Source organism: Stenotrophomonas sp. FW305-C-20-S1 (assembly GCF_058783335.1).
In genome coordinates this window covers 9106-66067 of sequence record NZ_JBYTEK010000014.1, presented here as the reverse complement: position 1 = coordinate 66067, position 56962 = coordinate 9106, and the positions used below count along the sequence as shown (strand labels likewise).

Annotated in this window: 48 protein-coding genes and 1 tRNA gene (1 of these 49 cut by a window edge); 27 read left to right on the top strand and 22 right to left on the bottom strand. The window is 66.9% G+C overall.

The window, feature by feature from the left end; all coding sequences use genetic code 11:
* The 4 genes in view from AC3WTC_RS09920 to AC3WTC_RS09905 are tightly spaced (at most 45 nt apart) and all read right to left on the bottom strand, a layout consistent with a single transcriptional unit that may run on beyond the window.
* A protein-coding gene (locus AC3WTC_RS09920; RefSeq protein WP_492711352.1) for an alpha/beta hydrolase crosses the window boundary here: on the bottom strand, positions 1–1170 show its 5' portion. It extends 120 nt beyond the left edge of the window; 1170 of the gene's 1290 nt are visible here — the first part of the coding sequence; the start codon lies at positions 1168–1170; its stop codon lies beyond the left edge, outside the window.
* 2 nt (positions 1171–1172) lie between these two features.
* On the bottom strand, positions 1173–1352 hold the full coding sequence (locus AC3WTC_RS09915; RefSeq protein WP_025873867.1) for a DUF4177 domain-containing protein: 180 nt from the start codon (positions 1350–1352) through the stop codon (positions 1173–1175).
* Positions 1349–1528 carry a type II toxin-antitoxin system antitoxin gene (locus AC3WTC_RS09910; protein ID WP_005412615.1) on the bottom strand — a complete coding sequence of 60 codons (180 nt, stop codon included), beginning with the start codon at positions 1526–1528 and terminating at the stop codon, positions 1349–1351. Before AC3WTC_RS09910 ends, AC3WTC_RS09915 begins: the two co-directional genes overlap by 4 nt.
* A gap of 45 nt (positions 1529–1573) precedes the next feature.
* Positions 1574–2455: an SPFH domain-containing protein gene (locus AC3WTC_RS09905; RefSeq protein ID WP_025873866.1), complete on the bottom strand. Its 882-nt coding sequence runs from the start codon at positions 2453–2455 to the stop codon at positions 1574–1576.
* 145 nt (positions 2456–2600) lie between these two features.
* Here AC3WTC_RS09905 and purT point away from each other — a divergent pair, with 145 nt between their 5' ends.
* Positions 2601–3788, top strand: coding sequence for a formate-dependent phosphoribosylglycinamide formyltransferase (gene purT, locus AC3WTC_RS09900; RefSeq protein WP_492711351.1), 1188 nt, complete (start codon positions 2601–2603; stop codon positions 3786–3788).
* A gap of 89 nt (positions 3789–3877) precedes the next feature.
* Here the strand turns inward: purT and AC3WTC_RS09895 are convergent, their stop codons facing one another.
* A complete protein-coding gene (locus AC3WTC_RS09895; RefSeq protein WP_263929754.1) occupies positions 3878–5083 on the bottom strand; it encodes an endonuclease/exonuclease/phosphatase family protein in 1206 nt (401 codons plus the stop codon).
* A 38-nt stretch (positions 5084–5121) separates the two neighbouring features.
* The gene (locus AC3WTC_RS09890; RefSeq protein ID WP_032975961.1) at positions 5122–5877 is read right to left on the bottom strand and encodes an arginyltransferase; all 756 of its coding nucleotides are present in this window, start codon (positions 5875–5877) and stop codon (positions 5122–5124) included.
* A gap of 156 nt (positions 5878–6033) precedes the next feature.
* On the opposite strand from AC3WTC_RS09890, the gene AC3WTC_RS09885 reads away from it, so the two are divergent.
* A complete protein-coding gene (locus tag AC3WTC_RS09885; RefSeq protein ID WP_032975963.1) occupies positions 6034–6597 on the top strand; it encodes an EF-hand domain-containing protein in 564 nt (187 codons plus the stop codon).
* 51 nt (positions 6598–6648) lie between these two features.
* On the opposite strand, the gene AC3WTC_RS09880 is transcribed toward AC3WTC_RS09885, so the two are convergent.
* The 4 genes from AC3WTC_RS09880 to AC3WTC_RS09865 all read right to left on the bottom strand — a co-directional run bounded on the left by AC3WTC_RS09880 (position 6649) and on the right by AC3WTC_RS09865 (position 10356).
* Complete coding sequence (locus tag AC3WTC_RS09880; protein WP_032975964.1) at positions 6649–7866, bottom strand: RNA polymerase sigma factor; 1218 nt, start codon at positions 7864–7866, stop codon at positions 6649–6651.
* A 148-nt stretch (positions 7867–8014) separates the two neighbouring features.
* A complete protein-coding gene (locus AC3WTC_RS09875; RefSeq protein WP_492711350.1) occupies positions 8015–8524 on the bottom strand; it encodes a pathogenicity-like protein in 510 nt (169 codons plus the stop codon).
* A gap of 3 nt (positions 8525–8527) precedes the next feature.
* Positions 8528–9427 carry an acyl-CoA thioesterase II gene (tesB, locus tag AC3WTC_RS09870; protein WP_032951563.1) on the bottom strand — a complete coding sequence of 300 codons (900 nt, stop codon included), beginning with the start codon at positions 9425–9427 and terminating at the stop codon, positions 8528–8530.
* Positions 9428–9579: 152 nt separating this feature from the next.
* Entirely contained in the window at positions 9580–10356 is a 777-nt protein-coding gene (locus AC3WTC_RS09865; protein WP_025873858.1) for an enoyl-CoA hydratase/isomerase family protein, read from the bottom strand.
* 35 nt (positions 10357–10391) lie between these two features.
* Here AC3WTC_RS09865 and AC3WTC_RS09860 point away from each other — a divergent pair, with 35 nt between their 5' ends.
* Entirely contained in the window at positions 10392–10841 is a 450-nt protein-coding gene (locus AC3WTC_RS09860; protein WP_492711349.1) for a copper chaperone PCu(A)C, read from the top strand.
* A 107-nt stretch (positions 10842–10948) separates the two neighbouring features.
* Here the strand turns inward: AC3WTC_RS09860 and AC3WTC_RS09855 are convergent, their stop codons facing one another.
* The 3 genes from AC3WTC_RS09855 to uvrA form a co-directional block, all read right to left on the bottom strand.
* On the bottom strand, positions 10949–11674 hold the full coding sequence (locus AC3WTC_RS09855) for an enolase (RefSeq protein ID WP_492711348.1): 726 nt from the start codon (positions 11672–11674) through the stop codon (positions 10949–10951).
* A 77-nt stretch (positions 11675–11751) separates the two neighbouring features.
* Positions 11752–12159 (bottom strand): acyl-CoA thioesterase, encoded by a 408-nt coding sequence (locus AC3WTC_RS09850; RefSeq protein ID WP_025873855.1) that lies wholly within the window; start codon positions 12157–12159, stop codon positions 11752–11754.
* Complete coding sequence (gene uvrA, locus AC3WTC_RS09845) at positions 12159–15155, bottom strand: excinuclease ABC subunit UvrA (RefSeq protein ID WP_492711347.1); 2997 nt, start codon at positions 15153–15155, stop codon at positions 12159–12161. Before uvrA ends, AC3WTC_RS09850 begins: the two co-directional genes overlap by 1 nt.
* Positions 15156–15472: 317 nt before the next feature.
* On the opposite strand from uvrA, the gene rplU reads away from it, so the two are divergent.
* The 3 genes from rplU to obgE all read left to right on the top strand — a co-directional run bounded on the left by rplU (position 15473) and on the right by obgE (position 17314).
* The gene (gene rplU, locus AC3WTC_RS09840; protein WP_004148331.1) at positions 15473–15790 is read left to right on the top strand and encodes a 50S ribosomal protein L21; all 318 of its coding nucleotides are present in this window, start codon (positions 15473–15475) and stop codon (positions 15788–15790) included.
* An 11-nt stretch (positions 15791–15801) separates the two neighbouring features.
* Entirely contained in the window at positions 15802–16065 is a 264-nt protein-coding gene (gene rpmA / locus AC3WTC_RS09835) for a 50S ribosomal protein L27 (RefSeq protein WP_049467623.1), read from the top strand.
* 193 nt (positions 16066–16258) lie between these two features.
* Positions 16259–17314: a GTPase ObgE gene (obgE, locus tag AC3WTC_RS09830; RefSeq protein WP_025873852.1), complete on the top strand. Its 1056-nt coding sequence runs from the start codon at positions 16259–16261 to the stop codon at positions 17312–17314.
* A gap of 190 nt (positions 17315–17504) precedes the next feature.
* On the opposite strand, the gene rpsT is transcribed toward obgE, so the two are convergent.
* Positions 17505–17774: a 30S ribosomal protein S20 gene (rpsT, locus tag AC3WTC_RS09825; protein ID WP_025873851.1), complete on the bottom strand. Its 270-nt coding sequence runs from the start codon at positions 17772–17774 to the stop codon at positions 17505–17507.
* 116 nt (positions 17775–17890) lie between these two features.
* Here rpsT and murJ point away from each other — a divergent pair, with 116 nt between their 5' ends.
* From murJ to AC3WTC_RS09790, 7 genes are all read left to right on the top strand, one after another.
* The gene (gene murJ / locus AC3WTC_RS09820) at positions 17891–19495 is read left to right on the top strand and encodes a murein biosynthesis integral membrane protein MurJ (RefSeq protein WP_139784945.1); all 1605 of its coding nucleotides are present in this window, start codon (positions 17891–17893) and stop codon (positions 19493–19495) included.
* Positions 19496–19570: 75 nt separating this feature from the next.
* Positions 19571–20518, top strand: coding sequence for a bifunctional riboflavin kinase/FAD synthetase (locus AC3WTC_RS09815; RefSeq protein ID WP_025873849.1), 948 nt, complete (start codon positions 19571–19573; stop codon positions 20516–20518).
* The gene (ileS, locus tag AC3WTC_RS09810) at positions 20515–23346 is read left to right on the top strand and encodes an isoleucine--tRNA ligase (RefSeq protein WP_492711346.1); all 2832 of its coding nucleotides are present in this window, start codon (positions 20515–20517) and stop codon (positions 23344–23346) included. The genes AC3WTC_RS09815 and ileS overlap by 4 nt, the downstream gene beginning before the upstream one ends.
* Positions 23346–23870, top strand: coding sequence for a signal peptidase II (gene lspA / locus AC3WTC_RS09805; protein ID WP_032975973.1), 525 nt, complete (start codon positions 23346–23348; stop codon positions 23868–23870). Before ileS ends, lspA begins: the two co-directional genes overlap by 1 nt.
* 27 nt (positions 23871–23897) lie before the next feature.
* A complete protein-coding gene (gene ispH / locus AC3WTC_RS09800; RefSeq protein ID WP_059063475.1) occupies positions 23898–24848 on the top strand; it encodes a 4-hydroxy-3-methylbut-2-enyl diphosphate reductase in 951 nt (316 codons plus the stop codon).
* A 256-nt stretch (positions 24849–25104) separates the two neighbouring features.
* Complete coding sequence (locus AC3WTC_RS09795) at positions 25105–26988, top strand: M61 family metallopeptidase (protein WP_492711345.1); 1884 nt, start codon at positions 25105–25107, stop codon at positions 26986–26988.
* Entirely contained in the window at positions 26985–27650 is a 666-nt protein-coding gene (locus AC3WTC_RS09790) for a lysoplasmalogenase (RefSeq protein WP_263929746.1), read from the top strand. The genes AC3WTC_RS09795 and AC3WTC_RS09790 overlap by 4 nt, the downstream gene beginning before the upstream one ends.
* Before the next feature lie 8 nt (positions 27651–27658).
* Here AC3WTC_RS09790 and AC3WTC_RS09785 read toward each other — a convergent pair whose 3' ends face one another.
* From AC3WTC_RS09785 to AC3WTC_RS09765, 5 genes are read right to left on the bottom strand one after another with little or no spacing between them, the layout of a single operon-like run.
* A complete protein-coding gene (locus tag AC3WTC_RS09785; protein WP_223482124.1) occupies positions 27659–28363 on the bottom strand; it encodes a hypothetical protein in 705 nt (234 codons plus the stop codon).
* Entirely contained in the window at positions 28360–29328 is a 969-nt protein-coding gene (locus AC3WTC_RS09780) for a hypothetical protein (RefSeq protein WP_492711344.1), read from the bottom strand. The genes AC3WTC_RS09785 and AC3WTC_RS09780 overlap by 4 nt, the downstream gene beginning before the upstream one ends.
* 45 nt (positions 29329–29373) lie before the next feature.
* Positions 29374–32187, bottom strand: a complete 2814-nt coding sequence (locus AC3WTC_RS09775) for a TonB-dependent receptor domain-containing protein (RefSeq protein WP_492711343.1) — start codon at positions 32185–32187, stop codon at positions 29374–29376.
* A gap of 11 nt (positions 32188–32198) precedes the next feature.
* Positions 32199–33167, bottom strand: coding sequence for a FecR family protein (locus AC3WTC_RS09770; protein ID WP_492711342.1), 969 nt, complete (start codon positions 33165–33167; stop codon positions 32199–32201).
* Entirely contained in the window at positions 33164–33664 is a 501-nt protein-coding gene (locus tag AC3WTC_RS09765) for an RNA polymerase sigma factor (RefSeq protein ID WP_080149532.1), read from the bottom strand. Before AC3WTC_RS09765 ends, AC3WTC_RS09770 begins: the two co-directional genes overlap by 4 nt.
* Before the next feature lie 267 nt (positions 33665–33931).
* Here AC3WTC_RS09765 and AC3WTC_RS09760 point away from each other — a divergent pair, with 267 nt between their 5' ends.
* From AC3WTC_RS09760 to AC3WTC_RS09730, 7 genes are all read left to right on the top strand, one after another.
* Positions 33932–36820 (top strand): autotransporter domain-containing protein, encoded by a 2889-nt coding sequence (locus tag AC3WTC_RS09760; RefSeq protein WP_492711341.1) that lies wholly within the window; start codon positions 33932–33934, stop codon positions 36818–36820.
* A gap of 97 nt (positions 36821–36917) precedes the next feature.
* The gene (locus AC3WTC_RS09755) at positions 36918–37922 is read left to right on the top strand and encodes a 2-hydroxyacid dehydrogenase (protein WP_492711340.1); all 1005 of its coding nucleotides are present in this window, start codon (positions 36918–36920) and stop codon (positions 37920–37922) included.
* A gap of 84 nt (positions 37923–38006) precedes the next feature.
* Positions 38007–38082, top strand: a tRNA-Thr gene (locus tag AC3WTC_RS09750).
* A 148-nt stretch (positions 38083–38230) separates the two neighbouring features.
* Positions 38231–38911, top strand: a complete 681-nt coding sequence (locus tag AC3WTC_RS09745) for a vWA domain-containing protein (protein WP_492711339.1) — start codon at positions 38231–38233, stop codon at positions 38909–38911.
* 2 nt (positions 38912–38913) lie between these two features.
* The gene (locus AC3WTC_RS09740) at positions 38914–39669 is read left to right on the top strand and encodes a PP2C family serine/threonine-protein phosphatase (RefSeq protein ID WP_033830639.1); all 756 of its coding nucleotides are present in this window, start codon (positions 38914–38916) and stop codon (positions 39667–39669) included.
* A 4-nt stretch (positions 39670–39673) separates the two neighbouring features.
* On the top strand, positions 39674–41059 hold the full coding sequence (locus tag AC3WTC_RS09735) for a hypothetical protein (RefSeq protein WP_492711338.1): 1386 nt from the start codon (positions 39674–39676) through the stop codon (positions 41057–41059).
* Entirely contained in the window at positions 41056–43074 is a 2019-nt protein-coding gene (locus AC3WTC_RS09730) for an energy transducer TonB family protein (protein WP_492711337.1), read from the top strand. Before AC3WTC_RS09735 ends, AC3WTC_RS09730 begins: the two co-directional genes overlap by 4 nt.
* A gap of 23 nt (positions 43075–43097) precedes the next feature.
* Here the strand turns inward: AC3WTC_RS09730 and AC3WTC_RS09725 are convergent, their stop codons facing one another.
* Complete coding sequence (locus AC3WTC_RS09725; protein WP_080149402.1) at positions 43098–43730, bottom strand: GyrI-like domain-containing protein; 633 nt, start codon at positions 43728–43730, stop codon at positions 43098–43100.
* Complete coding sequence (locus AC3WTC_RS09720) at positions 43727–44155, bottom strand: VOC family protein (protein ID WP_080149401.1); 429 nt, start codon at positions 44153–44155, stop codon at positions 43727–43729. Before AC3WTC_RS09720 ends, AC3WTC_RS09725 begins: the two co-directional genes overlap by 4 nt.
* A 338-nt stretch (positions 44156–44493) precedes the next feature.
* Between AC3WTC_RS09720 and cyoA the strand changes: the two genes are divergently transcribed.
* The 4 genes from cyoA to cyoD are packed head-to-tail and all read left to right on the top strand — an operon-like array spanning position 44494 to position 48513.
* The gene (gene cyoA, locus AC3WTC_RS09715) at positions 44494–45537 is read left to right on the top strand and encodes a ubiquinol oxidase subunit II (RefSeq protein ID WP_025873834.1); all 1044 of its coding nucleotides are present in this window, start codon (positions 44494–44496) and stop codon (positions 45535–45537) included.
* A 2-nt stretch (positions 45538–45539) separates the two neighbouring features.
* Complete coding sequence (gene cyoB / locus AC3WTC_RS09710; RefSeq protein ID WP_025873833.1) at positions 45540–47537, top strand: cytochrome o ubiquinol oxidase subunit I; 1998 nt, start codon at positions 45540–45542, stop codon at positions 47535–47537.
* Positions 47534–48172: a cytochrome o ubiquinol oxidase subunit III gene (gene cyoC, locus AC3WTC_RS09705; RefSeq protein ID WP_025873832.1), complete on the top strand. Its 639-nt coding sequence runs from the start codon at positions 47534–47536 to the stop codon at positions 48170–48172. The genes cyoB and cyoC overlap by 4 nt, the downstream gene beginning before the upstream one ends.
* Positions 48172–48513, top strand: coding sequence for a cytochrome o ubiquinol oxidase subunit IV (gene cyoD / locus AC3WTC_RS09700; protein ID WP_025873831.1), 342 nt, complete (start codon positions 48172–48174; stop codon positions 48511–48513). Before cyoC ends, cyoD begins: the two co-directional genes overlap by 1 nt.
* A 405-nt stretch (positions 48514–48918) precedes the next feature.
* On the opposite strand, the gene AC3WTC_RS09695 is transcribed toward cyoD, so the two are convergent.
* Positions 48919–50976, bottom strand: coding sequence for a putative bifunctional diguanylate cyclase/phosphodiesterase (locus tag AC3WTC_RS09695; protein ID WP_032975990.1), 2058 nt, complete (start codon positions 50974–50976; stop codon positions 48919–48921).
* 148 nt (positions 50977–51124) lie between these two features.
* Here AC3WTC_RS09695 and radA point away from each other — a divergent pair, with 148 nt between their 5' ends.
* From radA to AC3WTC_RS09680, 3 genes are all read left to right on the top strand, one after another.
* Positions 51125–52501 carry a DNA repair protein RadA gene (gene radA, locus AC3WTC_RS09690; RefSeq protein WP_492711336.1) on the top strand — a complete coding sequence of 459 codons (1377 nt, stop codon included), beginning with the start codon at positions 51125–51127 and terminating at the stop codon, positions 52499–52501.
* Between the two features lie 133 nt (positions 52502–52634).
* Positions 52635–54491, top strand: coding sequence for an ATP-binding protein (locus AC3WTC_RS09685; RefSeq protein WP_080149397.1), 1857 nt, complete (start codon positions 52635–52637; stop codon positions 54489–54491).
* A gap of 51 nt (positions 54492–54542) precedes the next feature.
* The gene (locus tag AC3WTC_RS09680) at positions 54543–56849 is read left to right on the top strand and encodes a tetratricopeptide repeat protein (protein WP_279209446.1); all 2307 of its coding nucleotides are present in this window, start codon (positions 54543–54545) and stop codon (positions 56847–56849) included.
* Positions 56850–56962: the final 113 nt, after the last annotated feature.

Genomic DNA, 56962 nt, shown 5'->3' with positions numbered 1-56962 from the left:
GGCAGGGTAGGCCTTCCATTGCACGTCCCGGCGATCGGCCAGGGCTTTTTTCCACAGTGCCCAATCCGTTTCCGGTACCTGGAAGTCGCGGCCCCCGTGCAGCATCAGCAGTGGTTTTTTCAGCGCAACCGCGTCGCCGCGTGCGTTCACCGCTTCGATGCTTTTCCAGAACGTCTGCGGCGTGCCCAGTGGCAGTTCGCTGGCGGGCGCAGGCGCGTTGCTGCGGGCCGCGGCGATCTGCGCGTCGAGCTTGTCCAGGAACGCTTGCTCCGGGGCGCTGATCGAGCCGTCCAGCGACAGCAGGTAGCGGTTCTGCTCCGGCAGCAGTTCAAGCAATGTGCGCGCCGGCGCGGCCCACAGGATCGCGCCGCGCGCCTGTGGCCAGCGGCTGGCGATGCGCGGGGCGAGCATGCCGCCCTGGCTGTGGCCGAGCACGAAGATCCGCTTGCCGTCGATGCGTGGGTCCGCCGCCAAAGCGCTCAACGCTGCGACGGCGTCGTCGGTGGTCTCGTCATCAACGTTGAAGCTGCCGCTCTGGAAGTCCTGGGGACGGGCATGGGTGCGCTTGTCGTAGCGCAGCACGGCGATGCCCTGGGCGGCCAAGCCGCGGGCGATGTCCAGGAACGGACGGTTGCCACCGATGGTTTCGTCGCGATCCTGTGGGCCGGAGCCGTGCACCAGCACTACGGCCGGGAACGGTCCTTTGCCCTTGGGCAGGGACAAGGTGCCGGGCAGCGCACCGCGTGCCTGTGGCACGCTGAAATCGGCCTCGCTGTAGTTCGCGTCGGCCGGCGGTGGCGCTGCCTTGGCGGCCGGGGCCGGGCGCAGCAGCAGGCCAGCCACTTGGTCCTGCCCGTTCACCGCCACCTGCGCGATCACCGCGCCACTGGCGAACTGCAACGGTACTTCCACCAGGTGCAGGCCCTGCTGCTCACTGCTTTGCGCCGGGCCGCGCTGCTTCAGTTCACCCAGCGACTGCCACAGGCCCTGCAGCTTGTCGGCAGGCACGGCCGCGGCCATCTGCGGGGTCAGCATGGCTTCGGCATCGGCGGTGCGCCCTGCCTGCAGGTGATCGAGCAGGCGTGCTGCGACCTGCTGCGGTTCGCCAGCGGATGCACTGGCGGACAACAGGGCAAGAGAAACAGCAAGCAACGAGCGGCGTGCGCTCATGGTTACAGCTCCTTCTTGAAGACCAGCAGGGCCGGGCGCATTGGCGCGGGGACGATGATGTTGACCAGTTCCCAGCCCAGCTGGCCCTGGCGGCTGAGTTCGGCCTGGATGTCATCGGCCTTCTGCAGGCCCATCATGGATGTCTTGACCTCGACGGTCAGGTAGCTCCAGCGCTTGCTCATTCCTTGTCCTCCGGCGATGGCTTGGGTTTCGGCAGGCGGCCTGCCTTGCGCAGTGCGTCGCGCAGCACGTATTCGATCTGTGCGTTGAGGCTGCGCAGTTCATCGTCCGCCCAGCGCTGTGCGGCCGCCAGGACCTCGGCGTTGATGCGCAGCGGATAGGCTTTTTTCTCGCTCATGCAGACTCCTGGCGGGGCGGTGGGGCGCCCCGTTGCGAGGGTGGCTCAGTACAGCGAGCCGGTGTTGACGACCGGCTGCGTGCCGCGGTCCGAGCACAGCACGGTCAACAGGTTGCTGACCATGTGCGCCTTGCGCTCCTCGTCCAGCTGCACCACGCCGTTTTTCTGCAGCTCGGCCAGCGCCATCTCGACCATGCCGACCGCACCGGCGACGATGCGCGTGCGTGCGGCGATGACCGCATTGGCCTGCTGCCGCTGCAGCATCGCCTGGGCGATTTCAGCGGCGTAGGCGAGGTGGCTGATGCGCGCATCGATCACCTGCACGCCGGCATCGGCCAGGCGCTCGGCCAGTTCGTTCTTCAGGTGCTGGGAGATCTCGCTGGCATGGCTGCGCAGCGCCAGCTGGCCGTCCTCGTGCTGGTCATAGGGGTAGCTGGTGGCCATCGCGCGCAGCGCCGATTCGGACTGGATGTGCACGAAGCTCTCGTAGTCGTCCACGTTGTAGACCGCTTCGGAGGCATCGACCACCTGCCAGACGATCACCGCAGCGATCTCGATCGGGCTGCCGTCCAGCTCGTTGACCTTCAGCTTGCCGCTCTCGAAATTGCGCACGCGCTGGCTCACGCGGCGCTTGCTGAAGAAGGGGTTGTTCCAGCGCAGGCCGTTGTCCTTGACGGTGCCGACGTACTTGCCGAACAGGCTGACCACCGCCGCCTGGTTGGGCTGCACGGTATACAGACCGGCCAGCGCGACCAGCGCCAGCGCAGCGATCAGCAGGCCGGCCAGAATCAGCAGCACGTTGGGCGAGCCGGTGCTGGCCTTCGCCGCGACCCCGGCCACGAACAGGGCGCCGCCGGCGAGGGCTACGACCAGGGACCCGGCGAGCGCGCCCAGGCCGTTGAGGGAGGACAGCGACTTCTCTTTCATGGCGGTACGTCCTTGAGGGTTCGAATTGAAGATATCAAAGTGATATCACATTCGGGCTACCGTTCGTCGGCTGGGCGTGCCCAGGCGCTGCGGCTGGACCGGCTAGAATGCCCACCCGCCTTCACATCGCTGCTGGAACCCCGCCATGGCCAAGCTTGGAACCCCGTTGTCCCCCTCCGCCACCCGTGTGCTGCTGCTGGGCTCGGGCGAACTTGGCAAGGAAGTGGCCATCGAACTGCAGCGTCTGGGCGTGGAAGTGATCGCTGCCGACCGTTACGCCGATGCCCCGGCCATGCAGGTGGCACATCGTTCGCACGTGATCGACATGCTGGACGCGATGGCCCTGCGCCAGTTGATCGCCCAGGAGCAGCCGCACCTGGTGGTGCCCGAGATCGAGGCGATCCATACCGAGACCCTGGTGCAGCTGGAGCAGGAGCAGGGCCTGCGGGTGATCCCGACCGCGCGTGCTGCGCGCCTGACCATGGACCGTGAGGGCATCCGCCGCCTGGCCGCCGAGACGCTGGGCCTGCCGACCTCGCCGTACCGCTTTGTCGACACCGAGGCCGAGTACCGCGCCGCCGTGGCGGCGATCGGCCTGCCGTGCGTGGTCAAGCCGGTGATGTCGTCCTCGGGCAAGGGCCAGAGCACGCTGCGCAGCGAGGCGGACATCGCCCCGGCATGGGAATACGCGCAGACCGGTGGCCGTGCCGGCGCTGGCCGCTGCATCGTCGAAGGTTTCATCGACTTCGATTACGAGATCACCCTGCTGACCGTACGCCACGCCGGCGGGACTTCGTTCTGCGCGCCGATCGGCCACCTGCAGAAGGAGGGCGACTATCGCGAAAGCTGGCAGCCGCAACCGATGTCGGACAAGGCGCTGGCGCGTGCCGAGGAGATCTCGCGCGCGATCACCGATGACCTCGGTGGCTGGGGGCTGTTCGGCGTCGAACTGTTCGTGAAGGGCGACGAGGTGTGGTTCAGCGAAGTATCACCGCGTCCGCACGATACCGGCCTGGTGACGCTGGTCTCGCAGGAGCTGAGCGAGTTCGCGCTGCATGCGCGGGCCATCCTCGGCCTGCCGATCCCGGTGATCCGCCAGAGTGGCCCATCGGCCTCGTGCGCGCTGCTGGCGCATGGCGAAGGCGTGCCGTACTTCAACAACGTGGCCGCCGCACTGCAGGTGCCGGACACCGCCGTGCGCCTGTTCGGCAAGCCGAGCGTGCATGGCCACCGCCGCGTGGGCGTGACCCTGGCGCGCGCGGAATCCATCGACGAAGCACGCGCCATCGCGCGTGACGCCGCCGAAGCGATCGGCGTCGAGCTGCGCTCGTAAAACGGTAGCGCCGGGCCATGCCCGGCGGCTTCCCATAGGGCGCGCGACGCAGCCGGAAAAGCCGCCGGGCATGGCCCGGCGCTATCGGTTTATTTCACATCCACCCATACCAGGTGGTGGTCACTGCCATCGGCGATCTTCGCTTCGGCACTCTCATTGGCCGGCCAGAACACGCCGCTGCCGAGGTACTCGAAACCGGTCGAGGGCAGCACGTAGTCCAGGCGCATGGTGCCGGACTTCGGGCCGAAATCGCCGGTGGCATGGAACGGTGCACCCTTGCGGGTGATGCCCTTGGCCGCATAGGCCAGGCTGGTCTGCTCGGCGCCGATGCTGCGTGGGGTGGGGTAGCGCAGCACGCGGGCGTTCTCGATCAGTTCGACGATCGCCTCGTGGCGGCCATCGCCATCGACCGGATCATTGTTGAGGTCGCCAAGGATGACAAAACGCGCATCCTGGGCCAGGCCGCCGCACTGGCCCTTGTCGTCGCACAGCCACGGCTTGTCACCCTGGGACAGGTATTCCTGCCACAGGCGCAGTTCGTCATGGTTGCGCGCGGCGTTGCGCTTTTCCGGGCCATCAAACACCGGCGGCGTCGGGTGCGAGACCAGCGCGTGGACCACGCCGGCCGGGGTCTTCACCGGTACATCCCAGTGCGACTTCGACGACAGCCGCAGCTGCGACCAGACGGTGTCGTTGTAGAAGCTCTTGCCGGTGCGCGGATCGACCGGGCGGATCGCGCCGGGCATCGCACTCCACTTCAGCAGCTGGAAGCTGCGCACCTTGGCTTCGTCGATCGGGTAGCGCGACAGCACCAGCATGCCGTACTGGCCCGGATGCAGGCCGTAGCCCCAGGCGTCGTTGCCGCGACCGCGGCCTTCGCCGCCGACCACGCCGTTGTTGTCCAGGTCCAGGCCACTGGGCACGCCGGTGTTCACCGGCGCCAGGTAGCGGTAGGCGAAGTGCAGGGGCTTGCCGCCACCGGGCTGGGCCACTTCCAGGTAGCGCTTCTGGAACAGGTCGGCGGCACGATGGGCGTCATCGAAGTCGAACTCGTTCAGCAGCACCAGGTCAGGGCGCGCCTGCTGCAGTACCGCGGCGATCTTGCGCGCATGTTCGCTATCGCCTTCCAGCTCGGCGATCAGGCCGCCGGCTTCGTCCGAATACAGCGAGGTGTTGTAGGTGGCCAGGCGCAGCGCTGCAGACGGTTTTTCGGTCATCGCGGGGGACGTGGCGAAGGCGGGAGCGGCGGCGCCACAGAGCAGGGCCAGGCCGAGAATCAGGGGTTTGGCGTTCATGGGCCATATTGTGCACCTGGCCCGGTGTCAGTGGTTTGTCAGCGTCCGTCCAGTTCGTCATCGAAATCATGCCAGCGGCGGCCATCGTAGGCCTCCAGCGGGCGATAGCGCCGCTTGTAGTCCATCTTCTGGTGCTCGCGTATCCAGTAGCCCAGGTACAGATGTGGCAGGCCCTCGCGGCGGGCCCACTCCAGCTGCTGCAGGATCGCGAACGTGCCCAGCCCGCGCGCGGCATGGGCGGGGTCGAAGAAGGTATAGACCGCCGACAGCCCGTGCTCGGTCACATCGGTTACCGCCACGCCCAGCAGCTGGCTGGGCTGCCCGTCGTGGCCGGGCAGGCGCATTTCCATGAAGCGCGTGTGCGACCAGCTGCCGATCAGGAACTGTTCGAACTCGTGCGGGCCGTGGTCGTCCATGCCGCCCTTGGCATGACGATGCACCAGGTAGCGGTGGTACAGCTCGAACAGATCCTCGCGTGGCATGGCCGCGGTGATGCGCACTTCCAGATCGGCATTGCGGGCGGCGCAGCGGCGCTGGCTGCGATCCGGGGCGAAGCGGGCCACCGGAATGCGCACGGCGACGCAGGCGTGGCAGTTCGCACAATGCGGGCGATAGACCAGATCACCGCTGCGTCGGAAGCCCCAGCTCAGGGCCAGCGGGTACAGCCCGCCGAGGCGACGGTCCTGCGGGTCCAGCACCAGGTCGCGTGCAACCCGGTCCGGCCAGTACCCGCAGGGGTGCTCGCCGGTCTGGAACAGTCGCAGTTCGTCGTCTCTGTCGCCGTGTCTCGCCATGAGCACAGCATAGCTCCAGCCTGTCGCAATGGCGGCGACTGTCCGCCGGATGAATGGAATGGGCGGCTGCGTCAACCGAGGTCGTGGTCAGGCGTTGTTGTCCTCCGAGGGTGAGGTGTTCACCCCGATGCCAATCCCATTCCCAGGAGTGACCCCATGATCCGTACCCCCCTGCTGCTGGCCCTGCTGCTCGGCACCTCCGCGACCGGTATTGCCTTGGCTGCCGACACCCCGGCTGCACCGGCGCAGCGTTCGGCCAAGCTGGATACCAATGGCGACGGCGTCATCGACCGCAGCGAAGCGGCGGCCAACCCGCGCCTGGCCGCAAAGTTCGACGAGCTGGACAAGAACAAGGACGGCAAGCTCTCGCGTGATGAGCTGCCGCGCTGGAAGCATGGCCGCCACGGTGGTCGCGGCGGCGAGCGCTGGGCCAAGCTGGACACGAACAAGGATGGCCGCATCAGCCGTGACGAAGCCAAGGCCGATCCGCGCCTGGCCGAGCGTTTCGACCAGCTCGACCTCAACAAGGATGGCTACCTGGACAAGGCCGACCGCGAGCTGCGCATGAAGCAGCATCGTGACGCCTGGTTCGCCGCAGCCGATACCAACAAGGATGGCCAGCTGAGCAAGGCCGAGTTCGACGCCGCCAAGGGCCCGATGCACGGTGGCCCGCGCCACGGCGGCCCGCGTGACGGCGCCGCGCCGAAGCCGCAGCGCTGATTTTCAGTGCAGTGATCGACGACAACGCCGGCGCACTGCCGGCGTTGTCCGTTACAGGCGGCCGCTGAGCGTCATCGTGTAGGCCAGGGCACCGATGACGATCAGGTTCACCGCCATCATGCCGGTCAGGCCGTACATGGATTCGTACTTCCAGTTGATCCCGTTACGCCCACGCCGGGCTGCATCACGCGCGAGCAGCGGCGCCATGATTCGCCGCAGCGTCACCAGGCACTGGTAGTTGACCACCACCAGGCCCAGTGCCAGCACCAGCAGCTGCGCCCACATCGGCGCCTGCAGCAGCACGGTGAACAGGATGGCCAGGCACCAGCCCAGGCTGGTGCCGGTGCTGAGGTTGACGAAGCGGCGGACCTGGACCTGCTCGGCACCGGTCTCTGCGTAGGACAGCAGGAAACGCCCACCGAGATAGCTGCCGAGCGCGCCACCGACGACGCCACCGATGATCGCGGCCCAGCTTGACGCAGGCAGCATCTGCAGCTGGCCCAGCGTGGCGGTCAACGAGCCGAGCGCGGTGCCGCCGGCAGCGCTGGCGCCACCGAGGCCGAGCTTGCTGCCACCCACGCCGACGCCGGTTCCCAGCAGGATCGCCGCGCTGGCGGTGCCGGGCGCGGCGATCATCACCATCGACACTACTGCCGTTGCGAACGCAGCACTCGGTGCGCTGCTGCGTGCGAATTCACCGAAGCGCTGCAGCAGGCCCTCGCGCACCTGCGCACGGGCACGTGACAGGCGCTTGCGTACCGCCGCGTCGCTCAGCCCGAGCAGGTCGGCCACCTGCTGCGAATGCTGGCCCTCGCGGTAATACAGCAGCAGCACTTCGCGGCTGTCGGCGGGCAGGGCAGAGATGATGTCTTCGGCAGCGATTTCCTCTTCCAGCCGCTGCAGGCGATCGGCCACGCCCGGGGTCGGATCCGCAGCCATGGTCAGCGCCACTTCGGCAGCCTCGCCGCTCAGCGGTCGACCACGTTGTGCGCGCAGCCAGTCGCGGGCGAGGTTGCGGGTGATCTGCCGCAGCCAGGGCAGGAAGCTGCTCGCGCTGCGCAGCTGGTGCAGCTGCTGCCAGCCCTTCACGAACGCTTCCTGGGCGATGTCCTCGCTGGCCTGGCGGTCGCCGGTGATGGCCAGGGCGATGGCGGTGACCGTGTTCTGGCAGGCCAGCACGATGCGGCCATAGGCATGCTGGCAACCGCTGCTGGCGGCCGGCAGTTCGCGTTCCAGGGTTTCGTCGATGCTTGCGGCGAAGATCGTCATGGCGGCGGGCTCCTGCAGGGATTGTGTCCCATGACGGAGCCGCGTGCCCGATGTGACCGGTTCGCGTCCCGGTAGCGCCGGGCCATGCCCGGCGGCGTTTCTGTCAGGCCGCTGCGCTCGCCGGGCATGGCCCGGCGCTACCTGCGCGTTACGTGGACGGCTGGATGCGGACCCGCACTTCCTCTTCTTCCGGCGCTGCCGGCGCGGTCGGCTGTGCTTGCTGCGGCTGTGCCTGCGGGGCGGGCACCGGCACGGTTGGGGCAGGGGCACCGCGATGACGCAGGCCGATCACCAGCGCCACGCCGGCGATCACCACCAGCAGGGCAATGCGGATGCGCCAGGCCCAGCCACGACCGCCGGTACTTTCCTGCACGTCATCGCGGAAGGCGAACTCGGCGGTCGGGTGGTCACGGCGGGTGGTGTCGAGCAGGCGCGCCTCGCGCAGGATTTCGCGCGCGCGTGGCTGGTCGTCGGCACGCACGACCCACACCGCAGGGTAGGCGCCTGCATTGCCCAGGTCGGTATAGCTGAACTGACCCCGGCGACGGGTCTTGTACGAGCGTCCGTTGGTGACCTTCACCTGGATGTCGTGGCTGCGCAGGAGCTCGGCCACGCCTTCCACGGTTTCCACGCGCTGGCTGCTGAAAATCTGACGCATCGGTCAATCCTTGGCCGGCACGGCGGCCGCTGCTGCCTGGTCCGGAACCACGCGGATCAAGCCTTCCTGGGCGGTGCTGGCAACCAGCACGCCATCACGGGTGAAGAACTGGCCGCGGGCCAGGCCGCGCGAATCCTGCGCACTGGGGCTGTCCAGCGAGTACAGCAGCCAATCGTCGGCGCGGAACGGGCGGTGGAACCAGATCGCGTGGTCCAGCGAGGCCATCTGCACGTGCGGATGGTAGTAGCTGATGCCGTGCGGGAAGGTCGCCGTGCCCAGCAGGTGGAAGTCCGACGCGTAGGCCAGCAGTGCCTGGTGCAGCTCGGGAGCATCGCCCACGCGCTCGCTCAGGCGCAGCCAGACCTGGTGGTAGGGCGGGCGCTTGGGCGGGTTCAGTTCATCGCGGGGATACACATGGCGGAACTCGAACGGACCGCCGCGCGAGAGCCAGCGCTGCACCTTGATCGGCAAGCGCTCAAGCACCTCCGCCGGCAACGGCCGGTTCGGTTCGATGTCTTCCGGTTGCGGCACTTCGGGCATCTTGTGCTGGTGCTCGGCACCGGATTCGGCCTGCTGGAACGAGGCCGCGCAGAAGAAGATCACCTTGCCATGCTGGATGGCGGTCACCCGGCGCACCGAGAAGCTGCCACCGTCGCGGGTACGGTCGACGTCGTAGACGATCGGATGGTCGATGTTGCCGGCGCGGAGGAAATAGGCGTGCAGCGAGTGCACATGGCGACCATTGTCGACCGTGGCCTGCGCGGCCGCCAGGGCCTGGCCCAGCACCTGCCCGCCGAACACGTACTTGGTACCGATGTCGCGGCTCTGGCCGCGGAACAGGTTGTCCTCCAGCCGCTCCAGGGTGAGCAGATCGATCAGCTCGGAGACGACGGGTTCGGGCATGTCGTTCAAGGGGGCGGCCACAGCGATGAAAGAGGGGTCGATTATACCGGTGTAGGCCGGATGCCCCATCTTCGGTAGTGCCGGCCGCTGGCCGGCATCCGCAGGCGTCCCGGCAGGATCGCCAGGCTGCCGGCAGTGGCCGGCACTACCGTTTACTTGCCGAGACGCGCCGCCAGTGCCTGCAGTGCGTTCTGCGCATCCGGGGCGAACCAGGCCTCGACGAAGCGGTCGAGCTGGATCAGGTCCGGATGCAGGGCGTCGTGCAGCTCGGCGCGGGCGATGGCACGGGTCAGCAGCATCGGCTGCCGCGGCTGCTTCAGCAGATCCTGCAGCCAGGCCACCGCACGGGCCGCCACCAGTTCGCCATCCACCAGTTCGTCGACCAGGCCGATCTGCAGCGCCTGTTCGGCCGGTACCAGCGCGCCGGTGGCCAGCAGCACGCTGGAGCGGTGCGCGCCCACCGCACGGCGCAACAGGCGCTGGATGCCTTCCGGTGCGATCAGGCCGACCTGCACTTCGTTCAGGCCGATGGCATACGGGCGCGCCGGATCGGCACTGCGTGCCATCACCCGGTAGTCGCAGCACAGGGCCAGCACGCAGCCGCCCGCCGGTGCATGGCCGGTGATCGCCGCAACCACCGGGATGCGGCTCTCGGCCAGCGTGCGTACCGCGCCGAAAAACGCGTTCCAGGTGTCCAGCAGCTTGTGCTTGTCATCGCCATGCGAGAGCAGGTGCGGCACGTCCATGCCGCCGGTGAAGATGCGCTCGCTGCCGGACAGCACGATGCCGTGCGCGTCCTCGGCCATCGCCAGTTCGATGGCATGGATCAACTGCCGGCACAGCTCGGTGTCCAGTGCATTGACCGGCGGCCGCGCCAGCCGCAGTTCGCGGATGGGGCCATGGTTGATCACCTCGATGAGCGTCGTCATGCTGCGGGTCTCGTTGCGAAGAAGGAACCTGGGCGATGATAACCAAACCATTCGTTGGCGTACTGTTGATGATGTGTGCGGGCGCAGCATCGGCGGCGGCCGCGGTGCCGGAGTGCGTCACCGTCTCGCAGGGCTGGGTACGTCTGCCGCCCAGCCCGACGGCGACGCCCATGACTGCTGGCTATGGCGTGATCCGCAACGGCTGCTCCACCGCGGTAACCATCATCGGTGCGCGCAGTGCGAGCTTCGGTGATGTGTCGTTGCACGAGACCCGGATCGTCGACGGGGTCAGTCGCATGCGTGCCGTCGAGCGCCTGCCATTGGCACCGGGCGAACGCGCCGTGCTCAAGCCCGGTGGCCTGCACCTGATGTTGATGGACGGCAGGCGCGTATTGGAGGAGGGGCAGCCTGTGTGGCTGCAGGTGCAACTGGAGGGTGGCACCGAAGTCAACACGGCCCTGATAGTGCGCAAGGCCGCGCCGTAACGCGGCGCTCGTTCCGCCGGGCATGGCCCGGCGCTACCCAGGCATCACTGCCGAATCGACATCGGTAGCGCCGGGCCATGCCCGGCGAGCGCGCAGCGCGGTGGGGCTTACGACCAGTCGTACGAGAACAGCACCGTGCGGCTTTCCGGCTCGTACAGCATCACGATCGCATCGGCACCGGTTGCACACCAGTTGTAGCCGGCCACTTCGGCCACGGCGAAGAACTTGTGGCCATCGCGGGTAATGATCGCGCGCTCGGCATCCTCCGGCGCATGCCGGTCGTCGGCAGCCTCGGTGAACGCCAGCGCGAAGGCGGCTGGAATCTCCGCGGTTTCGATCCAGTTGCCGGTCGAGATCTGCCCACCCAGCACATCGAGGTAGGCCTGCTCGCCGGGCTCGCCGTCGCCATAGCGCGAATAGCTGGCCAGGCGTCCATGCTGTTGGAAGTACGCATGTGCCTTGCTGTAGCTCTCACGCATCTCCGTGATGTGCTCCAGCGCGTCTTTGTCCTGCATCTGGTCGCCGATGAAGTAGCCCTCCTCACCGAGGAAACGCATACGGTTGTCGGCGGTCAATTCAAAAGCGATCCAGTTGGTGCCGGTGAACGCGTTGTGGTGTTCTTCGGTGGCTTCGCCGATGCAGCCTTCATAGGGCTCGATCGGACACAGCAGGGTCGCGGCCTGGCCGGCCAGCTCCGGGTGCAGCACGCCGAGGTCGATCTTCAGCAGCGGCAGCAAATGCTGGCCAAGCCAGGCCTGGTCATCGGGGAATACGGCGGCGGGGAAGGGGACCATGCCGGGCAGCAGATCGCGCAGTTCAGTCTGGTGGATCATGTCAGTCCTTTGATGTGGAACGTTAGCGCCGGGCCATGCCCGGTGGGGAGAGTGCCGGCCAGCGGCCGGCACTATCCTCAGGTGGACGCGCTGCGGATCGCGTCCGGCAGCGGCGCGCTCTTGCCGGTCTGCGTGTCCATCCAGACCACCACCACGTTGCCGTCCGAATACAGCTTCGACTCGTCCTGCTGGTCGACGATGCGATGACCGATGGTCACGCTGCTGTTGCCCAGGCGCTCGACGAACAGCTCGACCAGGATGTCGTTGGGCCACACGATCGGCAACCGGTAGTTGACGTTGGTGGCAGCCACCACCGGTGCGATGCGGTCGGTCATCGACACGCCTTCCACGCCCAGCATCCAGCGCACGCGCGCCTCTTCCAGGTAGGAGATGTACTTGGCGTTGTTGACGTGGCCCATGCTGTCCATGTCACGCCAGCGCACGCTGATCGGAATGCGGGCCAGGATCTTGTGTTCGCTGCTCATCAGGCGTCCTTCTTCTTCTTGGTGCCGGCCGTGGCGGTCTTGCTGGCCTTGCCGGTGCTCTTGGCGGCGGCTGCCTTCTTCGCCGGCTTCTCGGGCTTCACCTTGCGCGGCGGGCGCGCATCGGGCTTGTTGGCCACAGCGGCGGGCTGGTCCGGTCGCGCAGTAGTGGACGGCAGCATCCGGGCGAGGAACTGCCCGGTATACGAATCCGGGCATGCGGCCACGTCTTCCGGCGTACCGGTCACCAGGATGGTGCCGCCGCGATGACCGCCTTCCGGACCCAGGTCGACGATCCAGTCCGCGGTCTTGATGACGTCCAGGTTGTGCTCGATCACCACCACCGTGTTGCCCTCGTCGCGCAGCTTGTGCAGCACGCCGAGCAGCGCCTCGATGTCGTGGAAGTGCAGGCCGGTGGTCGGCTCGTCGAGGATGTACAGGGTGCGGCCGGTATCGCGGCGCGACAGTTCCTTGGACAGCTTCACGCGCTGCGCTTCACCACCGGACAGCGTGGTCGCGCTCTGCCCCAGCTTGATGTAGCTCAGGCCGACATCAACCAGGGTCTCCAGCTTGCGGGCGATGGACGGGACCGGTTCGAACAGCTTCAGTGCATCTTCGACGGTCATTTCCAGCACGTCGTTGATGTTGAAGCCCTTGTACAGGATCTCCAGCGTTTCGCGGTTGTAGCGCTTGCCATGGCAGACGTCGCAGGGCACGTACACGTCGGGCAGGAAGTGCATCTCGACCTTGATCAGGCCATCGCCCTGGCAGGCCTCGCAGCGGCCGCCACGCACGTTGAAACTGAAGCGTCCCGGCGAATAGCCGCGCGCACGCGATTCGGGCACCTGTGCGAACAGCTCGCGCAGCGGAGTGAACAAGCCGGTGTAGGTGGCCGGGTTCGAGCGCGGGGTGCGGCCGATCGGCGACTGGTCGATGTCCACCACCTTGTCGAACAGGTCCAGGCCATCGATCTCCTTGTACGGCGCGATCGGGTGCGAGGCGCCGTTGATCTCGTTGGCAGCCAGCGAGAACAGGGTGTCGTTGATCAGGGTTGACTTGCCCGAGCCGGACACGCCGGTCACGCAGGTCAGCAGCCCTGCCGGAATGGCCAGGTCCACGCCCTTCAGGTTGTTGCCGGTGGCGCCACGCAGATGCAGCGTCATCTTCGGGTTCGGCTTGTGCCGGCGCGCCGGGATCTTGATCGCGCGCTTGCCCGACAGGTACTGGCCGGTCAGCGAACGCGGTGCATCCAGGAGGTCCTGCAGGCTGCCTTGGCCGACGATCTCGCCGCCATGCACGCCCGCGCCGGGACCGATGTCCAGCACGTAGTCGGCCAGTCGGATCGCGTCTTCGTCATGCTCGACCACGATCACCGTGTTGCCAAGGTCGCGCAGGCGGGTGAGGGTGCCCAGCAGGCGCTCGTTGTCGCGCTGGTGCAGGCCGATGGACGGCTCATCGAGCACGTACATCACGCCCACCAGACCAGCACCGATCTGGCTGGCCAGACGGATGCGCTGCGCCTCGCCACCGGACAGGGTGTCGGCCTTGCGCTCCAGGGTCAGGTAATCCAGGCCGACGTCGACCAGGAAGCCGAGGCGTTCGCCGATCTCCTTGACGATCTTCGCAGCGATCTCGCCACGCCAGCCCGGCAGGCTGAGTTCGCTGAAGAACTTCAGGGCTTCATCGATCGGCAGCACCACCAGTTCCGGCAGCGGGCGGTCGGCCACGAACACGTTGCGTGCGGCCTTGTTCAGGCGCGCGCCGTTGCACTCGGGGCAGGCATGTTCGCTGATGTACTTGCCCAGCTCTTCCTGCACCGCCGCCGATTCGGTTTCCTTGTAGCGGCGTTCGAGGTTGGGAATGATGCCTTCGAAGCGATGCTTGCGCTGGGTGCGGCCACCGGCCTCGGTGAAATAGGTGAAGGTGATCGCGTCCTCGCCACTGCCATACAGCACGGCGTGCTGCACCTTGGCCGGCAGCGAGTTCCACGCCGCGTCGGTGTCGAACTTGTAGTGCTTGGCCAGCGAGGCGATCAGCTGGAAGTAATAGGCGTTGCGGCGATCCCAGCCACGCACGGCACCGGCCGCCAGCGACAACTCCGGATGCACCACCACGCGCGAGGGATCGAAGAACTCGGCCATGCCCAGCCCATCGCAGCCGGGGCAGGCGCCCATCGGTGCGTTGAACGAGAACAGGCGCGGCTCCAGTTCCGGCAGCGAGTAGTCGCAGACCGGGCAGGAATACTTGGACGAGAACAGGGTAGGGGTCGCAGCGGCATCGTCCAGTGACTGCACCGACGCCATGCCATCACCCAGCTTCAGGGCGGTTTCGAAGCTCTCGGCCAGGCGCTGCTTGATGTCTTCGCGCGGGCGGAAGCGATCGATCACCGCTTCGATGGTGTGCTTCTGGCGCAGCGCCAGCGGCGGCACCGCGTCGATTTCGTACAGTTCGCCATCCACGCGTACACGCACGAAGCCCTGTGCGCGCAGCTGGTCGAACACCTGCGCGTGCTCGCCCTTGCGGTCGCGGATCACCGGCGCCAGCAGCATGTAGCGCTGTTCCGGGTCCAGCGTCAGCATATGGTCGACCATCTGGCTGACCGTCTGGGCTTCCAGCGGATAGCCGTGGTCGGGGCAACGCGGCGTGCCGACGCGTGCATACAGCAGGCGCAGGTAGTCGTAGATCTCGGTGATCGTGCCGACCGTCGAGCGCGGGTTGTGCGAGGTCGACTTCTGCTCGATCGAGATCGCTGGCGACAGGCCTTCGATGTGGTCCAGGTCCGGCTTTTCCATCACGCTCAGGAACTGCCGCGCGTACGCCGACAGGGACTCGACGTAACGCCGCTGACCCTCGGCATAGATGGTGTCGAACGCCAGCGACGACTTGCCCGAGCCGGACAGGCCGGTGATCACGATCAGTTTGTCGCGGGGCAGGTCGAGGTCGATGTTCTTGAGGTTGTGCGTCCGCGCGCCGCGGATGCGGATGAAATCCATCGCCATGGGGAATCCGGTTGTGGGGGCGTGGCTGGGCCGCCGGGCCAGCGATAGGGCGGCAATCGGTCAGCCTACCGAGGTGACCAGATGGGGGCAATGGGCGACAATGCCAGCCCGGTGTCTCACCCGGTGAGACCGCCTGTCAGGCAGGGGTCAGATCCCTTTTCACCGTGTGAAAAGGGATCTGACCCCTGCCTGGGGGGCCCCGGGCCGTTCAGGGGGTTGACTTGACCCGTCCGGGCCCCTCTGCGTACAATCCCGCTCCTGTCCGCCCTCGACGGCGGCAGTCCATAGACCACAATAACTACAGAGGAAGTCTGGTCATGTACGCAGTACTGGTCACCGGCGGTAAGCAATACCGCGTGGCGCAGGGCGAAAAGCTCCGCATTGAAAAGCTCGAAGTCGAAGTCGGCAGCGAGATCAAGTTCGACAACATCCTGCTGCTCGGCGACAGCGATGGCATCAAGATCGGCGACGCCCTGAGCGGCGCTGCGGTCACCGCCACCGTCCTGTCCCAGGGTCGTGCTGACAAGGTCCGGATCATCAAGTTCCGTCGCCGTAAGCACCACATGAAGCGCCAGGGTCACCGTCAGTACTACACCGAAATCGAGATCACCGGCATTGCCGGTGGCAGCAAGTAAGGAGATAGGTCATGGCACATAAAAAAGGCGTAGGCTCTTCGCGCAACGGTCGCGACTCCAACCCGAAGTACCTCGGCGTCAAGATCTTCGGCGGCCAGGCCATCGAAGCAGGCAACATCATCGTGCGTCAGCGCGGCACCCAGTTCCACCCGGGTACCGGCGTCGGCCTCGGCCGTGACCACACCCTGTTCGCCCTGACGGACGGCAAGGTGGAGTTCTCGGTGAAGGGCCCGAAGAAGCGTCGCACCGTCAGCGTCGTCTCGGTCGAAGCCTGATAAGGCTGCGTCCGGCGCCCATGCCTCGGCATGGCCGTGCTGGATGAAGAGCTCGCTGCATGAAGAGCCCCGCTTCGGCGGGGCTTTTCGTTGGAATCAATGGTAAAACGGGCATCGCCCGGTTGTCGGCCAGCGGCCGGCACTACATCAAGGTGGCGGCGTGCATGCCGCGCCCATCGCAGGCATCGAAACAATGAAACTGGTAGACGAAGCAGAAATCGAAGTGTTCGCCGGCAACGGCGGCAACGGCTGCATTGGCTTCCGTCGCGAGAAGTTCATTCCGCTCGGCGGCCCGGACGGCGGCGACGGCGGTGCGGGCGGCAGCGTGTGGATCCGCGCCGACGAAAACCTGAACACCCTGGTCGACTTCCGCCATGACCGCATCTTCAAGGCGCAGCGCGGCGAGAACGGCATGGGCCGCCAGGCTTATGGCAAGGGTGGCGAAGACATGGTCATCACCGTGCCGGTCGGCACCGTGATCATCAACGTGGCCACCGATGAAATCATCGGCGACCTGACCCAGCATGGTGATCGCCTGCTGGTGGCCAAGGGCGGCCGCGGTGGCCTGGGCAACATGCATTTCAAGAGCTCCACCAACCGCTCGCCGCGCCAGGCGCTGCCGGGTGAGCCGGGTGAGGAGCGCACGCTGAAGCTGGAGCTGAAGCTGCTGGCCGATGTCGGCCTGCTGGGCTTCCCCAACGCCGGCAAGAGCACCCTGATCCGCGCCGTCTCTGCGGCAACGCCGAAGGTGGCCGATTACCCGTTCACCACGCTGTACCCGAACCTGGGTGTGGTGAAGGTGGAAAACTACCGCAGCTTCGTGATCGCCGATATTCCGGGCCTGATCGAAGGTGCTGCCGACGGTGCCGGCCTGGGCGCGCAGTTCCTGCGCCACCTGCAGCGCACCCGCCTGCTGCTGCATCTCGTCGACATTTCGCCGATGGAAGGTGGTGTGGAAGGTGTGTCGCCGGTCGAGCAGGTGCGTGCCATCGAGCGCGAACTGGAAAAGCACGATCCGGAGCTGCTGGCCAAGCCGCGCTGGCTGGTGCTGAACAAGGCCGACCTGATGTTCGAGGACGAGGCCAAGGCCGCTGCCGAGAAGATCGTCGCCGAGCTGGGCTGGAAGGAGCCGTGGTTCCTGGTGTCCGCACTGGGTCGCGAAGGCACCTTCCCGATCATGAGCCGGATCATGGCGTTCTTCGATCGCCAGAAGGAAGACGAGCTCGAGGCGGCACGCAACGCGCAGTAATGCCGTTGTGGTTCCCGCGAAAAACCCGGCTTCGGCCGGGTTTTTTGTTGGCGGCCGAATGGGGTCGGATCCCTTTTCTGCGGGAAAAGGGATCTGACCCCGGGCATCGCAAGATTGCAGGCAACAAAAAACCCGGCCGAGGCCGGGCTTTTGCGTGCTGCCGGAGCCGAGGCTCCAGCAACCAACCGGATCAGGCGGCCTGGAGGGCCTTGATGCGGTCGTTCAGGCGGCTCTTGTGGCGAGCAGCCTTGTTCTTGTGGATCAGGCCACGCGCGCTGAAACGATCCAGGATCGGCTGGGCAACGGCGAAGGCGGCTTGAGCGCCGGCGGCATCGTTGGCGTCCAGCGCCTTGATCACTTTCTTGACAGCGGTGCGCAGCATCGAGCGCTGAGCCACGTTGCGCGCGTTGCGCACGACGGTCTGCTTGGCGCGCTTCTTGGCGGACTTGATATTGGCCACGGTGGTGGTTTCCTGAAAAATCGGTGTTATGGGAACAGCAAGCTAGCTAGTATGATGGCGTAAGAAATGTACGTCAAGTCGATTGTCAAGAGGGACGTTGAGTGAGTTCACCCAAGATGTTGCGGGGCCTGCTGTCGTTCAGCAGCATGACCATGGTCTCGCGGGTTCTCGGCCTGGTCCGGGACCAGGTGGTGACCTCGACCTTCGGCACCAACGCCATCACCGATGCTTTCTGGGTCGCCTTCAGGATACCCAATTTCCTGCGTCGGCTGTTCGCCGAGGGTTCCTTTGCCACCGCATTCGTGCCGGTGTTCACCGAGGTGAAGGAAACCCGCAGCCACGCCGAGCTGCGTGAACTGATGGCCCGCACCGCCGGCACCCTGGGCGGCGTGCTGATGCTGGTGACCGCGCTGGCGCTGATCTTCGCGCCGCAGCTGGCGTCGGTCTTCTCCAGTGGGGTGGACACCGACCCGGCCAAGCAGGGCCTGCTGATAGACCTGTTCCGCCTGACCTTCCCGTTCCTGCTGTTCGTCTCGCTGACGGCCCTGGCCGGCGGTGCGCTGAACAGTTTCCAGCGCTTCGCGATGCCGGCGCTGACCCCGGTCATCCTCAACCTGTGCATGATCGCCGGCGCGCTGTGGCTGGCGCCGCGGCTGGGTGGCACACCGGAAAAGCAGATCCTCGCCCTCGGCTGGGCGGTGCTGGCCGCCGGCCTGCTGCAGCTGCTGTTCCAGCTGCCTTCGTTGAAGGGCATCGACCTGCTGACCCTGCCGCGCTGGGGCTGGAACCATCCGGGCGTGCGCAAGGTGATGACGCTGATGGTGCCGACCCTGTTCGGCTCGTCGGTGGCGCAGATCAACCTGCTGCTGGACACCGTCATCGCCGCCAAGCTGACTGACGGTTCGCAGTCCTGGCTGTCGCTGGCCGATCGCTTCCTGGAGCTGCCGCTGGGCGTGTTCGGCGTGGCCCTGGGCACGGTGATCCTGCCGGCGCTGGCCCGGCACCACGTCAGCACTGACCGCGAAGGCTTCTCGCGCTCGCTGGACTGGGGCCTGCGCATGACCCTGCTGATCTCGGTGCCGGCGATGCTGGGCCTGGTGCTGCTGGCCGAACCGCTGATCTCCACGATCTTCCAGCACGGCCAGTTCACCGCCTTCGACACCCGCATGACGGCGCTGTCGGTGTACGGCCTGAGCTTCGGCCTGCCGGCGTTCGCGCTGCTGAAGGTGGTGCTGCCGGCGTTCTACGCGCGCCAGGACACCAGGACGCCGGTGCGCGCCGGCGTCGCCGCGCTGGTGGCCAACATGGTGTTCAACTTCGCCCTGCTGGCGGTGCTGTACCAGGTGATGGTGCCCGACGAGCTGAAGGCGCAGGGGGTGATGGCGGCGCTGGGCAAGCAGCCCGGCCTGCACCTGGCGCTGGGCATCGCCAGCGCGCTGTCCAGTTACCTGAACCTGGGGCTGCTCTGGTACTGGCTGGGCAAGACCGATGTCTACCAGCGGCGTCCGGGCTGGGGCGGCTACCTGCTGCGCCTGTTGCTGGCGTGCACGGCGATGGTCGGCGTGCTGCTGGCCCTGCTGTACTGGTTGCCGGGCTTCTCGTCGATGGGCGTGTGGGAACGGATCGGCGCGCTCGGCCTGCTGGTCGGCGGTGGCGGGCTGACCTATCTGCTGGCGATGGTGGCGATGGGCTTCCGTCCGCGCGACCTGCGTGGGCATTGATCGTGGCTCCCGGCGGCTATACTTCAGGGTTACACCATTGAAGGGGCGGGCTTCGGCCGGCCGGAACGAGAGTTGATGAGCAGGCTGTTCAGAAGCGTCGAGGGCGGGGAGCTGTTCCCCAACGGAAGCGTGGTCTGCATCGGTGCATTCGACGGCCTCCACCTGGGCCATCGTGCGCTGGTGCGGCACGCGGTCGCGCGTGCGCGCGCCTTGGGTGTGGCTGCGGTGGCGGTGGCCTTCGAGCCCTTGCCGCGTGAGTTCTTCGCCCAGGGTACGCCGCCGCCGCGGTTGACCCTGGCACGCAGCAAGGTCGAGATCCTGCACGAACTGGGCGTTGATGCGATCGGCCTGCTGCGCTTCGACGCGGCGATGGCGGCGATGCCCGCCGAAACCTTCGTGCGCCAGCTGCTGGCGCAGCGCCTGAACGCCCGCGAGGTCTGGATCGGGCCGGAGTTCTGTTTCGGCAACCGTCGCCGTGGCGATCTGGCCCTGCTGCAGGCGCTGGGCGCCGAGCTCGGTTTCAGCGCCGGCGAGATCGAAGCGGTCGACCTGCATGGTGACCGCATCTCCAGCACCCGTATCCGCCAGCTGCTGCAGGAAGGCGACTTCGCCCGCGTCGGCGACCTGCTCGGTCGCCCGTACTCGATCAGCGGGCGGGTCGTACGCGGGCGCCAGCTCGGCCGTACGCTGGGCTTCCCCACCGCCAACCTGCGTTTCCCGAAGACCCCGGCACTGTCGGGCATCTACGCGACCTGGGTGCACGGGGTGTTCGACCAGCCGTGGCCGTCGGTGTCCAGTTTCGGTACCCGGCCGACCGTGGACGGCGTGGAGCCGCTGCTGGAAGCGCACCTGTTCGATTTCCAGGGCGACCTGTACGGGCGCCACATCGAAGTCGAATTCGTTGCCAAACTGCGTGACGAAGAGAAATTCAACGATCTGGCGGCGCTGACCGACCAGATGCACCGCGACGCCGAACAGGCGCGTGCCATCCTTTCCGAACATAGATTGCGAGCCACTGCGTGAGCCAGGACTACAAGACCACCCTCAACCTGCCGGCCACCGAATTCCCGATGCGCGGCGACCTGCCCAAGCGCGAGCCGGGCATTCTGGCGCGCTGGGAAGAGCAGGGGCTCTACCAGCAGCTGCGCGACAACGCCGCCGGCCGCCCGCTGTTCGTGCTGCATGACGGTCCGCCGTACGCCAATGCGCGCATCCACCTGGGCCATGCGGTCAACAAGATCCTCAAGGACATCATCGTCAAGTCGCGCTACCTGGCCGGCTTCGATGCGCCCTATGTGCCGGGCTGGGACTGCCATGGCCTGCCGATCGAAATCGCGGTGGAAAAGAAGTGGGGCAAGGTCGGGGTGAAGCTCGATGCGGTCGCGTTCCGGCAGAAGTGCCGCGAGTTCGCCGAGGAGCAGATCGACATCCAGCGCGCCGACTTCAAGCGCCTGGGCGTCACCGGCGACTGGGACAACCCGTACAAGACCCTGAGCTTCGATTTCGAGGCCAACGAGATCCGCGCGCTGTCCAAGGTCATCGCCAACGGCCACCTGCTGCGCGGCGCCAAGCCGGTGTACTGGTGCTTCGATTGCGGTTCGGCGCTGGCCGAGGCCGAGATCGAATACCAGGAAAAGACCTCGCCGGCGATCGACGTGGCCTACACCGCGCGCGATGCGCAGGCCGTGGCGCAGGCGTTCGGCGTAAGCGTGCCGGCCGACGTGGAAATGGCCGTGCCGATCTGGACCACCACCCCGTGGACGCTGCCGGCCTCGCTGGCGGTATCGCTGGGCGCGGACATCCGCTACGTGCTGGCCGAAGGCCCGGCGCACAACGGCAAGCGCCGTTGGCTGGTGCTGGCCGCTGCACTGGCCGAGCGCTCGCTGCAGCGCTACGGCGTGGACGCGGTGGTGCTGCACGGTGAGGCCGAAGGTTCGGCGCTGGAAAACCAGCTGCTGATCCATCCGTTCTACCCGGAGCGCGAGATCCTCGTGCTCAACGGCGAACACGTGTCCGACGAGGACGGTACCGGTGCGGTGCATACCGCCCCCGGCCACGGCCAGGAAGACTACGTGGTCAGCCAGAAGTACGGCCTGCTGGACAAGTACAACGCCGGCCAGGTGACCCCGGTTGACGGCCGTGGCGTATACCTGGAATCGACCCCGCCGGCAGGCGAGGTGGTGCTGGCGGGCCAGCACCTGTGGAAGGCGCAGGAGGCGATCGTGCAGGTGCTGCGCGACAGCGGCGCGCTGCTGGCCTTCGTCGAGATCCGCCACAGCTACCCGCACTGCTGGCGGCACAAGACGCCGGTGGTGTTCCGCGCCACCCCGCAATGGTTCATCTCGATGGACAAGGCCAACCTGCGCAGCGATGCGCTGGCCGCCATCGACACCGTCGGCTGGTTCCCGACGTGGGGCAAGGCGCGCATCCAGAGCATGGTCGACGGCCGCCCGGACTGGACCATCTCGCGCCAGCGCACGTGGGGCGTGCCGATCGCACTGTTCACCCATCGCCAGACCGGCGAGATCCACCCGCGTTCGGTGGAGCTGATGCAGCAGGTGGCCGACCGCGTGCAGGCCGAAGGCATCGACGTGTGGTACTCGCTGGACGCGGCCGAACTGCTGGGCGCTGAAGCGGCCGACTACGAGAAGGTCACCGACATCCTTGATGTCTGGTTCGACTCGGGCGTGACCCACGAAGCGGTGCTGGCTGCCCGTGGCTTCGGCAAGCCGGCCGACCTGTACCTGGAAGGTTCGGACCAGCATCGCGGCTGGTTCCAGTCCTCGCTGCTGACCGGCGTGGCCATCGACAAGCGCGCGCCGTACAAGCAGTGCCTCACCCACGGTTTCACCGTGGACGAGCACGGCCGCAAGATGTCCAAGTCGCTGGGCAACGGCATCGAGCCGCAGGAAATCATGAACAAGCTGGGCGCGGACATCCTGCGCCTGTGGATCGCCTCGGCCGACTACAGCAACGAGATGTCGCTGTCGCAGGAAATCCTCAAGCGCACCGCCGACGCCTACCGTCGCCTGCGCAACACCGCACGCTTCCTGCTGGGCAACCTGGACGGTTTCGATCCGGCCCAGCACCTGCGCCCGCTCGACGAGATGGTCGCGCTGGACCGCTGGATCGTGCATCGCGCCTGGGAACTGCAGGAGAAGATCAAGGCCGCGTATGACAACTACGACATGGCCGAGATCGTGCAGCTGCTGCTGAACTTCTGCAGCGTGGACCTGGGCTCGCTGTACCTGGACGTGACCAAGGACCGCCTGTACACGATGCCGACCGATTCGGATGGTCGTCGTTCGGCGCAGAGCGCGATGTACCACATCGCCGAAGCGTTCACCCGCTGGGTGGCGCCGATCCTGACCTTCACCGCCGATGAGCTGTGGGGGTATCTGCCGGGCGACCGTGCCGCCCACGTGCTGTTCACCACCTGGTACGAGGGCCTGGCTCCGCTGCCGGCCGACGCACAGCTCAACGCGGCCGACTTCGACCAGCTGCTGGCCCTGCGCGAGCAGGTGGCCAAGGTGCTGGAGCCGATGCGCGCCAATGGTGCGATCGGCGCCGCGCTGGAAGCGGAGATCACCATCGCCGCCAGCGAAGAGCAGGCGACCCGCTGGCAGCCGCTGGCCGATGAACTGCGCTTCCTGTTCATCAGCGGTGACGTGCAGGTGCGTCCGGCGACCACCGACGAGGTGTTCGTCAGCGCGCAGCCGACGCAGAAAGCCAAGTGCGTGCGCTGCTGGCACCACCGTGCCGACGTCGGCAGCAGTGCCGACCACCCGGAACTGTGCGGCCGCTGCGTGACCAACGTCGCCGGTGCCGGCGAAGTGCGGAGCTGGTTCTGATGGCCGCCGCGCGCCCGCATCCGAATGCGCTGATCTGGCTGCTGCTGTCGGCAGTCATCATCGGCCTGGACCAGTGGTCGAAGGCCTGGGTGCTGTCGAGCCTGCCGGAGTTCCAGCCGGTGGTGGTCATCGACGGCTTCTGGAACTGGTACCGCACCTACAACACCGGGGCAGCGTTCAGCTTCCTGAGCGATGCCGGTGGCTGGCAGAAGCATTTCTTCACCGTGCTGGCGATCGCCATCAGCGGCCTGATGGCCTGGTGGCTGCGCGCGACCGCCCGTGGCAACTGGAAGGCCGCCGTGCCGTACGCGCTGATCATCGGCGGTGCGATCGGCAACGTGATCGACCGCCAGGTGCATGGCCACGTGGTCGATTTCATCCAGTGGTACGTCGGCGAGCATGTCTGGCCGTCGTTCAACATCGCCGATTCGGCCATCGTGGTGGGTGCCGTAGGCATCGCCCTCTTTGGCCTGTTCGACGGCAAGTCCGCCAAAAAGGCGGATAATGCCAACCCGAAACCGTAAGCCGGCCGCTGCCGGGAGACTGAACTGATGGATGTGCTGCTCGCCAACCCGCGTGGATTCTGTGCCGGTGTCGATCGTGCGATCGAGATCGTCAAGCGCGCGATCGAAACGCTGGGCGCGCCCATCTATGTCCGCCATGAAGTGGTGCACAACCGCTTCGTGGTCGATGACCTGAAGCAGCGCGGCGCGATCTTCGTCGAGGAACTCGACGAAGTGCCGGACAACAACACCGTCATCTTCAGCGCCCATGGCGTGTCCCAGGCCGTGCGCCAGGAAGCGGAGCGCCGTGGCCTGAAAGTGTTCGATGCGACCTGTCCGCTGGTGACCAAGGTCCACTTCGAAGTCGCCCGTCACTGCCGTGCCGGCCGTGACGTGGTGCTGATCGGCCACGCCGGTCACCCGGAAGTGGAAGGCACCATGGGCCAGTGGAACCGCGAAGCGGGCACCGGCCAGATCTACCTGGTCGAGGACGTGGAGCAGGTGGCCACGTTGCACATCAACCAGCCGGAAAACTTCGCCTACACCACCCAGACCACGCTGTCGGTGGATGACACGCGCGGCATCATCGATGCGCTGCGCGAGCGCTACCCGGCGATGCAGGGGCCGAAGAACGACGACATCTGCTACGCCACGCAGAACCGCCAGGACGCCGTGCGCGACCTGGCCAAGCGCTGTGACCTGGTGCTGGTGGTCGGTTCGCCGAACAGCTCCAATTCCAACCGCCTGAGCGAGCTGGCCCGCCGTGAAGGCGTGGAGAGCTACCTGATCGACGGTGCACACGAGATCGACCCGGCCTGGGTGGTGGGCAAGCAGCATATCGGCGTGACCGCTGGTGCCTCGGCACCGCAGGTGCTGGTCGATGGCGTGCTGGCGCGTCTGGCCGAGTTGGGCGCGTCCGGTATCGGTGAGCTGGACGGCGAGCCGGAATCGATGGTGTTCGCGCTGCCGAAGGAACTGCGCCTGCGCCTGGTCGACTGACCGGCAGCGCTGCCGGTGGTGCGAACCCTGGTTCGCATTGTCGGCTGTACGTCATCCACGCATGGCGTGGATCTACCCGGTACTGCTCTGCTTTCCAGTAGATCCACGCCATGCGTGGATGCTGTCAGTCTTCGCCAGCGCTCCGATGAGGCTTTGCCGCATCTGGTCGATGCGCCACTGACCATGACCTTCGGCCATGGGGCTCGGCACCTCACAGGCCTAGCATCGGGGAATCCTTCGCTGCTGGAAGTTGCCGATGAAAGCCCGTGCCCTGGTGATGTCCGTGCTGTTCGCGCTGGCGGCTACGCCCGCGCTGGCGCAGACTCCGCCACCGGGTGATACCGCCGCCCCCGGCCTGCTGCGCATCGACGTCGATGCACGCGACCTGGCCCGGCGCATCTTCAAGGTGACTGCCACCGTACCGGCCAAGCCTGGCCCGATGACCCTGCTGTACCCGCAGTGGATTCCCGGCAACCATTCGCCCACCGGCCCGATCGACAAGCTGGCCGGCCTGCGCGTCACTGCCAACGGCAAGCCGCTGGCCTGGCAGCGTGACCAGTACAACGTCTATGCATTCAAGGTGAACGTGCCCGAGGGCGTGAGCGAGATCGTCGCCCACTTCGACTTCCTGTCCTCGCAGGGCGGCAGCCAGGGCCGGGTGGTGATGACCCCGGAAATGCTCAACCTGCAGTGGAACGCCAACTCGCTGTATCCGGCCGGCGTGGACGCGCGCAACCTGCAGGCGCAGGCCAGCGTGACCCTGCCCAAGGGCTGGGCCTACGCGACCGCACTGGAAACCGCACGCCGCGATGGCGACACCGTGGTGTTCAAGCCGATTTCCTATGACCACCTGGTCGATTCGCCGCTGTTTGCCGGTGAGCATCACCAGCGCATCGACCTCGACCCGGGCGCGAAGGCGCCGGTACATCTGAACGTGTTCGCCGACGATGCCAAATCGCTGAAGCCGACCGACGCGCAGCTGAAGGCGCACCGTGCGCTGGTGCAGCAGGCGGACAAGCTGTACGGCGCGCGCCACTACGACCACTACGAATTCCTGCTTGCGCTGACCGATCGCCTCGGCGGCATCGGCCTGGAGCACCATCGTTCCAGCGAGAACAGCGCCGACCCGGGCTACTTCACCGAGTGGGACAGCAACGCGTGGATGCGCGACCTGCTGCCGCATGAGTACACCCATTCGTGGAACGGCAAGTATCGTCGTGGTGCCGACCTGGCCACGGCCAACTTCAATACGCCGATGGGCGACAGCCTGTTGTGGGTGTACGAAGGGCAGACCCAGTTCTGGGGCCAGGTACTGGCCGCACGTTCGGGGCTGTGGTCCAGCGAGCAGGCGCGCGACATGCTGGCCAACGTGGCCGCCACCTATGATCGTGGTCGCCCGGGCCTGGCCTGGCGACCGCTGCAGGACACCACCAATGACCCGACCATCGCCCAGCGTCGCACCCTGCCGTACCGCAACTACCAGATGAGCGAGGACTACTACTCCGGCGGGCAGATGCTGTGGCTGGAGGTTGAGGGCAAGCTGCGTGGACTCACCGGCAACCGGCGCAGCCTGGATGACTTCGCGCGTGCCTTCTTCGGCGTCGGCAACGGCGACTGGGACGTCAATCCGTACACCTTCGATGACGTAGTGGCGACCCTCAACGGCATCGCGCCGTACGACTGGGCGAGCTTCCTGCGCCAGCGCCTGGACGGGCACGGATCGCTGACCGGTGGCCTGGAACTGGCGGGCTGGAAGCTGGTCTACCGCGATGCGCCTAACGAGGCCTACAAGGCGCAGGAAAAGCGCGCCAAGGCAGCGCTGCTGGCCTACTCGCTGGGAGCGACGGTGCTCGACAGTGGCGTGGTCGGTGATGTGGTCTGGGACAGCCCGGCGTTCAATGCCGGCCTGGCACCCGGCATGAAGGTGATCGCCGTTGGTGGCCGCGAATACAGCAGCCAGCGCTTGAAGGATGCGGTGGCTGCGGCCGCCACTGACAAGGCGCCGGTCACGCTGCTGGTCAAGCAGTTCGACCGCATCGACACGATGAAGATCGACTACCACGGTGGCCTGCAGTATCCGGTGCTGGAGCGCATCGCCGGCCGCCCGGATCGCCTTGCAGAGCTGTGGAAGGCACGATGAAGCTGCGCACGCGCGATGGGTTGATCCTGGTGGTGGCCGTTCTGGCCATCATCGGCGCCTACCTGGACGGCGACGGGCGCTGGCTGCACTGGTTGGCCAAGCCGGCGACCACGCTGCTGATCGCCGCCATCGCCTGGCAGGCGCGGCCGGCGGGCGATGCGTTCTACCGGCGTGCGGTGCTGGCCGGCATGCTGTTGTCCTGTGCAGGTGATATCGCGCTGATGCTGCCGATCGACGCATTCGTGCCAGGCCTGGTGGCCTTCCTGCTGGCGCACCTGTGCTACATCGCCGCGTTCCGTGCCGGCCTGCGCGCGGGCCGCGGATTGCTCGCTGCCTTCGTGCTGCTTGCCGCATTCGCTTCGATCAACGTCACCGGCCTGTGGCCGCATCTACCGCTGCCGATGCGCGTTCCGGTGCTGGCCTATGTCGTGGTGCTTGCCGCCATGGCGGTGCTGGCACTGGCCCGCTACTGGAAGCGGCCGCACGTCGACGCACTGGAAGCGGGCAGCACGCGTTGGGCTGCCGCTGGCGCACTGCTGTTCGTGGCCAGTGATTCATTGCTGGCGTGGGATCGCTTCGGCGGTGGCCTGCCGATGGCCAGCCTGCTGGTGCTGTCCACCTACTACGCTGCGCAGTACGCCATCGCCCGCTCGGTGAGATAGCCCTTTTTCTACTGCAGGTTGCCCTTGGCGTCGTAGCGCAGGCGTACGGTCTGGCGGTCGCCGGCTACTTCATCCGGCAACCACGCCAGCTTGCCGCCCTTGCGGATGACCACATACACATGGCCGACGTCGGCGGGCGTACGCATCAGTGCATTGCGCTGTTGCTGCAGGGCCTGCGTCACCCGTGGCACGGCATCGAAATCGATGTTGGCCAGTGCAGTGCTGCTGCGGCGCAGGGTGATGGTCGGCGCGAACTGCTGCGGATTCACCGCATCGCCCTTGCGCCATTGTCCGCGTTGGTAGTGGTAACTATCCACGTGGCCCGGCTGCTGTGGATCGACCAGGTCGATGTCGATTCGGCCGTCGTCATGGAAGTGGATGCTGTGGAAAACGACCAGGCGTTCGCCGGCCAGTCCGGGCATCGCCTCCAGCGCCTGCCGTGCCACCTGCAGGCGCTCGCTGTCGAGCAGCAGGTTCGGCCGCGCGCGCCTTGACAGCGGCATCGGTTCGGGCGCCGCCCGTGGCGTTGCGATGGCCACCGTTCGCAACGGTTGTTCCCATGGGTCTTGTTGCAACGCATCCGCAGGCACGGTCGATGCGGCGCCACGCAGGGTCGCGTTGACGGTCTGCAATGCGCCGCCTGCCGTGGCGGCACCGGCCAGGGCCAGCACCACCCCGGCGAACACCAGCGGCGTGGACACGGGCCGCTTCACGCGTGCTCCATGCGCACGCTGCGGCGATCATCCGGGTCGTAGAGGATGTCGACCTGCCCGCGTGGAATGTTGGCCAGTTCGAGCAGCGCAACGAAGCGGCGCACGCTGGCCTGCTGCACGTTGCCCTCGCGGTCGAGATATTCCAGCTTGAACTCGACCTGCGGTTGTTCGTTGACGTAGGTGCCGGTCTGGCGCACGTCGAGCACCTGCGCTTCGGCGCCGATACCACGGTACTTGAGCGCTTCGCCGCGCGCGTCGATCTGCAGTGTGCCGGCCAGCAGGCGCGCCAGCAGACGCAGGCCGATCAGGTAGCCGCACAGCACCAGCGGGCAGACCAGCAGCGGATGGCCGAAGCCCAGGAACGTCCAGCCCAGTCCATCGCTCTGCAGGCGATAGGCCATGACGTAAGCGGCAGCGACCACGACAATGCCGATCAGGCTGCCGATGCCGCGGCGCCACAGGCTGGCGCGGTCCAGTTCCGGTTGCGATCCTGCCAGCATCAGGTTGGGCGCGGGACCGGGTGTGGGGCTGAGCAGCACCTCCAGCTGGCTGCCCACGGTGAAGCGCTGCAGCTGTGGCTTGCTGTCGACCACGACCAGCGTTTCGGTGATCGGGGTGCCGGACAGATTGTCGAAGGCCAGCTGCAGCCGCCACTGCGCGAAGCCGCGCACCTGCACGCCGGTCTGTTCGGCCTGCTCGATGCGTGCGTTGCGTGGCGTGCCGTCGGCCAGGATGCCGCGCACACGTTGTAACGCACGGGGTGGCGCCAGCAGCAGGTAATGCAGGAAGGCGTACAGCAGCACCAGCCATAGCGTCAGCGACGTCGCCAGCAGGGCCAGTGCCAGCCAGGGCGCGCTGCGGTCGCCCGCTTCCAGCGGCCAGCTGGTGCCGAAGTAGAGCAGGCAGGGGAAGGGCAGCGCGAAGAACAGCATGAGCGCGCCCAGGAACCAGAGGTAGGCTTTCATGACTCGCCTTCGACGCCGTGGAACAGGCGGCGTAGGGTACTACGCTCAGCGGAATTGCAGGGTCAGCAGGAAGTAGCGCCCGAGTGGATCGTCCAGCCCGGGCATCTGCCCGCCGCTGCCGACCAGGTGGTTTACCGGCCGCGTATCAAGCAGGTTGTGCACGTCCAGTGCGGCAATCACGCGCAGGCTCAGCCGCCGCGCCAGATGCAGGTTCCAGCGCAGCTGCGCCGGGTTCATGCAACGGCCCTGGTCATGCTGCTCCTGCGCGCACGCTTCACCGGCCAGCCATGCGCGGGTGCGGCCGACGCGGTTGCCTCGCAGGGCGATGTCCCAGGACGGGTTCTGCCACTGTACGTTGAGGATGCCCGCGTTCGCCGGCGTGGCATGCCCGCGCAGGTCCACCGATTCGCCATGGCCGCGATCACGACGCAGCTCCTGCTGTTTCAACGCATCCAGCGAGAACAGCCACTGCCCGTTGCGACCGGTATCCACCCGGTACTCGCCACGCAGTACCCAGTTGCGCGAGGTGGTGCGGCCGATGTTGTCGAATGACAGGCGAAGATCACGCAGGCGGCCCTGCTCATCCAGTTCCCAGGTGCCGGGATTCCACAGTGCATCGCTGGGTTGCAGTGCGAGGATCTCGTTGCGCAGTTCGACGATGTTGTGGGTCAGTGACAGCGAGAACGCATCGTTGGGTGTCCAGCTGGCGGCCAGCGAGTGGCTGCGCGAGGTCTCGGCTTTCAGCCCGTCGTTCTCCGCCACCTCCACTTCCACCGCGCAGCCGCCATCGCGCAGCGGGCGCGCGCACGTCGGCAGGGACTCCGAGGCGGGCAGGCCATACAGGCCGAAGTAGCCCGGTGGCCGCCGGCGCTCGAAGATGCTGGGAGCGCGGTAGCCGCGGCCACTGGCCAGCAGGAACGACCAGTGCGGGCTCGGGCTCCAGCGCAGGCCGGCACGCGGCGAAAACGCAGTGTCACCGCCATCGCGGTCCAGTCGCGCGGCCACGTCCAGGCGCAGTGTCGGCGCCAACGGCAGGCCCACTTCGGCGTAAGCGGCGTTGCTCTGCCGCGACAGCCGGCGTTGCTCCATCGGCAGTCCCAGCGCCAGCTCGCCCTTGCCCAGCAGCGGATCGGGCAGCGAGGTCCAGCGCTCGCGGCGCAGATCGATACCGGTGGCCAGTTGTGCTGCACCGCCGGGCAGTGTCATCAGGGTGCGCTGCATGCCCCACCAGCCCTGCCACTGCTCGGTACGTCCGCGGTTGTGGATGGCCGGGAACAGCTCCTCTGCCAGCCCCGCCGGCAGGGTGGAAAATCCGGGCAGGAAGTCCAGCGTGCGTGCTGCTTCCAGCAGGCGTTCGCTGCGCACGGTGCCTTCGGTGCGCAGGTCCACCTGGCTGCGCTGCGCGCTGAGGCCAGCATCCCAACTGCGGCCGGCGCGCTCACGGCCCATGCCGAAACTGATGTCGCCTTCGGTGGCATGCACGCGCGGGCGCACTTCGCCGCCTTCCTGCAGGACCACGTTGAGGATCGCGCCACGGCTGAAATTGAGGGCGACGGCGGTCGGGCCCAGCTCGAAACGCTGGCGGTTGTGGCTGGCGCGTGCTTCCACGTAGGCGTAGCGTCCGTCACCGCGCTCGTGGCGATAACGCAGGTAGCCGGACAGCGTTTCCGACGCCGGTTGCAGCGAGCGCGGGCGTGCGTTGTCGAACCAGCAGCCGTCGTCTTCGCTCTGCAATGGCGGATGGCACTGCGTGGCCGGGTAGTAATCACCGTTGGGCATGATCAGCCCGATCGGGTACAGCGAGGTTTCCGCATGCCAGTCGCGCTGGTCACCGGCCACATGCTGCAGGCGATGCAGATCGATGCCGGCGAACCAGCGGTCGCCGCCTTCGCGTACGCCGCCCGTGGCCGCCTGCAGCCGGTACTGATCGCCATCGCCACGGCTGCTGACACCCGATTGCAGCGTCGCTTCCGGTCCCTCGGCCTGGTCACGCAGAATGATGTTGACCACGCCGGACATCGCATCGGCGCCGTAGATGGCCGAAGCACCGCCACGCACCAGCTCGATGCGCTCGACGAAGCTGAGCGGAATGCCTCCCAGATCGGTCAGCCCGCCTTCTTCCAGCGACACCATCGGATAGCGCGGCAGGCGCCGGCCGTTGACCAGGAACAGGGTGGCGCGTGGGCCCATGCCGTCCAGGCTGGTGGTGGCGGCCGCGCCGACCGGCAGGTACAGCGAGTCGCCGCTGCGCGAGGTGCTCAATGGCGGATGGCCGTTCATGCCGGGCAGGTGGCGCAACAGGTCGAACAACGTGCCGTAGCCGCTGCGCAGGATGTCCTCGCGATCGATCACCGTTACCGGCAGCGTGGTCTGCACGGAGGTGCGCGGCAAGCGGCTGCCGGTGACATGGATCGGCGCCAGTTCCACCTGCACCGGCTTCGCTGGCGCGGGCGGCGGTGGCCGCCGTACCGGCTGCGCGACCACTGCGGGAGGGGCAGCGTGCCGGCGCACCACGAATCCGCCGCTGGGGGTCTGCAGGATATTCACCGGCATGCCGGCGACCAGCTGCTTGAGTGCGGCGGCCGGCGCCAGCGAACCGGCGACGCCGCCGGTGCGCAGGCCGGTCAGTTCACGTGCGTCGAACACCAGGGCAATGCCACTCTGGCGTGCCCATTGCTGCAGGGCCGGCGGCAGGGCGCCGGGAGCGATCCGGTAGTCGACCTGTCTGACGGCTTCTGCTGACGCCGCCGTTGCCGCCGCACCGGGCACCAGCACAACGCACAACAGGGCCTGCAGCAGACCCCAGCGCAGCACGTCCCACCGAAGCACGTCCCAACGAAGCACACCAAGCGCCGGCATCGGCCGCCGCCTCAGTAGGTGCGGCGCAGTTCCAGCGCGCCATCCGAGCGCGGCTGGCCAGCAATGGACCACCCCAGTTCCAGGGCGGAAAGCAGTTCATGCGCATCGCCTGCGCGGAAGGTGCCGCTGACCGCGAGGTCGGCGATATCCGGGTCGGCGACCACCAGTGGCGTGCTGCCATAGCGGTTCATGCGCTCGACCACAGTGGCCAGGGGCGTGCCGTCGAACACCAGCTTGCCCTGCGGCCAAGCCTCGGCGGCGGCAGTCGAGGACAGCTGCGGGCCTGGTTGGATCTTGCCGGAGGCCAGGACCTGCAACTGCTGGCCCGGGGAGAGCGTGTGCTGCGCACTGCCACTGGTGACTTCCACCACGCCTTCCAGCAGCGCGACCTCGACCCGGCCGTCAGCCAGGCGTTCAACCTGGAAGGTGGTGCCGATATCGCGGATCGAACTGCCGCCGGCCTGCACCCGCAGCGAGCGCGATGACGGTTCGACCTGCAGCTGGATGCGACCGTGTTCCAGCGCCAGTTCGCGCTTGCGCCAGCCGAAGCGTGCGGTCAGCGTGGTGCCGGCGTCGAGGGTGGCGATGCTGCCATCGGCCAGGGTGCGCTGCTGCGGCAGCAGGCTGGCGTTGGCGTAGGTCAGCGGTGTGGGATTGCCATCGGTGTACAGCATCCAGCCCAGGCCAACGGCCAGGCACACGCCTGCAGCGGCGGCGACACCGGGCAGCCAACGCCGCTGTGGCCGGCGTGCCGCACGCGCGGCGGCGGTGCGCAGCCACGGGTCGCTGGCCAGGCCGGCGCTGCGCTGGTGCAGCTTCTCGGCCTGCACCCACGCGCTGACATGTGCCGGATCCTCGGCCAACCAGTCCTCGAAGGACTGCCGTTCTTCGGCGCTGCAGTCGGAGGCGTCCAGCCGGGCCACCCAGGCGCTTGCGTGTTCAAAAAGCAACGTGTCATCCCTGTTGTCGTTGCGGATCATTCGGCATCTCCATCATTGTGGAGAGGATCGGGGCCCAGCTCCTTGCGCAGGCCCTGCAATGCACGGGCAATGTGTTTTTCCACGGTCTTGGCGGTGATGCCGCAATGCCGGGCGATCTGTGTATAGCTCATCCCGGTGATGCGGTTGAGCAGATACACCTCGCGGGCACGTTCGGGCAGCTTGAACAGTGCCTGGCGCAGCAGGGCGAGCATCTGCCCGGATTCTGCCTGACGCAGCGGATCAGGAGAAGCACTGGCGGCTTCTTCGTTGCCGTCGCGTTCGGTCAGCGACAGGTGGTTGCGCGATTGTGGCGAGCGCCCGCGGTCTGCCAGGCGGTTGCGGGCGATGCGGTACAGCAGCAGCCGCAGCTCCTCGGTGCCGTGCGCGCGGTAGCGGATCAGGCGCTCCATGCAGTCCTGGGCGATGTCCTCGGCATCCTCGGGGCCGACACCGCGGGCGCGCAGGAAAGCGCACAGCGGCGCGCGTTCCTCGCGCACGAATGCGATGAAGGCATCCGGAACCCCGGGCAGATCCGGCGCAGGACGGAGCAAAGGGGAGGGCGCGGACAGGGGAGGGCCTCGGACGACGATGACGGACGCGTCACCGAGTTTTACGCGACGGTGACCGGATGGGGAAGCCCACGTTTCTCCCGCATTTCCATTGTGAATGCATTCATGTTTTTTCTCGCCGTCGACTGGGGGCGGCGAGCCCGCTGCTGCGTTCTGCTTTCGACCCGCGTGGTGCGGGCGGAGAGAGAGAACGCAATGAAGCATTCGAAGTTGAGCATCGCCCTGGCAGGCCTGGTGGGTATCGCGACCCTGGGCCAGATGGATGACGTCATGGCAATGAATTATCACGTGCAGGGCGATCGCGTCGTGCTGAGTGGCGGTGTCACCGTCGCCGACGTCGTCGCGCTGCCGGCGCTGCTGGCCAAAGCGCAGGCCGAAGGCCGCCCGATCCGCGAAGTCGTGCTGCGCACCTCCAATGGTGGCGCGCTGATCGCGGGTGAGTGGCTGCAGGGCGTGATCCGCACCAACGGCCTGAACACCATCGTGTCCGGCCACTGCATCTCGTCCTGCTCGATCATGCAGTCCGGTGGCGTCGAACGTTACCTGGCCGGCGACCTGCCGCTGGTCGACTCGGTGCAGATCCACGCTGCCAGCAACAGTGGCAAGGTGATCTACACGCCGTCGCCGCGGATGACCGAGATCTACACCGGCAACTACGGCGGCGGCATGGATGCCGGCCTGCTGCACAAGGCCATGTACGAGGTGGTGCAGCCCAACGGCCTGCTGGTGTTCCGCGACCCGGCCCGGACCACCGGTGCTTCGGTCAGCTTCGATCCCGATGGCAGCGGCCGCAGGCTGGAGACCTTCCCCGGCCAGGACATCTACAGCAACAACATCATCACCGCCGCCGGTTACCGCGATCCGGGCGATACCCTGACGGTCACCGGCAATGTCAGCGGCGACATCAATCCAGGCTACCTGCGCACTGCGCGCCAGCTGCAGGCGTTCGTCGATGACGACTTCGCGCGCTGGAACGATACAGACTTCGCCACCACGTACATCAACTATGCGGTGAACATCTACAACCGCTCCAGCGCCGGCCCGAACGGCATCGGCCCGGCTTCGGTGCAGGATTACCTCAACGATCCGGGTACACAGCAGCTCCTTCTGGGCCAGCTGCGCCTGGATGAACTGGACGCCTCCACGCTGGGCAATTCGGCTGGCGTGATACGCGTCGCCAAGGGCGGCACCTGGCGCACCGCCGAAACCACCGGCGCCGATTTCATGCTGGTGGAGAACGGCACCATCGCCCTGGAAGGCGGCGCGTTGCGCACGCCGGAGCTGCGCGTGCTGGCGGGCGGCATGGTGGTCGGTCACGGCGACATCGCCTCGGTTGCCACCGACTCGAGCGCACTGCTCAATGGCACTGGTCCTTCGTACCGCGAGGATGGCTTCAACCGCCTACGCGTGTACGGCACCCTGATGCCGCGTAGTGGTGATCTGGTCACCCACGGCTACGTCAACATCATGCCGGGCGGCAAGGTGCTGTTCGACGTGACTGAAGCCGGCGGCTACCAGGCCGGGCGCCTGCGTGTGGGCGACTTCTACGACAGCGGCGCCAACGAGGGTGCGCTGGTCATCTCGCCGGGCGCCCACCTTGAACTGAACGTGGCGCAGGGCTTCTACGCCGGCAACTACCAGCGTGAGCTGGTGAGCGGCCCGATCTACCAGGGCGGTTTCACCGATGCGGTGCGCTTGGGTGACACCGGCTATACGGCCAGCATCACCGACGGCGAGGTGTTCCGGCCGCGCCACAATTCGCTGCTGAGCTTCAACATCAACCAGACCGCCGAGGGCCTGTCGCTGACCGCCAACCCCGGCTTCGACCAGCTCGCGCAGCTTACCGGCAACAATGGCAACGATGGACTCGGTCGCGCGCTGGCCACTGCCGGCCAGCGCCAGGATGCCGGGCTGAAGCCGCTGCTGGGGGCGCTGCAGTTCGCTGACCGCGATGTGATCGCCCAGCAGGCCGGTGCGCTGCGCGGTGATGGCCATGCCAGCCTGCGCCTGGCCGACAACGCGCTGGTCGGCAGCATCGGCAGCGTGGTGCAGCAGCACCAGGCCGCACGGCGCAGCGGCAGCGGTGATGCCGGTGGCTTGGCGGCACAGGCCGCGCAGGCGGCGTCAGCTCAGCCGGGCATGGCCAATGGCAGTCTGTTCAACCAGTTGGCGATGCATCTGGTGGAGCCGGCGGGGACGGGCGGTGGCAGCACCAACTTCGGCGACGAAGCGCCGCGCAGCCATGGCCTCTGGGGACGCGGTTTCGGCAGCCATGGCCGCATCGATGGCGAGGGCGGCGTGGCCGGCCTGAGCCATACCGTCGGCGGGATCGTGCTCGGTGCCGATACGCAGCTGGCCGATGACCGGGTGACGCTGGGCGTCAGCGTTGCCGCCGCGGACATGTCGACCAAGGGCCGCGATGGTTCCGGGTTCACCGGCGACGTGCGTGCGCTGGATGTGGGCGGCTACCTGGATGCCACCTACTCGCGTGGTTACCTGTCGGCCTCGGTGCGCTACACCGACCTGCGCCACGACACCCGCCGCAGCATCGATGGCATCGACGGCCTGCCGGGTCCGTTGCGTGCCAAGTACAACAACGATGCGATCTCGGCCCGGCTGGAGCACGGCTTCTCGTTCACCACCGCCAAGGGCGTAGTGATCCAGCCGCTGCTGCCGGTGGTCGATTACGCGCGCACCTCGGCCACCCGTTTCAATGAAGGGCAGGGGGCCGGCGCACTGGTGGGGCGTGGTGACAGCCTGGAAAGCATCCGCGTCGGCGCGGGCCTGCAGGTGTTCAAGACCTTCGAAGGCAACAACGGCGAGCGCATCACCCCGCGCGCGCGCGTTGTCTGGCAGAAGGAACTGGGCGACACCCAGGCCCGTTACAGCACCGGCTTCGCCGCGGCGCCGGACCTGGTGTTCGGTGCCAGCAGCCAGACCGTGGGCGAGCAGGTGCTGGCCTGGAACCTGGGCGTGACCAGCCGCGCCACCGATCGCCTGTCGGTGATGGTCGACTACGTGGGCGAGCGCCGCGACGGCCAGCTGCAGAACGGCGTGATGCTGGGCCTGGGCTATACGTTCTAAGGCAGTACCGGCACCGGCGGCCGTCGCGCCGCCGGTGCCATCCCCATCAGGGGGCGGGTGCGCTATGGTCGTGGCGGATTTCCGCGCAGGCCTTGCCATGCAGATCGCCGTTTTCAGTGCCCGTCCCTACGACCGCCGCTTTCTGGAGGAAGCCAACCAGCACGAGGGGGCAGGGCAGGATTTCCAGTTCGTGTATTTCGACGCGGCGCTGGACGTGCACGCCGCCGCGCTGGCACAGGACTGCGCCGCCGTCTGCGTGTTCGTCAACGACAGGCTCGATGCACCGGTGCTGCAGGCCCTGCATGCACTGGGCGTACGCGCGGTGCTGCTGCGCTGTGCCGGCTTCAACAATGTGGACCTGGCCAGCGCAAATGCGCTCGGCCTGTTCGTCGCCCGCGTGCCGGCCTACTCGCCGGAAGCCGTGGCCGAGCACGCTCTGGCGCTGGTGATGACCCTCAACCGGCACACCCATCGCGCCTACAACCGGGTGCGCGAGGGCAACTTCATGCTCGATGGCCTGCTCGGCCGCACCCTGCATGGCAAGACCGTGGGCATCGTCGGTACCGGCAAGATCGGGCTGGCCACCGCGCGCATCTTCCGCGGCATGGGCTGCACCGTGCTGGGACACGATCCATATCCCTCGCCGGCGTTCACCGGGATCGGCGCGATGGTTGAACTGGACGAGCTGCTCTCGCGCTCGCACATCGTCTCGCTGCATTGCCCGTTGACCCCGGATACCCAACACCTGATCGACGACGGCTCGTTGGCGCGGATGAAGCCCGGCGCGATGCTGGTCAACACCTCGCGTGGCGGCCTGGTCGATACCCATGCGGTGATCCGCGCGCTGAAGTCGCGCCGGCTCGGCCACCTGGCCATCGACGTCTACGAGCAGGAAAGCGCGCTGTTCTTCCAGGACCTGTCCGGCGAGATCATCGACGATGAGGCCTTCCAGCGCCTGATGACCTTCCCCAACGTGCTGGTGACCGGCCACCAGGGCTTCTTCACCGTGGAGGCGCTGCAGGAGATCTCGGCGATCACGCTGGGCAACCTGGCCGATTTTGCGGCGGGGCGGGAGTGCGGCAACCGGGTGGCGGCGGGTTGAGGGGCCGGGCGGGTGGGCGTTTGACGGCAATCGTCACGACCGGATTGACCGCAGGGGCAGGGCGACCGTAAAATTGCCTGCTTCGCCGGAATAGCTCAGTTGGTAGAGCGGCGCATTCGTAATGCGTAGGTCGTAGGTTCGATTCCTATTTCCGGCACCAGTTTCAGCAAAAGCCCCGGCCTTGGCCGGGGCTTTTTGTTTGGGCGGCACGGTTCTCCGTCGGCCCTCGCCCCTGGGCCCTTCAGCTCTGCCTATAATCGGCCGCGCAGATCACCTGCACTGGTTCACCCGCACGGAGGCTTCCCATCATGTCCATTGCTGCAATCCCCGATGTTTCGCTGGTCGACAACAGTGAGCAGCGCACGCCGCTGATCCTGGTGCTGGACTGTTCCGGCAGCATGAGTGGTGGCCCCATCGAGCAGTTGAACGCGGGCCTGAAGCTGCTGGAGCAGGAGCTGAAAGCCGATGTGATCGCGGCCAAGCGTGTGCGCGTGCTGCTGGTCGAGTACGGCGGCATGGACAACGCGGCCATCAGCTGTGACTGGTGCGATGCGATGGATTTCACCGCGCCCACGTTGTCGGCCAATGGCACCACGCCGACCGGTGCGGCCGTGGAAGTGGCGCTGCAGGAGATTGAAGACGAGAAGGCGCGCTTCCGCCAGGCCGGCGTTGCCTACACCCGGCCGTGGCTGTTCCTGATGTCCGATGGCCAGCCCACGGACGCCTGGGAAGCGGTGGCCGAGCAGTGCCGCGAGGCCGAGCAGCAGAACAAGGTGGCGGTGTTCCCGATCGCTGTCGGCAATGCTGACATGAGCGTGCTGGGTCAGTTCAGCCGCAATGGCGAGCGCGGCGTGAAGCGCCTGCAGGGCCTGCAGTTCAAGGAACTGTTCCTGTGGCTGAGCGCCAGCATGCGGGTAGTCTCCAATTCGACACCCGGTGGCCAGGTGCAATTGCCGGCCACCGACAGCTGGTCACAAGTGCCGGTCTGACCATGGCCTGGCGCGTGATGGCCGCATCGGCCACGGGACGGTCCCATCTGGACCGTGGGCAGCCCTGCCAGGACGCCTATGCGTCGGTGCAGGTGGGGCAGACATTGGTCGCGGTGGTCTGCGATGGCGCAGGCTCCGCATCGCATAGCGATGTGGGCGCCCGGCATGTATCCAGCAGCGTGGCGGCGTCGGTTACCGGGTCCGCGCAGCTCGGCGCCGATCCACTGGCACTGCCGGTGGACGCGCTGCGCAGCATCATCGAAACCGCTGTCGACGATGCGCGCGGGCAGCTGGCGATGCTTGCGCTGAGCCAGGGCCTGAAGCTATCCGACCATGCCTGCACGCTGGTAGGGGCGGTCGCTACACGCGATGGCGGCTGGTTCTTCCATGTCGGCGATGGCGTGGCCGCGTGTGCGTTCAGCAATGAATCGCCCGATGCGGTATCGCTGCCTGCCAATGGCGAGTACGCCAACGAAACCTGGTTCGTGACCGGTGGCAATTGGCGCGAGCAGCTGCGGTTGACCCGCTTCGAAGGGGCCATCGATGCGCTGGTGCTGATGTCCGACGGCGTGCAGCCGTTTGCGATGTCGCGCGCGGGCGACAGCCTGTTCCAACCGTTCATCGCACCGGTGATCCGTTATCTGGCCGGCGTGGACGAGACCCACGGCAGCCAGGCGTTGCACGCGACGCTGGCCGACCCGCGCACCGATCAGATCACCGGCGACGACAAGACGTTGCTGGTCGCGCTGCCGGCCTGAGCACATGCCCGGGCGCAGCGGCGAAAAGGTCTACGACGCGCAGCGCAGGCCGCTCACCCTGGAGCGGCTGCTCAAGAGTGGCGGTGCGGGCAGCGTGTTCACCCTCAAGGAGCGGCCGCGCGAAGTGGCCAAGCTCTACCATTCGGACAAGGATGCGCGCGTCTACGAGCGCAAGCTGCAGGCGATGCTGGAGCTGCAGCCGGACCTGCCGCCGATGGAAGGGCAGGGGGCCGACCAGGTACAGATTGCCTGGCCGATAACCCTGCTGCGGGATCGCAGTGGGCGTTTCATCGGCTTCACCATGCCGATCCTGGATCTGTCGGCTACCAGCGATCTGGAACATGTACTGCAGGAGCGGCAGGCACGCGCCGAGGGCCTGCCCACCGGATTGGGCGCGAAGATGACCCTGGCCGCCAACCTGGCGGTGATGCTGGCCGCGCTGCACCGGCGGCAGCACTATGTGGTCGACCTCAAGCCGCTGAACGTGCGGTTCTATCGCAGCACCTTGTTCATCGCGATGCTCGATTGCGATGGTTTCAGCATCCAGGGCAAGGGCGAGCGCTTTCCGGCCGGCCAGGTCACCACCGACTATCTGGCGTCCGAGTTCCAGCAGCCGGGGGTGAAGCCGGGCCAGGAGGAGGCGCAGGATCGATTCGCGCTGGCGGTGATGGTGTTCCAGCTGCTCAATTCCGGCCTGCATCCGTATGCGGGCCGGCCGCAGGGGGCGACGGTGCCCAGTGACCTGCCGGCACGCATCGCCGCCAACCTGTACCCCTACGCGCGTGGCAAGCCGCATCCGCGGATGCGGCCCTCACCGGTCAGCGGCCATGAGATGTTTCCGCCGGCGCTGCGCGACATGTTTGATCGTGCGTTCTCGGCGCAGGCGCGGCGGAGGCCTTCGGCGCAGGAATGGGCCACGCTGCTGCTGGACTACGCACGGCGCAACGCCGGTCAGCTGGTGGCGTGCGGCAAGGACGCGGCCCACCAGCATTTTGTCGGCATGCCCTGTGCCGCCTGCGCCCGCGCGGAACTGCTGGCCGGCAGCGCACGCGCGGCGCAGACCCGCACGCGGCAGAAACCGAACAAGGCCCGCAAGCAGCGTGCACGCGCCGCCGCGCGCGTCGCCCAGGCGCAGCCGGTCGCCGCGCAGGCGTCGGCGGCCAGCGGCGTTCCCGGCGTGATGTCGCGGGTGACGATGGCGGTGATCGGCACGCTGCTGCTGGGCTGGGTGATGGGCTGGGGCATGCCGGCCTACCGCCGCTACAGCGCGCTGGTGGACCCGGGCATCTGGGATGGCGTGGGGCTGGCCGTGCAGATGGCCATGCTGGCGATCGCGATCCTGCTGTTCATCCTGTTCGTGCCGATGCTGATCATGAGCAAGCGCCCATGAAGCTGCTGGGTGTACTGGCCGTGCTGTTGCTGGCGCTGATCGGGATGGCGCCGTTCTGGGGCGACCTCGGCGTGCTGGTCTACAGCTCGATCGGCTGGCTCGGACGAGTGCTGTCGAGCGGCGTGTTGAGTGATGGCAGGGCGGCGTTGCGTGCTGCGCTGCTGATCGGCGGAGCGGTGTCGGTGCTGTCATTCCTGCGCGTAGCGGTGCAGGACCGGGCCGTGGACTATCTGATCGCGTCGGTGATGTTCGGCTTCCTCTCGTTCGTCGTCTTTATCGTCACCGGCATTTCCGGGAATGGCGCTACGGGCGCAGGAAGCGGTCAACAGGGGCCGAACTCGGTACTGGTCGGCGAGGATCGCACTACGGTTCCGCGCTGGTACTCGCGCGGTCATTTCGAGCGGGAAATGCTCAACAAGGTGCACGAAACCGCGCGCACTGCTGCCCGTGGCGATCTGCCGCGTACGCAGGCGCTGATGCAGGAGCTGGATCTGTGGGCGCGCAATGGCCCCGTGCTGCGCGAAGACCGCACCGAGTACGAGCGCCTGCGCGCGGCGTACAACGAGACCATCGAGACCCTTGCCGCCCGGTCCGGCCGCCGCACGCAAAGGACGGCGGGGCTGGCCAGCGATGCGGGCGCGATGGTGGACCGGCTGACGGCGGAGGAAGCGCGCGAGCTGGAGCTGAAGCAGGTCGAGCTGCTGCAGCAGATGTGGAAGCTCTCGCCATCGAGCACCTCGGTTGCGATGCGCCTGCTGGCGACGGATCTGCAGGAGCTGGCGATCCGCTCACGGTGGTCGCCGCGCAAGCCGTTCGACCGTGAGGGCGACGCGGCACTGGAAGAGCGCCTGTGGCGCATCCACGGCACGCAGGAGGTGTTGTTTGCCTATGCACCGCTGGAGGAGCGTCTGTGGAATGCCTACGCTTCGACGATGGTCGACACGGACGAAGAGCTGGCGCTGGGCGCGCTGGTGATTGCCGGACTGATCGACCGCAGTGACAAGAACGCTTCGTCCGATCCCGCCCGGTTCGACGTGAACACGCTGCTGCTTGGCAGCGACGTGTTCATGCTCTCGACGCTGCTGGCCAGTGCGTCCGAAGACCGCATGGAGATCCTGACGGCGCGCGCGACATTGCTGCTGGGCGATGACGATCGGCAGGCGAAGGCAGGCAAAGGCAATGCGCCGGACGCCGCCGACACCCCCGCAGACCCCGCTGGCCCGGCGGTCTCGGAGCCTTCGCCGCCGGCGGTCCCGAAAGCGGATACCGCCAGGCAGGCGCAACGCGCGATGCCGCCAGCGGGGATGCTGGTCGATCGCAAGGGCCTGGCGTTGCGTACGTCACCCTCTCTGCCGCCGTCGTCGCCACCAGCAGAGTATGGGCAGGTGCTGGTCGACCTGCCCGCCGCCGGCTTCAAGGACCTGCGCCATGGCATCCCGCTGCGCGCACCTGTGGAGGCCGACACCATGGTGACCCTGCAGGTGGATGTCTGGCAGACCGGCGTGGTTACGGCAGTGCTGGTGGAAGGCAGCAGTGGCAGCCCCCAGCTGGATGAGGCCGCGCGCCGGGGCGCACGCACTTGGCTCAGCGCGTCGAAGGTGCCCACAGGCGGCGAGCGCAGGCAGGTGACGGTCGTGTTCAAAGCGCCTGTCGCCGCCACGCCGCCGGCGGTGACCGTGGACGCACCAGCGCCGACGGCCATGGACCCGCCGCCGCCGCAGCTGGACCCCGAGCAGGCGCTGGGCGCGCAGTTGGCGGCGATGACGCGCCGGCATCCCCCGCGTTATCCGCGTGGTGACGGGGAGACGGTGCTGGAAGGCAGCGTCGAGCTGCTGATCACCATGTCAGCCGAGGGGCGCGTGCTCGATGTGACCGTGGACCGCAGCAGCGGACATCCTGCGCTGGATCGCGCCGCCCGTGAGGCTGCACTGCAATGGCACGTCACCCCCCGGCGGCCGGTGACCACGGTCAAGCAGATCACCCTGCGTCTCCCGGTGCAGTTCCAGGGCGGCTGACGGATCAGCCCGAGACGCGGCCGTCACCGCGCCCGTACCGGTTGCCGCAGCACCGTTTTCAGGCGAGCAGGCTCTACCTTGCGTGGGTCGCCCAGGTAGATCTCATGATGCGGCCCGGCGAAGGTCAGCCCCTGTGCCGGCATGATCCGTTCATGCAGTTCGGCCAGTGTCGGGCCCTCGTCATCGTAGGCGCCTACATGCAGCGTCTGCAGGCACAGGCCTTCCTCGTAAAGCGCCAGTCGCAGGCTCTGCGGCGCGGTACCACGCTTGTCCGATGCCTTGGCCACCGCTTCGTTGAAACGCGGAACGCCGACGTCCAGCGGCGTGCGGATCATCATCGTCCAGCGCCACGCGTGCTTGCGCCGTGCCACGAAGCTGGACGGGTCGTCGGCCCACCACAGTCCCTCCAGCGGCGGCACCACGTAGTCCCGTCCTTCGGCCTTCATCGCGAACTTCAGTGCGTAGCTGACCGAGTACAGCCACTCCACCGCATCGCGATAGGCCGGCGCCTGGTTCGGATCACCCTGTCCATCGACCATCACGAAGGACATCGGCGGCACCTCGATCCGCACGAACGAGCCGACCGGTGGCCGGTACAGCGCCTTGTCCTGCGTCTTGAAGTCGATCTTCGCCGGCGTGGCCGCGGACCGGGTCATTGCGCGGCTCCGTTGGCAGGCCCCTTCAGCTCCACCGTGTTGCCGTCCGGATCCTTGAAGTACAACGACAATCCGTCGCCCTCGGCACCGAAGTTGACTTCGGCCGGCGCCGGCACCGGTACGCCGTGGGCGGCCAGGTGGGCGACCAGCGCCGCTTCGTCGAAGGGGTGCACGCGCAGGCACAGGTGGTCGACATTGCGCCCTTCGCTGCCCGGTCCGCTGCCGCCGTGGCGACCGAGCGTGCCGTCCAGGCTGATCAGGTCGATCATCGATGCACCTGCGCGCAGGTGCACCAGACCCAGGTGCTCGCGCCGCCGCACCACCGCGCAGCCCAGCACTTGGCCATAGAAGGCTTCGCTGCGGGCCAGATCGCGCACCCTCAGCACCAGGTGGTCGATGCGTTCAACGCTGAAGGGTCTGTCCATGCCGGGTTCCTCGAAGAAAGGGGAGTCACAACTTGCTGAACCTGTTCAGTCGACTGTGCCGATCGAGGGGCCTCGTCGTCCTCGTGGCCGATGCTACGCTGCCATCCCCGCGCGTTCTGCCTGCCGCAATGGCGCGGTGCGACAACGTGTCGCATCCAGATCCGGGCCTTTCCTGCGCCTGATCATTGTCAATGCCTTTCTTAAATGGTGGGTGACGGCCTAAAATTGAAAGGCTGACTCGACCCCACCTCACCTGCCTGTCTTCTGGACGGGTGGGCCCGGCTTTGGCCGGTGCGGGCAGGACGGGGAACGGCATTCCCTCGCAATTGGATCGACCGATGATTCCGTTGAAAACCCTTGGGCGCTGGTTGCGCCCGGGCCTGCTGCTCGCATTGCTGGTGATGCTCACCGGCTGCGATGCCGTGGCCATCCTCAGTCCGAAGGGCCAGATCGGCCAGGATGAAAAGACACTGCTGATCACGGCCACCGTGCTCATGCTGCTGGTCGTCATCCCGGTCATCATCATGACCCTGACCTTCGCGTGGAAGTATCGCGCCTCCAACACCAAGGCCCGCTACGAGCCGAAGTGGTCCCACTCGACGGCGATCGAGGTGGTGGTGTGGTCGATCCCCTGCATGATCGTGCTGGTCCTGGCGGTGCTGACCTGGCGGTCCTCGCACGCGCTGGATCCGTACAAGCCCCTGGAATCGGACGTCAAGCCGGTCACCATCCAGGCGATCTCGCTGGACTGGAAGTGGCTGTTCATCTATCCGGAAGAGAAGGTCGCGGTCGTCAACGAGATCAAGTTCCCGGTCAACACCCCGCTGAACTTCGAGATCACCTCCGATACGGTGATGAATGCGTTCTTCATCCCGCACCTGGGCAGCATGATCTATTCGATGGCGGCGATGGAGACCAAGCTCCACCTGATCGCCAACGAGACCGGTGAATTCCCGGGCATGTCCTCGCACTACAGCGGTGCAGGCTTCGCCAAGATGCATTTCACTGCCTACTCGGTCACCGATGCGCAGTACCGCCAGTGGCTGGACCAGGTCCGTGCCGGCGAGCAGAGCCTGGACAAGGCCTCGTTCAAGGCGCTGGGTGAAGCGAAGAATTCCGAGTGGTACCCGGTCACCTACTTCGGCAAGGTTGAAGACAACCTGTTCGACTGGGTCATCGCCAAGCACATGGGCGACAACAAGCACTACGGCATGAAGCATTCCCATGCGGGTGCGGCTGCTGCCGATGCGTCCAGCCATGAAGCGCACGAGGGGCACGCCCCGAGCGACGCGCATGATGCCAAGGAATCCGGGAAGAACCTGGATGCCACCGAAGAACACGAACACGCTGGCCATGAAGGCCACATGGGTTCGGGAGAATGAACATGTTGGGAAAACTCTCTCTTGAGTCGATCCCCCACGATCCAATCGTGCTGACCACCCTGGTCGGTGCGGTGCTGGGTGGCCTGGGCGTGATGGCCCTGATCACCAAGTTCAAGTTGTGGGGCTATCTGTGGAAGGAGTGGTTCACCTCGGTGGATCACAAGAAGATCGGCGTGATGTACATCATCGTCGCCTTCGTCATGCTGCTGCGCGGTTTCTCCGACGCGATCATGATGCGTACCCAGCAGGCCATCGCCGTCGGCGGGTCCGAGGGTTACCTGCCGCCGCACCACTACGACCAGATCTTCACCGCCCACGGCGTGATCATGATCTTCTTCGTGGCGATGCCGCTGATCACCGGCCTGATGAACCTGGCTGTGCCGCTGCAGATCGGTGCGCGCGACGTCGCGTTCCCGTTCGTCAACTCGCTCAGCTTCTGGCTGTTCGTGTCCGGTGCGGTGCTGATCATGCTGTCGCTGTGGATCGGTGAATTCGCCGCCACCGGCTGGCTTGCGTTCCCGCCACTGTCGGGCATCGAGTACAGCAACAATGTAGGTATGGACTACTACATATGGGGACTACAGGTGGCGGGTCTGGGTACCACGTTGAGTGGTATCAACTTCTTCATCACCATCCTCAAGATGCGCACCCCGAGCATGAAGCTCATGCAGATGCCGGTCTTCACCTGGACCGCTCTGGTGACCAACGTGCTGATCGTCGCCGCCTTCCCGGTGCTGACCATCACCCTGGTGCTGCTGACCCTGGACCGTTACCTGGGTACGCACTTCTTCACCAATGACGGTGGCGGCAACGCCATGCTGTACATCAACCTGATCTGGATCTGGGGCCACCCGGAAGTCTATATCCTGGTGCTGCCGGCCTTCGGCGTGTTCTCCGAGGTCATCGCGACCTTCTCGCGCAAGGCCCTGTTCGGCTACAAGGGCATGGTCTACGCCACCGCCTGCATCGGCGTGCTGTCGTTCATCGTGTGGCTGCACCACTTCTTCACCATGGGCTCGGGTGCCAACGTCAATGCCTTCTTCGGCATCACGACGATGATCATCTCCATCCCCACCGGCGTGAAGATCTTCAACTGGCTGTTCACCATGTTCCGCGGTCGCGTGCAGTTCACCACGCCCGTGCTGTGGACCATCGGCTTCATGGTCACCTTCACCATCGGCGGCATGACCGGCGTGATGCTGGCGATCCCGGCCATCGACTTCGTGCTGCACAACAGCCTGTTCCTGATCGCCCACTTCCACAACGTCATCATCGGCGGCGTGGTGTTCGGCATGTTCGCCGGCATCACCTACTGGTGGCCGAAGATGTTCGGCTTCCGCCTCAACGAGTTCTGGGGCAAGTGCGCGTTCTGGTGCTGGTTCATCGGCTTCTATGTGACCTTCATGCCGATGTACGTGCTGGGCTTCATGGGCATGACCCGTCGTCTGCAGAGCACCGTCAACCCGGCCTACGAGCCGTTCCTGCTGGTGGCCGCTGTGGGCGCCTTCATCGTGGGTGCCGGCATCCTGTGCCAGATCATCCAGGTGGCCGTGTCGATCCGCGACCGCAAGAAGACCGCCGACCTGACCGGCGACCCGTGGGATGCCCGTACGCTGGAGTGGGAAACCTCTTCGCCGCCGGCTTTCTACAACTTCGGCACCCTGCCGGAAGTCACCGAGCTGGACGATTTCTGGGAGCGCAAGCAGCGTGGTGAAGCTTGGCCGAAGCCGGCCAAGTACACCGACATCCACATGCCGCGCAACACCGGCACCGGCGTTGTCATCGGCGCCTTCAGCCTGGTGTTCGGCTTTGCGATGATCTGGCACATCTGGTGGCTGGCCATCATCGGCTTCGTCGGCATGATCGCCACGTTCATCTACCGCACCTTCGACCAGGACGTGGACTACTGGGTCCCGGCTGCCGAGGTGGAACGCATCGAGAACGAACACCGCAAGCACCTGGAAGCCCAGGGCCTGGTGAAGTCGGAGCTGAAGGCATGAGCACCAATACCTCGACCCTGAGCCACGGGCACGCCGCACACGCGGCGGCCCATGGCCATGACGACCACGAGCACCACGACACCGGCGGCAACACCGTCTTCGGTTTCTGGGTGTACCTGATGAGCGACTGCCTCATCTTCGCCTCGCTGTTTGCCACCTACGTGGTGCTGGCCGGCGGCACTGATGGCGGCCCCGGCGCGAAGGACCTGTTCGAGCTGCCGTTCGTGGCGTGGGAAACCGCGCTGCTGCTGACCTCGTCGCTGACCTTCGGCCTGGGCATGATCTCCATGCACCGCAAGCAGGTCGGCCAGATGTTCCTGTGGCTGGGCATCACCTGGCTGCTGGGCTTCGGCTTCATGTGCATGGAAGTCTATGAATTCCAGCACCTGATCCATCAGGGCTACGGTCCGGACCGCAGTGCGTTCCTGTCGGCGTTCTTCGCCCTGGTCGGTACCCACGGCCTGCACGTCAGCGCCGGCCTGCTGTGGCTGCTGGTGATGTTCGTGCAGCTGAAGAAGTACGGCCTGACCCCGACCAACAAGACCCGCATGGCGTGCCTGAGCCTGTTCTGGCACTTCCTGGACCTGATCTGGATCGGCGTGTTCTCCGTCGTCTATCTCAATGGAGCGCTGTAATGGCACATGACAACCATGCACACGACCACGCCGCCGGCGGCGAAAGCCACGGCACCGTGAAGTCGTACCTGATCGGCTTCGTGCTGGCGGTGGTGCTGACCGTCATCCCGTTCTACATGGTGATGTCGGGTGATTTCTCGCGCACCGTCAACGGTGTGGTGATCGCCATCACCGCGGTGCTGCAGATGCTGGTCCACCTGGTGTTCTTCCTGCACCTGGACCGCTCGTCGGAGAGCCGCTGGAACGTCAACGCTGCGGCCTTCACCGTGGTGGTGATCGGCATCATCGTGGTCGGTACCCTGTGGGTCATGCACAACATGAACGTGCACATGATGCACTGACGTCTTCGCGACGTTGCCACGCAGAAAGGCCGCCCCCGGGCGGCCTTTCTGTTTGTTGCGCGATCGCGGTTGCCGTTCAATGCACCCGGAGGATGCAGTAGATCCACGCCATGCGTGGATGCAGTTGCCGTTCAATGCACCCGGAGGATGCAGTAGATCCACGCCATGCGTGGATGCGGTTGCCGTTCAATGCATCCGGGGTATGCAGTAGATCCACGCCATGCGTGGATGCGGTTGCCGTTCAATGCACCCGGAAGATGCAGTAGATCCACGCCATGCGTGGATGCGGTTGCCGTTCAATGCATCCGGAGGATGCAGTAGATCCACGCCATGCGTGGATGCGGTTGCCGTTCAATGCACCGGAGGAAGCAGTAGATCCACGCCATGCGTGGATGCGGTTGCCTCTCAACCCACCTTGCGCAGGAATTCCTCGGCCTCCATCGGCCGCCCCAGGTGGTAACCCTGCAGCTGGTCGCAGCCCAGCTCGCTCAGGTAATCGCGCTGGGCCTGGGTCTCCACGCCCTCGGCCACCACCTGCAGCTGCAGGGTACGGCCCAGCGCGATGATCGAGGACACGATGGCGGAATCTTCGTCATTGCGTTCAAGGTCATGCACGAACGCCCGGTCGATCTTCAGCTCGGTGGCCGGCATGCGCTTGAGGTACAGCAGGCTGGAATAGCCGGTACCGAAATCATCGATGGCGATGTGCACGCCCATCGCGGTCAGGTCGTTGAGGATCGCCAGGCTGGCCTCGACATCCTTCATCGCCGTGGTTTCGGTGATCTCCAGGGTCAGCCGCGCCGGGTCGATGCGATGCCGCTGCAGGACCGAACGCACGCTTTCAAGCAGGGCCGGCGAGGCGAACTGCAGCGGAGACAGGTTCACCGCCATCGTCCAATGGCTGTGTCCGCCGTCATGCCAGGCGCGCAGCTGCGCGCACGCCTGGTCCAGCACCCAGTCGCCGATCGGCAGGATCAGGCCGCTGCGCTCGGCGATGGGAATGAACACGTCCGGCGCCAGCAGGCCCAGTTCCGGGTGCTGCCAGCGCAGCAGCGCCTCGGCGCCGGTGGCCGGTGCATCGGCCGCCGGGAATTTCGGCTGGTAGTGCAGCAGCAGCTCGTTGCGCGCGATCGCCTTGCGCAGGTCCTGCAGCAGCCGCAGCTGGCGGTTGGCACTGAGCTGCATCGAGGGAATGAAGAAGGTGTAGCCGTTGCGGCCGGTTTCCTTGGTGTGGTACATCGCCGCATCGGCATGTGCCATCAACTCGCGTTCGTCACTGGCATCGTCCGGATACAGGGCAATGCCCAGGCTGGCGGTGACCTGCAGCTCGGCCGCGTCCAGCACGAACGGTTCACCTGCCGCGGCGATCACCCGCTCGGCGACCACCACCGCATCGTCAGGCGTATCGATGGCCAGCACGATCACGAACTCGTCGCCGCCGAGGCGGGCGAGAGTGTCCTGCGGGCGCAGCTGCGCCCCCAGGCGCTGGGCCACCGCGACCAGCAGGCGGTCACCCAGCTGGTGGCCATAGGCATCGTTGACGGCCTTGAAGCCATCCAGGTCGCAGAACATCACCGCCACCGACTGCTGGCGGCGTTGCGCCTTCTCGATGGCCTGCTCGATGCGATCCTGCAGCAGCATGCGGTTCGGCAGCTGGGTCAGCGGGTCGTGCAGTGCGGCCTGGATCAGCTTGTCGTTGGCGTGCGCCAGGGAATCGGCCAGCAGGCCGGTGCGCACGCGCATCTGGCGGTCGAACAGCGAGGCCACCAGGGCGATGCCGAGCGTGGCCAGGGTGGTCACGATCACCAGCACTGCCAGCCAGCGGGGATCGATGCCGCCGCTGCCGATGGCGCCGCAGACGCTGCCTGGCGGGAAGCGCGCGGCGGCCATGCCGGTGTAGTGCATGCCGACGATGGCCAGGCCCATCACCAGCGACGCCAGCATCCGCAGGCGCACCGTGTTGCGCTGTTCCACGCGCAGCCGGAAGGCAATCCACAGCGCTGCACCGGCGGCAGCGATGGCCACTGCGATCGACGCGGCAAACCAGCCGGGGTGGTAATCGATACCGGGCTGCATGCGCATGGCGGCCATGCCCAGGTAGTGCATGGCGGCGATACCCAGTCCCATCAGCACCGCACCCGCGGCCAGCCGCTGCAACGGCAGGCTGGGGCGCGACACCAGCCACAGCGCATAGGCCGACGCGCCGATCGACACCGCCAGCGAATACAGGGTGATCGCCAGGTCGTAACCGACCGGAACCGGCAGCTTGAAGGCCAGCATCGCGATGAAGTGCATCGACCAGATGCCCAGGCCCATCGCGGCGGCACCGCCGGCCAGCCACCAGCGGGCGACCCGGCCCTGGGCCGTGGCCAGGCGGCCGGCCATATCCAGCGCGGTATACGATGCCAGCATGGCCACCAGCAACGAGATGGCGACCAGGCTCTGACTGTAACTACCAGTCATGTTGAATCCAGAGGAGGAGGGAGGGGCGCCCGCAAGGCGCACGCCCGCCACCGCTATCGGCACCGACGGGTGGGACTTGAGTGGTCGCAGCAGCTGCGACCCGGCTCGGCTATCCTGCCACGCTCGTTGCCCCTGCAGGAAATCTCCGATGGCCAAAGCCCGCACCGCGTATGTCTGCAATGAATGCGGCGCCGAATACAGCAAGTGGCAAGGCCAGTGCACCGAGTGCAATGCCTGGAACTCGCTGTCGGAAATCGTCCTTGAGAGCGCTGCGGCGGCCAAGGCGCCCGCCTCGCGCCGTGCCGGCTGGGCGGGCAAGATCGACCCGCCGAAGATCACCGCACTGAAGGATGTGGCGCAGACCGAACACAACCGGGTCAGCACCGGCATCGGTGAATTCGACCGCGTGCTGGGCGGCGGCCTGGTCGAGGGCGCGGTGGTGCTGGTCGGTGGTGATCCGGGCATCGGCAAATCCACCCTGCTGCTGCAGGCGGTGGCGAAGATGGCTGCGGTCCTGCCGGTGCTCTACGTCACCGGTGAGGAATCACTGGCCCAGGTCGCCGGCCGCGCGCATCGGCTGGAGCTGCCGCTGGAGGGCGTCAACGCGCTGGCCGAGACCGGTGTCGAATCCATCCTGCAGCACGCCACCAAGAGTGGGCCGCGGCTGATCGTGGCCGATTCGGTACAGACGCTCTGGACCGAGACGCTGACCGCCGCGCCCGGTTCGGTCAGCCAGGTGCGCGAGAGTGCCGCACGGCTGGTGCGCTTCGCCAAGGAAACCGGAACCGCCGTGTTCCTGGTCGGCCATGTGACCAAGGAAGGCGGCATCGCCGGCCCGCGCGTGCTGGAGCACATGGTCGATGCCGTGCTGTATTTCGAAGGCGAGAGCGGCAGCCGCTTCCGCCTGCTGCGCGCGTTCAAGAACCGCTTTGGTGCGGTCAACGAGCTGGGCGTGTTCGCGATGGGCGACAAGGGCCTGAAGGAGGTCTCCAATCCGTCGGCGATCTTCCTTTCCGGTGGCAGCACGCACCAGCCGGGCAGCTGCGTGATGGTTACCCGCGAGGGCACCCGGCCGCTGCTGGTGGAAGTGCAGGCGCTGGTCGACGCCTCGCCGCTGTCCAATCCGCGCCGCGTGGCGGTGGGGCTGGAGCAGAACCGCCTGGCCATGCTGCTGGCGGTGCTGCATCGGCATGGCGGCGTGCTGGTCGGCGACCAGGACGTGTTCGTCAACGTGGTCGGCGGCATCCGCGTGCAGGAGACTGCCGCCGACCTGCCGGTGCTGCTGGCGGTGCTGTCCTCGCTGCAGGACCGTCCGCTGGCCGAGAAGACCATCGCGTTCGGCGAAGTCGGCCTGTCCGGTGAAATCCGGCCGGTGCCCAACGGCGAGGACCGCCTGCGCGAGGCGGCGACCCACGGTTTCAAGCGCGCCATCGTGCCCAAGGCCAATGCCCCCAAGGGCGGCTCGGTGAAGGGCATGGAAGTGATCGCGGTCGAACGCCTGTCCGAGGCCATCGACGCGGCGTGACCGGGGTCGGGTCCGTGCTCGGACCTGCAGATGCGGCCGACGGCACAGCAGCGGTCAGCCAGCCTGTGCTAGTTTTCCCGGCTCGACGAAGGCGCCCCCTGGCGCCTTTCCGTGGCAAGGAGTAATCGTTTACATGCAGGACCCGATGTTCAGCACCCCCGCCGCCGAAATCCGCCGCGCCGGGGTCGATCTCAATGGACTGATGACGGTGCTGGGCAAGCACCTGTATTCCACGCCGATGGTGGCGCTGCGCGAGCTTGTGCAGAACGCGCACGATTCGATCATCCGTCGCCGTATCGAGCAGCCCGGCATCCAGAGTGTGTCGCGCATCGACGTGCAGGTCGATGTCGCCGCCGGCGTGCTGCGCATCACCGATACCGGTGCCGGCCTGACCCGGCAGGAAATCCACGATTACCTGGCCACGGTCGGTGTCGGTTACACCCGGGGCCTGCGCCAGGACGGCGAGGACGATGAAGGCCTGATCGGCATGTTCGGCCTGGGTTTCCTGTCGGCCTTCGTATTGGCGCGCCGTGTCAGCGTGCGCACCACCTCGTACCAGGCGCCGCAGCTGGGCCACCTGTACGTGTCCAGCAACGCCGAGCAGTACACCGTCAGCGAAGTGCCGGCGCGCGCGATCGGCACCGAGGTCGAGCTGGAGCTGCATCCGGACTTCCTGCCGCTGGCCAACGAAGCGCGCCTGCACGAGGTGCTGGGCCGCTACTGCGCGCTGCTGTCCGAGCCGATCTTCATCGGTGCGGCGACGGCCGCGATCAATCCCGAACCGCCGCCATGGCGCGGGCAGGGTGACGTCGCCCTGCATCCGGTGCAGGCACGCCGCCAGGCGCAGCAGTTCGCGGCCCGTTTCGAACACGATTTCGAGCCCATCGTGACGATGCCGCTGCAGCCCGATGGCAGCAGCGACGCCGTCGGCATGCTCTGGGTGCAGGACGGTGCCACCTACGGCACCAGCGACAACCGCAACCTGTCGGTGTTCGTGCGCGGCATGCTGCTGGACGACGATGCACGCGACCTGCTGCCGCCTTGGGCCGGTTTCATCGGCGGGGTGATCGAATCGTCGAAGCTGACCCCGACCGCCAGCCGCGAGGACCTGCAGCGCGATGACCACTATCGCGCCGTGCAGCACGCCCTGCTGGAAGCGCTGATCGATGGCCTGGCCGACGTCGCCCGGCAGCAGCCCGAAGCCTGGCGCCGCGTGCTCAGCCGCCACAATGAAGCCCTGCTGGGCGCGGCGCTGTGCGATGAGCGCCTGTTCGACCTGCTGCTGGAACACGTGCGGGTGCCGACTTCGCAGGGTGACCTGCCGGCCAGCGCGTTGCCGGCGCGCGGCGCAGTGCATGTGATCCTCGACAACGGTGGTGGCTTCGAGGAAATGCTGTTCCGCGCAATGGGCGTGCCGGTCGCGCATGGTCATCGCTACGCGGTGGTGCCGTTCCTGCGCCGCTGGGCCCAGGCCAAGGGCCTGCGCCTGGTCGAACTGGGTACCGAGCAGGGCAACCGCGCACTGTTCCGCACCGACGACAGCCTTGACGATACGCAGTTGGCTTGGCTGCGCGAACACCTGGGCGACGGCGAACAGCTGCTGCCGGCGCGGTTCAGCCCCGAGGCGTTGCCGGTGGTGGTGGTGCCCGACCGCGAGGCCGAACTGAAGCAGCGCCTGGAAGACGACGAGAACGACAAGCGCGTATCGATGGCGGCACTGCGGCTGGCGCGCCAGTTCACCGCGCGCATCGAGGCGCGTGCGCCGTCGCGGCTGTACCTCAACCTGGACAATCCAGCGGTGCAGGCGTTGCTGCAGGCCCAGCGCGAGGGCCACCCGCAGGCCGGGGCGGCAGCGCGCCTGCTGCGCTCGCTGAAGATCATCGTGTCCGCACAGGGCCGGCCGCTGCAGCAGAGCGCGGCGACGCCGGGCCCCGATCTCAATGGTGCATTTACCGACATTGCCGGTGCCCTGCAGCAGATGCTGCGCTGAGCACCGCTACTCCCTCTCATCCAGCCTTCGCTAGACAGGAGCATTACCCCCATGGATATCTGGAACTGGGTCGAAAAACTGCAGGAAGACCTGCGCCAGGCAGGCCAGGCGCAGAACGCCCACCTGCTGACCCGCCTTGCCGATGAAGTCAGTGAACTGCAGGTCGACCGCGTCGATGCACTGCTGCCCGAGGCGCGCGCGCTGGGCAAGGCGCTGGACAACCCCTGGGTCGACGTCTATGTCGGCCATTGGGCGCTGCGCAACCGCGTCGGCAACCGCGTGGAAGGCGAAAGCGCGCTGGGCGAGTCGGTGGCGCTGTTCGAGCGCGCACACCGTGCCGATACCCTGGACTGCCCGCAGTCGATCTGCGTCACCCAGGATCTTGCCGCCTGCTACGGCAACATCGATGGTCCGGGCTGGGTGCCCGAGCGCATCGAGGTCTGCGACGAGACGCTGGGCCGCATCGACCCGAGCTGGGCCTGCTTCCAGTGCCTGAGCTGCGAGAAGGCCGACGCGCTGCTGGACGACGGCCGCGGCCAGGACGCGCTGGATTACCTGCAGGTGCAGGCGGCGGCGATCCAGGCGCGCGGCAAGGAAGTGTTCGACAGCTTCCCTGAAATGCAGATCAAGATCCTGCTGGCCAGCGGCCGTGCGCAGGAAGCGCTGGCGCTGATCGAGAAGCGCGAAGCCGAAGTGGCCGCTGCGGGCGAATACGAGCCAGCCAACTGCACGGTGCCGCGCCGGCTGTCCAAGGCCTGGGCACTGGCCCAGCTGGGACGCGATGAAGAGGCGCTGCAGCAGCTGGTGCCATGGAGCGAGCTGACGCCGAATCACTGGCGGTTGTGGGCCAATACGGCTTCGACACTGTGCAGCCGTGATGCCGCCCGCAACACCTGGGATCTGGGAACGCGCTTCAACACGATCATCGAGCACTTCGCCGCTGTCGGCGCGCATCGCCTGGTGATCGAGATCGCCGCGTTGAGCCTGGAGCTGGCCCTGCAGCGCGGTGCACGCTGGGTGGCGCAGCGCCAGCTGGGTCTGGCCCGCACCCATCTGGCGCAGCTGCGCCAGGACCGCGGCGCTGCCGCGCTGGTGGCCGGTCTGGCGGCACGCATCGAAGCGCTGCCGCAGATGGCGCCGCTGCCGGTGCCTGCCGCTGAGCTGCTGGCGTGGCTGGAAGCGCAGGGCGAACAGAACCAGTCGCGCGATCCCGAGCGCGAAGCGCAGTGGCTGCTGCAGGCGCACGCCGAGCGGCCGGACGACGGCGCGCTGGCCGAGGTCGCCGCCTCGGCGCTGCATGCCTGTGGCGCGAAGAGCGAAGCGCAGGCGCTGCTGTGGGACTTCGTGCGCGGCCACGCGCAGGAAGACGGCGCGGCGGCCTACACGCTGATGCGTTGGCTGGCCGAGCAGGGCGATGATGATGGCCTGCGCAGGCTGGCCGCGACCTACCGCGACAGCGTGCCGGTGTTCGCGCACTGGTGCGAGGTGCAGCGTGCACGGCGCGCGTCCGACTGGCCAGCGCTGGAACAGGCCGCGCAGGCATTGCTGGCGTTGTCGCCAGGTTCGAACGGCGCACGCGGGACGCTTGCCCGCATGTACATGGAGACCGGCCGCTTCAGCGAAGCACAGGCCTGCTATGCGCAGCTGGTGGAACTGCTGGAAGAGCCCAGTGCCGCGCATTGGGACCATATGAGTGCGGCCAGTGCGGCGCGCGACTGGGATGCGGTGCGCCGCTCGGCGGCAGCAATCGGCATGGAACTGTCCAGCCAGCAGGGCGTGGTCGAAGAGCCCTGGGGCTGGGTGATCATCCGCAGCGAAGAAGGCGGCGAGCCGATGGAGTACTACGCCCGCCGCAGCGGCCCGGTGACCGCGCGCATCGTCGAGAACGCACCGGCCAACCGCGCGCAGCAGGTGGGGGACTGGGTGGTGTTCGACGCCGGCCTGGTACACCCCGCACCCGAGGACGAAGCGGAGCGCGAGCACTTCATTCCGACCTATGCGCAGGTGCATGTGCTGGAGCGGGGTGGTTTCGCGCGCAGCTGGCTGGTCGACGGCGCGCACCCGGGCGAGGAGGCATGGAACGCTTTCGTGGAGGCAGCCGAGGCACAGGGCTGGAAGGTGTGGTCGCACAGCCGTGCGGACTACACCGTGACCGATCCGGACGCGGAAGACGGGACGTTGCCGGGCCTGTTGTTCACCGTCGCTCAGCCGCAGGACCATGCGCCGCTGGCGCTGCACCGCTTCCTGCAGCAGGCCACGGCGGATTGGGCACATCCACACTGCTGGCTGCGCCTGGCCGAGGCCTGCGACCAGGACCGCCAGCCGCATCTGGACGCGATCGAACGGTACGGGTTGTAATCCCTGCCGCGCTGCGCGTTCGCCGGGCATGGCCCGGCGCTACCGGGCAACACGCATGGGTAGCGGCGGGGGACGTCCGGGGGGCCTCCACAGTAAAGGAAAAGGAGAGGTGA

Coding starts and splice junctions, on each gene's coding strand:
- ispH (WP_059063475.1), top strand. CDS start 23,898: ATGGATGTGCTGCTCGCCAACCCGCGTGGATTCTGTGCCGGTGTCGAT.
- AC3WTC_RS09885 (WP_032975963.1), top strand. CDS start 6,034: ATGATCCGTACCCCCCTGCTGCTGGCCCTGCTGCTCGGCACCTCCGCG.
- AC3WTC_RS09680 (WP_279209446.1), top strand. CDS start 54,543: ATGGATATCTGGAACTGGGTCGAAAAACTGCAGGAAGACCTGCGCCAG.
- cyoA (WP_025873834.1), top strand. CDS start 44,494: ATGATTCCGTTGAAAACCCTTGGGCGCTGGTTGCGCCCGGGCCTGCTG.
- rpmA (WP_049467623.1), top strand. CDS start 15,802: ATGGCACATAAAAAAGGCGTAGGCTCTTCGCGCAACGGTCGCGACTCC.
- radA (WP_492711336.1), top strand. CDS start 51,125: ATGGCCAAAGCCCGCACCGCGTATGTCTGCAATGAATGCGGCGCCGAA.
- cyoB (WP_025873833.1), top strand. CDS start 45,540: ATGTTGGGAAAACTCTCTCTTGAGTCGATCCCCCACGATCCAATCGTG.
- rplU (WP_004148331.1), top strand. CDS start 15,473: ATGTACGCAGTACTGGTCACCGGCGGTAAGCAATACCGCGTGGCGCAG.
- AC3WTC_RS09880 (WP_032975964.1), bottom strand. CDS start 7,866: ATGACGATCTTCGCCGCAAGCATCGACGAAACCCTGGAACGCGAACTG.
- AC3WTC_RS09770 (WP_492711342.1), bottom strand. CDS start 33,167: ATGATCCGCAACGACAACAGGGATGACACGTTGCTTTTTGAACACGCA.
- AC3WTC_RS09755 (WP_492711340.1), top strand. CDS start 36,918: ATGCAGATCGCCGTTTTCAGTGCCCGTCCCTACGACCGCCGCTTTCTG.
- AC3WTC_RS09895 (WP_263929754.1), bottom strand. CDS start 5,083: ATGAACGCCAAACCCCTGATTCTCGGCCTGGCCCTGCTCTGTGGCGCC.
- AC3WTC_RS09695 (WP_032975990.1), bottom strand. CDS start 50,976: ATGACTGGTAGTTACAGTCAGAGCCTGGTCGCCATCTCGTTGCTGGTG.
- AC3WTC_RS09875 (WP_492711350.1), bottom strand. CDS start 8,524: ATGCGTCAGATTTTCAGCAGCCAGCGCGTGGAAACCGTGGAAGGCGTG.
- AC3WTC_RS09735 (WP_492711338.1), top strand. CDS start 39,674: ATGCCCGGGCGCAGCGGCGAAAAGGTCTACGACGCGCAGCGCAGGCCG.
- uvrA (WP_492711347.1), bottom strand. CDS start 15,155: ATGGCGATGGATTTCATCCGCATCCGCGGCGCGCGGACGCACAACCTC.
- AC3WTC_RS09760 (WP_492711341.1), top strand. CDS start 33,932: ATGAAGCATTCGAAGTTGAGCATCGCCCTGGCAGGCCTGGTGGGTATC.
- AC3WTC_RS09860 (WP_492711349.1), top strand. CDS start 10,392: ATGATAACCAAACCATTCGTTGGCGTACTGTTGATGATGTGTGCGGGC.
- AC3WTC_RS09915 (WP_025873867.1), bottom strand. CDS start 1,352: ATGAGCAAGCGCTGGAGCTACCTGACCGTCGAGGTCAAGACATCCATG.
- AC3WTC_RS09730 (WP_492711337.1), top strand. CDS start 41,056: ATGAAGCTGCTGGGTGTACTGGCCGTGCTGTTGCTGGCGCTGATCGGG.
- obgE (WP_025873852.1), top strand. CDS start 16,259: ATGAAACTGGTAGACGAAGCAGAAATCGAAGTGTTCGCCGGCAACGGC.
- AC3WTC_RS09775 (WP_492711343.1), bottom strand. CDS start 32,187: ATGCCGGCGCTTGGTGTGCTTCGTTGGGACGTGCTTCGGTGGGACGTG.
- AC3WTC_RS09795 (WP_492711345.1), top strand. CDS start 25,105: ATGAAAGCCCGTGCCCTGGTGATGTCCGTGCTGTTCGCGCTGGCGGCT.
- AC3WTC_RS09855 (WP_492711348.1), bottom strand. CDS start 11,674: ATGATCCACCAGACTGAACTGCGCGATCTGCTGCCCGGCATGGTCCCC.
- AC3WTC_RS09850 (WP_025873855.1), bottom strand. CDS start 12,159: ATGAGCAGCGAACACAAGATCCTGGCCCGCATTCCGATCAGCGTGCGC.
- AC3WTC_RS09685 (WP_080149397.1), top strand. CDS start 52,635: ATGCAGGACCCGATGTTCAGCACCCCCGCCGCCGAAATCCGCCGCGCC.
- AC3WTC_RS09780 (WP_492711344.1), bottom strand. CDS start 29,328: ATGAAAGCCTACCTCTGGTTCCTGGGCGCGCTCATGCTGTTCTTCGCG.
- AC3WTC_RS09745 (WP_492711339.1), top strand. CDS start 38,231: ATGTCCATTGCTGCAATCCCCGATGTTTCGCTGGTCGACAACAGTGAG.
- cyoD (WP_025873831.1), top strand. CDS start 48,172: ATGGCACATGACAACCATGCACACGACCACGCCGCCGGCGGCGAAAGC.
- lspA (WP_032975973.1), top strand. CDS start 23,346: ATGGCCGCCGCGCGCCCGCATCCGAATGCGCTGATCTGGCTGCTGCTG.
- AC3WTC_RS09815 (WP_025873849.1), top strand. CDS start 19,571: ATGAGCAGGCTGTTCAGAAGCGTCGAGGGCGGGGAGCTGTTCCCCAAC.
- AC3WTC_RS09905 (WP_025873866.1), bottom strand. CDS start 2,455: ATGAAAGAGAAGTCGCTGTCCTCCCTCAACGGCCTGGGCGCGCTCGCC.
- AC3WTC_RS09910 (WP_005412615.1), bottom strand. CDS start 1,528: ATGAGCGAGAAAAAAGCCTATCCGCTGCGCATCAACGCCGAGGTCCTG.
- AC3WTC_RS09720 (WP_080149401.1), bottom strand. CDS start 44,155: ATGGACAGACCCTTCAGCGTTGAACGCATCGACCACCTGGTGCTGAGG.
- AC3WTC_RS09790 (WP_263929746.1), top strand. CDS start 26,985: ATGAAGCTGCGCACGCGCGATGGGTTGATCCTGGTGGTGGCCGTTCTG.
- murJ (WP_139784945.1), top strand. CDS start 17,891: ATGTTGCGGGGCCTGCTGTCGTTCAGCAGCATGACCATGGTCTCGCGG.
- AC3WTC_RS09725 (WP_080149402.1), bottom strand. CDS start 43,730: ATGACCCGGTCCGCGGCCACGCCGGCGAAGATCGACTTCAAGACGCAG.
- purT (WP_492711351.1), top strand. CDS start 2,601: ATGGCCAAGCTTGGAACCCCGTTGTCCCCCTCCGCCACCCGTGTGCTG.
- tesB (WP_032951563.1), bottom strand. CDS start 9,427: ATGCCCGAACCCGTCGTCTCCGAGCTGATCGATCTGCTCACCCTGGAG.
- AC3WTC_RS09865 (WP_025873858.1), bottom strand. CDS start 10,356: ATGACGACGCTCATCGAGGTGATCAACCATGGCCCCATCCGCGAACTG.
- AC3WTC_RS09890 (WP_032975961.1), bottom strand. CDS start 5,877: ATGGCGAGACACGGCGACAGAGACGACGAACTGCGACTGTTCCAGACC.
- cyoC (WP_025873832.1), top strand. CDS start 47,534: ATGAGCACCAATACCTCGACCCTGAGCCACGGGCACGCCGCACACGCG.
- AC3WTC_RS09740 (WP_033830639.1), top strand. CDS start 38,914: ATGGCCTGGCGCGTGATGGCCGCATCGGCCACGGGACGGTCCCATCTG.